Genomic DNA, 57671 nt, shown 5'->3' with positions numbered 1-57671 from the left:
CGCGCCTCCAAGCGCGGTCTCCACCGCCAGCTCGATTCGTTGCGGCACGCGAATAAGCTCCGCAACGGCGCCATGCACGCCAGCAATGCCTCCCGAACCTCTTCTGGCGGCTTTGAGTACTTCTTTGACGCCGTGCATGAAGCCGTCCAGCGCATCCTGCATCTCCTTCATCGTATCGCGGCGGGAAGTATGACTGTCGAGCTTCTGCTCCCACTTGCGGATGGCAGCCGTCACTTCCTCTGTCAAGCTTGCGGCATCACGAAGACCGCTCTGTTCTTGCAGCATGCGCTGCTTCATTCCTTCCAGATGAGCCGCAACGGTCTGCAACGATTGCTCCAGCTCGTCTCTTCGCTCCTGGAGCGCCTTGCTCTGCTCCAGCCACTTCGCTTCGTCGTCGCCGATCCGTTCCATACGCCGTTGCAGCGCTTCCTGCTGCTGCATGGCGTATCGGATCTCATTGCGAAGCTGGGCCATCGTGCTCAGCACTTCCAGCAGCTCGCCTTTAAGCCCTTCTTCTTCGTCGATGACGGCTTCGCCGGCTACGCCCAACAGCCGGGATTCCTCCTCGGCCAGCTTGCGCCGAAGCTCCTCCAGTTCCCCTTCCAGTGCCGCGGCCTTGCTGCGATAGTCCGCCTCTTCCTTGGTCAGCGACAGTATGCGCGCATCTTGGGCGGCGATAGATTCCTCCAGCTGACGCTTGTTCTGCTCCAGGTTCCGCTTCCGTTCCTTCAGCACCTCGCCGTAGCCTTCGCACTTCTCTGCATCCTCGGCGATCTGCAGCATCGCGGCATGAAGCTCGTCCAGCTGAATCTCCAGCTCTCTCAGCTTCTGTCTGTCCTGCTCCAGATGGGCATCGTGCTTGCTGACGACGGTGGACAGCTCCAGCTGCTTCTGCTGCAGCCCCTTGAGCTTGTCCGCAGCCTCCGAATAGGCACGATGGACATTCTCGATCTGCAGCACATACATCGATATTTCCTTCGTCTTCAGTCCTTCCCGCAATTCCTTGAAGTGTACCGCTTTCTCGGACTGCTTGCGGAGAGGCTCTACCTGATCCTCCAGTTCCGACACAAGATCATGAATACGAAGCAGATTCTGCTCCGTATCGTCGAGCTTCTTCATGGCTTCACGCTTCCGGGACTTGTACTTGACAATGCCGGAGGCTTCCTCGAATATGCCTCTGCGGTCTTCCGAGCGGGTGCTCAGAATTTCCTCTATTCGGCCTTGTCCGATAATAGAATAAGCTTCCTTGCCGATTCCGGTATCCATGAATAATTCCGTAATATCCTTCAATCGGCAAGACTGCTTGTTAATTAAGTATTCGCTGTCGCCGCTGCGGTGTACGCGCCGCGTTACCGTTACTTCATTATATTCAAGCGGCAGGGCGCCGTCGGCATTGTCAAGTGTCAACGACACTTCTCCGTAATTGACCGCCTTGCGCGCGTCGCTTCCCGCGAAAATGATGTCTTCCATCTTGCCGCCGCGCAGGCTCTTGGCGCTTTGCTCGCCAAGCACCCAGCGGATGCCGTCGGAAATATTGCTCTTGCCGGAGCCGTTCGGTCCCACAACCGCCGTTATACCGTTTACAAATTCCAGCTCCGTCTTATCCGCGAAGGACTTGAATCCCGCGAGTTCAATTCGTTTCAAAAACATAGTATGGCTTTCACCTCCCCAACATTGTACCACAAAACGTGAAATAACCCCACAAAGTGGGGCTTTGCTTTGAAGCTTGCTCAGGTACTTTGCGGAGGCCCCGGAACTTATAGATGCTATACGTACAAAAATGCATCCTGCAAGGCCGATACGACCAGCAAGGATGCAATTCCAATCCGCTTCAAAGTCCCGGACTAAAGTATTATCTGGAAAGCTTGCCCCATGCTTCTGCGGCTGCTCTCTGCTCCGCTTCTTTCTTCGTTCTCCCTTTGCCTACTCCGAACCCTTCGTTGCCGATAGATACTTCTACGACGAACTCCCGGTCATGGGCTGGACCGCGCTCCTCCACGATGCGGTAATCGACGGCACCGAGGCCCAGATGCTGAGAACGCTCCTGCAGCTTCGACTTCGCATCCTTCATCAAAAGTCCGAAGTCGTTGGATTCTATGTACGGGAACATGTGCTTCTCCAGAAAGGCCTTGGTCTCTTCAATTCCTGCATCCAGGAACAAGGCGCCAATGAACGACTCGAACAGATCGGCGAGCAGCGCCTGGCGATGCCGCCCTCCAAGCTGCTCCTCTCCCCTGCCCAGCAACACATATCTGCCCAGCTCGAGCCGTTCCGCGAAATAAGCCAACGACGGCTCGCATACGACCGAAGCGCGCATACGCGTCAGCTCGCCTTCCGGACGCTTGGGGTATGTCTTGAACAAATAATCCGACACGAGCAACTGCAGCACCGCATCTCCCAGAAACTCAAGTCGCTCATTGTCCTGAACGGACCCTCGCTTATGCTCGTTCACATAGGATGTATGTGTGAAGGCCTGCCGAAGCAGCTTCCCTTGCCTGAAGGCAAGCTGCAGCTTCTGCTGCAGCTCATCAAAGGAATCATGCCTCATATGCTTTCATCACAATCGTGGCGTTATGTCCTCCAAAACCGAAGGAGTTGGAAAGGGCTGTCGTTACGTTCGCCTGACGTGGCTTGTTCGGCACATAATCGAGGTCGAGCTCAGGATCTTGATTGTCCAGATTGATAGTAGGCGCAATGACGCCATTCCTCAGCGTCAGAGCCAGAATAACAGCCTCTACGCCGCCTGCGGCGCCAAGAAGATGCCCTGTCATCGACTTCGTAGAGCTGACGGCCAGCCGATAGGCATGATCGCCGAACGTCTTCTTGATTGCGATCGTCTCCGAACGGTCGCCGACAGGAGTAGAAGTGCCGTGCGCATTAATGTAATCGATATCCGTCGGTTCTATTCCCGCATCCTTGATCGCCTTGCTCATGCAGCGGGCTGCGCCGTCGGGATCGGGCTCCGTCATATGGAAAGCGTCGCCGCTCATGCCGTATCCGATTACTTCGCCGTATATTCTCGCGCCGCGCTTCAAGGCGTGCTCCAGAGACTCCAGAATGAGAATGCCGGCGCCTTCGCCCATCACGAATCCGTCGCGATCGATGTCGAACGGCCGGCTCGCCTTCTCCGGCTCGTCGTTGCGCACCGACATCGCTCGCATGGAACAGAAGCCCGCCATGCCCGTAGGCCGAATCGTCGCCTCGGCTCCCCCGGCGATCATCACGTCCGCATCGCCCCGTTGAATCATCTTGAAGGAATCGCCGATGGAATGCGTTCCTGTGGCACATGCGGTGACGGCCGTGCTGTTAGGGCCCTTCGCGCCAGTCAGCATGGATACCTGACCGGAAGCCATATTGGCGATCATCATCGGGATGAAGAACGGGCTAACGCGCTTGGGCCCCTTCTGCAGCAATATGTTGTGCTGATCCTCCCAGGTGCCCAGTCCGCCAATTCCGGAACCGACCATGACGCCTACGCGTTCCGCGTCGCAATTGGCGCCGATTTCAAGTCCGGCGTCTTCCACCGCTTTCTTGCTGGCCACGGCCGCGAATTGGACGAACCGGTCCATTCTCCGCGCTTCCTTCTTGTCCAGACCGTAAGCTTCAGGATCGAAGTTTTTAATTTCCGCTGCGATGCGTGTAGGGTACTCCGAGAAGTCATACGCTTCCACAACCGATACGCCTGACTTCCCTTCCATCAGATTGTTCCAGAACGACTCCAGCTCGGAGCCCAGAGACGTCATGACGCCCATGCCTGTTACGACCACTCTTTGTTTCATTGCAATCACCTCTGCAGACATAGCCTCGCGGCTACCGTTTTCCATTTATATCAATAGCATGAATGCTTCATCATCAATTTTCATAATAAGAATAAGGCCAGATCGCTTGATATGGAGAGAAGTCCCGTTGCGATAACGGGACTTGTCCAATCTTAGGTATGAGATTGTATGTAATTCACAACTTCTCCCACCGTAGTGATTTTCTCCGCATCTTCATCAGAGATTTCCATATCGAACTCGTCTTCCAGCTCCATGACCAATTCCACGACGTCAAGAGAGTCTGCTCCGAGGTCATCTTTAAAGGAAGCTTCAAGTGTCACTTCTGCTTCGTCTACGCCTAAGCGATCGATGACAATACGTTTTACGCGATCTACTACATCGGACATCCGATTCACCTCCTCCATCGTATTATACGAGAATTATTTATAAAATACCATCGCCTTTTCTTGTGAAAGAGAAGAGACGATAATCTCGTTACTCTACATATACATGCCGCCGTCTACATGAATCGTCTGCCCCGTCATATAAGACGCGGCGTCTGATGCCAGGAACCGTACGGCTGCAGCGATATCTCCGGCTGCGCCAAGTCTCGCGAGCGGAATGCGGGTCGACAGCGACTCTCGCATCTCCTGCGGCAGCTTGTCCGTCATGTCCGTCTCGATAAAGCCCGGCGCGACGCAATTGACAGTAATGCCCCGAGAGGCCAACTCCAGAGCGCTGGACTTCGTCAGGCCGATGACGCCCGCCTTGGCGGCGACATAGTTGGCTTGTCCCGCATTGCCCAGCACGCCCACTACGGATGAAATATTAACGATGCGGCCCGAGCGCTGCTTCATCATCGGACGGGTAACGGCCTTAATGCCGTTGAATACGCCCTTCAGATTCGTCTCGATCACCTGATCGAATTCCTCTTCCTTCATGCGCATAATCAAATTGTCGCGGGTAATGCCGGCATTATTGACCAGAATATCGATCGAGCCGAACTTGCCCAGCACTTCCTTGACCATGGCTTCGCATTCCTCCGCCTTGCCGACATTCGCCTTCACAAGGATCGCCTGGCGTCCCAGCGCTTCCACCGCGACAGCCGTCTCTCCTGCGGCAGCCTCGCTGCCGGAGTAGTTGACGGCGACATCCGCGCCGGCCTCAGCCAGCGCTACGGCGATCGCTCTTCCTATACCGCGAGACGCGCCTGTTACCAACGCCTTCTTCCCTTCCAATCCAGCAAACATGATATCCCCTCCGCTCTCCCGTTATTGTTTCACTTGCAGCGTATCCAGCGCAGCCATGCTATTGATGGACACGACCTTCACACCTTTGTCCACTTTCTTGATCAACCCGGCAAGCACAGAGCCGGAGCCGATCTCGATGAACGTATCGACGCCTTCCGCAATCAGATAACGGACGGTATCTTCCCATAGAACCGGGGAATACACCTGCTCTACCAGCAAGCGGCGAATATCTTCGCCGCCGGTTGCCGGCCGGGCCGTCACATTGGCTACGACGGGCACGGAAGCGTCTCCTATCGCTATGCCGGACAACGCCTCGGATAACCGCTCAGCTGCAGGCTTCATCAGGGAGGAATGGAACGGGCCGCTTACTTCCAGCGGAATGACGCGCTTTGCGCCGGCTTCCTTGCCGCGCTGCACGACCGCCTCTACCCCTTCCGCAGAGCCGGATACGACAATTTGTCCCGGACAGTTCACGTTCGCCAGCTCGACGGACGAGCATTCTCCGCTAATGGAGGCGCACAGAGCGGCCAACGCTTCGCGTTCCGCTCCCAGCACAGCCGCCATCGCGCCTTGACCGTCCGGCACAGCCTCCTCCATATATTGGCCGCGCGCCCGCACAATCTTCACTGCATCCCGGAAGGAGACGACGTTCGCAGCGAGCAGCGCGCTATACTCGCCCAAGCTGTGACCGGCCACGTAGTCCGGCTTCAGGCCGCTCTCCTCCAGCAGCGCCATATAAGCCGCGCTCACCGTCAGCAGGGCCGGCTGCGTGTTGGCAGTCTGCTTCAGCGCAGCTTCAGGTCCGTCGAAAATAATGGAAGAGAGCTTGAAGCCAAGCGCCTCGTCCGCTTCATGAAATATTGCCCTTGCCTGCTCCGAGGCGTCGAAGGCATCCCTGCCCATGCCTACGGCCTGGGCTCCCTGACCCGGAAATACAAATGCCGTTTTGCTCATAAGGCCTGCTCCTCCTTTAATCTAGTCAAAATATACGCTGTCTAATCCTAATATCCCATAATTTATCATTACCAAATGAGTACGGATGAGCCCCATGTCAGACCGCCGCCAAAGCCTACAAATACAAGACAATCGCCTTCTTTCACGCGGTCCTGCTCCACGGCCTCCGCCAGCGCGACCGGTATGGAAGCTGCGGACATGTTGCCGTATTTGTCGAGATTGATCATTGCCTTGTCCTCCGACAAGTTCAAGCGCTGCATGGCGGACTGGATAATCCGGATGTTGGCCTGATGCGGAACGAGCAGATCCACATCTTCCTTGGTCATCCCGGCCTTCTTCAGTGCGTCTTCCGCCGCGCTGCCCATTATGCGGACGGCGAATTTGAACACATCGTTGCCCGCCATATGGATATAATGCTTCTTGCCGCCCACAGATTCCTCCGAAGCAGGTATACGCGAGCCGCCTCCGCTTACTTTCAGCAGTTCGCCGCCGCTTCCGTCCGCGCCTAGCTCGAACGATCGGAAGCCCCTTCCTTGCTCTACTTCGCCAAGCACTACTGCACCGGCGCCGTCACCGAACAGAATGCAGGTATTGCGGTCGCTGTAATCCGTAATGCGCGACAACGTCTCAGCGCCGATGACCAGCACATGCTTATATACACCGGATGCGATCATGCTGGATGCCGTGGCCATTCCGTATATGAATCCGGAGCATGCTGCCGACAGATCGAACGCGGCGGCCTTCGTCGCCCCCAGCTTATCCTGCAGCAAGCATGCTGTGGACGGGAAGAACATGTCTGGCGTAATCGTGGCGACAATTATCAGATCGATATCCTCCGCCGTCAAGCCGGCAGCGGATATCGCTTTCTTCGAAGCCTGCAGCGCCAGATCGGAAGTCGCCTCCGCTTCCGCCGCTATGCGTCGTTCTCTTATTCCAGTGCGGGTGACGATCCACTCGTCATTCGTTTCCACCATCTGTTCAAGCTCTTGATTGCCCAGTACTCGCTGCGGCACATATTTGCCTGTGCCGATAATTCCGACAGGTCGCAAATTCATTTTAAACACTCACTTCCCGTTAATTTCTGCTGCAATAGAGTCAACCAGCTTGTTTTGTATCGCGATTCTGGCTTGCCGGACCGCATTTTTGACCGCGACGACATCCGACGAACCGTGACACTTCACAACCAGTCCGTCGAGCCCAAGAAGCGGCGCTCCGCCGTGCTCCTTGTAGTCCATCTTCTTCTTCAGCGCTTTCAATCTCGGAAGCATGATCGCGGCAGCCAGCTTCGTCATGACGGACTGCCCGAAAGCATCCTTGAGCGCTGTGAAAATCGTGCCTGCCGCGCCTTCCATCGCCTTCAGCATAATGTTGCCCGCGAAGCCGTCGCATATGAGCACATCGCAATTCCTGTTCAGGACATCCCGCGACTCCACGTTGCCGATGAAATGAATGGGCGCTTCCGCCAGCAGATCGTATGCCGCCTTCGTCGTCTCATTGCCCTTCTTCGCCTCCGTGCCTACATTGAGCAGGCCGATGCGCGGCTTATCGATTCCATGCACCTTGGCGCGATACAGACTGCCCATAATCGCGTATTGGAGCAAATGCTCCGGCTTGGCGTCCATATTGGCCCCCAGATCCAGCGCCAGCACGCCGACATCGTCCATCGTAGGCATCATCGGAGCGAGCGCCGGCCGCTCGATGCCTTCCAGCCTCCCGACGACAAGCAAGCCTGTTGCCATCAATGCGCCGGTATTGCCGGCCGACAGCATCGCATCCGCTTCCTTCTCTTTCACAAGCCGTCCCGCTACGACCATGGAAGCGCCCTTCTTGCGTCTGACCGCCCTGACGGGCTCATCCTCCGGGCCTATTACTTCCGAAGCCTCCACAATTTTTACATTCGCAGGCTTCCTATCGCCGAGCAACGGCTCGATCGCTGCGGGATCTCCGACCAGCAGCAGCTCCGTATCCTGCCATTCTCTGGCCGCCTCCAGCGCCCCGGCGACGATTAATCCGGGAGCGTGATCTCCTCCCATAGCATCAATTGCGATCCGCAATAACTTCTCCTCCCTCGTATGCCCCTTCTCCCGCGGACCTGTATATGACGAAATTGCCCTGAAAGACCATCTCTTCACCAACATATGTGAAACATTCGATTTTCGACTTGCTCCGCTCTCCCGAGATGGACTTGACGTAAGCCTTCGCTATGCATTTCTCGCCTAAGCGGACAGGCCGCAGAAATCGGATATCCGCCGTCACCGTCAACGCGATCGCATCGTCAATAACGGCCACTGCCAATGAATTGGCCTGCGCGAACAGATGATGGCCCCTGGCGATGGAGGTTCTGGAGAAAACATGCTCATCCTTGATTTCAAATATGGATATGCCGCTTCTGTCCAGCTCTAAATCTACAATATCGCCAATTACTTCATGAAGCGGCAAGGAACGAACGGAGTCGTAGGATCTCTCCGCCATCAGCTTCATTCTCTCCCTAACCTCGGGAATGCCGAGCTCCATTCGGTCAAGCCTGATCGTCTGAATGCTAACCTTCAGCAATCGGGTAAGCTCACGATCCGTAATGAACGGGTTTTCCTCAATATATTGGGCAAGCTGTTGATGCCGCTGTCTTTTGGGCATTCGTTCCAAGTCCGGCACCGCCTTTATCCATAGTTATAAGATCTATTCTATGTATTTTAACACCCTTATTATCACCTGGTACTAAAACAGTATATAAAAAATAGCACTCCACCGCAAGATGAAGTGCTATTGCTGAAATCATTTTTTATTGGGAAATGATCTCTTTCGTTTTGTAATATCCGCACACTTTACATACGTGGTGAGCCTTCTTCAGCTCTCCGCACTGCTCGCACTTCACCATACCAGGTATCGCAAGCTTGAAATGCGTACGACGCTTGTCGCGGCGAGTCTTGGACGTTCTACGTTGAGGTACTGCCATCTTTCCCACCTCCTTCACAAAATCAACAACCGCTAATCCTTGAACAAATCTTTCAGTGCAGCAAATCTGGGATCGATGACATCCTTGCTGCAGCCGCACGCACCCGTATTCAAGTCCGTGCCGCATGAAGGACATAACCCCCTGCAGTCCTTGCTGCACAACGGGGCGAAAGGCAGATAGAGAAGCAAGGCTTCCTCCAAATACGGCCTTAAGTCCAGCTTATCCCCTTCAACTTCAATGATCTCATTCTCATCGTCTTCATCACCATCGCCATCCTCTTCAAGCGTTAGCTTGGCAACGGGCTTGAACAGCTCCGATACCGGAATGACGGTATGTTTACTTACAGGCTCCAGACAACGCGAGCAAGCCATCTTCAGATCGATTGACAGTTCTCCTTCAACCTTCACAATGCCATGTTCGCCTGCAGCCTCCAGCGATACATGCAACGGTCCGGCAGAGAGTACATCGCGCTGATTGTTCAACAGCTCATCGACATTCAGTTCTTCCTTCAGAACTTTCCTGCCGCCTTTCGCTATCAAATCTTTCATATGAATCTGCATAAGATCACCTCAAACAAACAAAATTTATTATATCTATTCCAGAGCTGATTTGTCAACATTTTCACCTCGCCAATCTGACGAACTTTGGCATTGTTCGATGAAATCATGCTCATCGGCTACCGTTATGCTATGATGGGTACCAGCATCCCCTCTATATTAGGAGAGAAAGGAATGGACAACCTTGCGCACTGTAGGTCTAATCGTTGAATACAATCCGTTCCATAACGGTCATGCATATCACCTTCGGCAGTCGCGTGCCATTGCGGATGCGGACGCGGTCGTCGCCGTCATGAGCGGGCACTTCCTGCAGCGGGGCGAGCCGGCTCTCGTAGACAAGTGGGCCCGCACGGAGATGGCTCTAGCCGGAGGCTGTGACCTCGTCATCGAGCTTCCCGTCGCCTATGCGACGCAAGCCGCAGAGTGGTTCGCCTATGGCGCGGTATCGCTGCTTGAAGCGACCGGTGTCGTCGACGCCTTCTGCTTCGGCACGGAGAGCGGGAAGCTCGCTCCGCTTATGCTGGCCGCAGAGCTATTGGCGAATGAGCCCGCAGCGTTCAAGGACATGCTGAAGCTGCGGCTGGATGAGGGATCCAGCTACCCCGGCGCCTACAGCGATGCCGTCAGCGCTTATTTGCATCGGCAAGGTCACCTGGATGCCAGCGGATTCCCCTTCGACCAGCCGAATCATACGCTTGCCTTGCATTATCTGCTTGCCCTGAAGCGGATTCACGGCGTCATGGAGCCGCTGACGATCGCCCGGGAGAAGTCGCAGTATAATGACGAACACGCTACGGACGCCAGCATCGCGAGCGCTACAGCGATTCGCAAGCAGCTGCTGGACAGCCGCAGCCTTCAGGAAGCAGGCGCATATGTGCCCTTCTCCACACAAGCGGTACTCGCCGATCGTTGGGCCAAGCGACAATGTCCCGTCAGCTGGGACAACTTCCGCATCGCGCTGTTCAACGCCATCCTTACGCGAACGCCAAGTCAATTGGCGGACATTCATGAGATCACGGAAGGACTGGAGCATCGCATATGCAATAGCATGCCCCAACTTACGGAAGCTACCATCGATCAGCTGCTCACCGCCCTGAAGACGAAGCGATACACCCATACCAAGCTGCAGCGCGCGCTGCTCTCCATTATGCTGGGACACAGCAAAGCCGACTTTACAAGAGACAAGCTGGCGACGGGCGTGCAATACATACGGGTATTAGGCTTCACAGAGAAGGGGAAGCTGCTGCTGCGGCGCATGCGCAAAGCAGCCTCGCTCCCCGTATTGCTTAGCGCGGCCCGGCCGCCTGCTTCTTACCGTTATCTGGAGCTCGACACAACGGCTACGGCGATTTATATGCTGGGCGTGTCAGGAGCGAATTCGGCTTCCATGTACAGGGATTTCCGAGGACTGCCGATTATCGGACAGTCGCCCGGCGATAGTCCGCTATAGCTCCCAACGCTTCTTCCAGTGTAGAGACGCCGACGATCTTCATCTCGCTACCGATCGCCTCGCTCTTCCTTCTCGCATCCCGCTCGTTGCCCTTGGGCACCAGGAAGAGCTCGGCGCCTTGCCGGCTCGTGGATACCACCTTCTGCCTCACGCCGCCAATCGCACCTACCTTCCCATCCGGCGCAATGGTGCCGGTTGCAGCGATCCGCATGCCGTCCGCCAGCTCGCCGTCCGTCAGCAGATTGATCCCTTGCAGCGCAAATACAAGTCCTGCCGAAGGACCGCCAATCCCATTGGCCGTAATGTTCAATTGTCGGGACGGTTCCTTGGCCACGATGGCCCTGAGCTCAATAAAACCCGTTACGCCAAGCACTACCGGCAATTGATCTGCGGTAAGTGCCGAAATACCGGATTCAGGCAATCTGACTCGCACGACGCGATGCTTGCCATCGGTTCCCGTCACATTCAGCGACAACGAATCGTCCTTGCCGTTATGCTGCCGCAGCGCAGCTACGGCGCTATCCGCTCCGCTTATCCCCTCTCCCTCATTCACGCCGGTTATAACGTCTCCGGCGCGGAATCCGCTAGCGACCTGTCCGGCAATTCGCAGAACGTCGGACACGACGAGCGCTTGCGGCTCAAGGCCGTAGTCCACGCCAAGATGTCGGTATGCCGCTTCCAGCGCATCGTTCTGGGAGCCCTGCATAATAACGGTCAGCCGCTGGGCGAATTGTCGCTGCGAATCGCCTCGGAACACATCGCGCTTCCAAGCCACTTCCTTGTCGCGATGCACCCCTGCCTTGGCCACTTCCCACATATTCGGGGCTGTCAGCTTCACAGCAGTAAGCAGCAGACCTTCTTCTTCGCTTGCTTCCGCTTCAACACCGTCTCTCTCCATCATGCTCGCTACCGGAATCGCGATTCCGGGCTCGTATACGACATATGGAGTGGGAGCATACAATAACGCCCACATCAATGCCGCCGTACATGCGGCGGATACGAGCACGCGACGCAGAACAGACCGTCTCCCTCTCATCTCCTCACCCCTCCCGTTACAATCTGTACATGGTCTATCTCTCCTCTAAGCGGCGTACATATTAGCGTAGGATTGTCCATTCAAGCAAGAGGAGTTGACCCTGTTGCCCAAAACGATTATGATCGCGGTTCTGTCCATCGCGCTCGTCTGTTCAATCATCCTTCAGCCCGACGCATCGTTCCAAGCATCCCTGCAAGGCTTGGCCGTCTGGTGGAATTTAATATTCCCGGGTGTTCTGCCCTTTCTTGTGCTGTACGAAATCATGCTCGCCTTCGGGCTTGTCCATGCGCTTGGCGCTCTGCTCTCGCCGCTCACGTCCCGTTTGTTCAGGCTTCCCGGCGAGGCCGGGCTCGCCTTAATGCTCGGCTTTCTTGGAGGTTACACGGCCGGAACCGACGCCACCGCAGCCTTGCGCAAGAGACAGAGGATTACCCGCTCGCAAGCGGAACGGCTGCTGGCTTATGCCCATATGCCCAACCCCTTGTTCATGCTGGTCGTCGTCGGGGCGGGCTTCCTGCATCGCCCGATGACCGGCGTCGTCATTGCCGCTGCCGTCTGGCTATCCGCATTATGGCTGCTGCTCGCCACCTCCCTGCTGCCGGGGAAGTCCGACCCGCTTGCGAATGGGCGAGCAGGCAATGAAGCGGCGACAGGCCTGTTGCGGTCGGCCTCCTCAGCTATGGAGGCCGCCAGGAAGCAAGACGGACGCAGCTTCGGCACCGTGCTGGGAGAAGCTGTCTCTTCCGGCGTGCAGAAGCTGCTTGTCATCGGCGGATTTATTCTATTCGCAGCTGTGCTGGCCAAGCTATGCGAGCCGCTGCTCGCTCCCATGCTGACTGCGGTACCATTCCTCGGCTCAGCGCTGTTCGAGAGCCACCTGGGCGCCTATGCGGCTTCAGACTGGCAGCAGCATACGGATGCGGTTACGGGAGCGGCCGTCATCGCCGCCACGCTTGCATGGAGCGGCTTTGGGGGGATATTGCAGGCTGCCCACTCTGCATCAGGCACAGATTTGCGACTGCTTCCCTTCATGGCACACCGCATCGTGCATGCGGTGCATGCTGCGCTGTTCGTTTTCCTTCTATGGAAGCCGCTCTCCTTACTTTCACAGTACTTAGGCGGCAGCTATGCCCTGCCTACCTCAACGAGCCCGGCCGGAACGACTACGGGACCTGCCGCTCCGTTCCCGTACAACACAAGCGACCTACCCCTGCTTTGGGATAAGTCGCTTATTGCCGCAGGAACATGCCTAGCCGTTGGCTTGGCAGCCGCTATATGGCTTAGGCTGAGACGACAGACGGATTAACGTCTCGTTCGGCCTTGTTCCTGCACCTTATCGTTTGGCGTATTTCTCCCGCAGTCGCGTCTCAACTTCAGGAGGCACCAAGTCCTCTACCTTCCCGTTGAACTGGGCGATCTCCTTCACGATGCTGGAGCTGAGATAGGAGTACTTGGGATTGGTCATCATGAACATGGTGTCGATCTCTCCGTCCAGCAGATGGTTCGTCGACGCGAGCGTCAGCTCGTATTCGAAATCCGTTACGGAACGAATGCCGCGAATAATAACGTCAGCCTGCCGCGAGCGCATATAGCGCACAAGTAAATCCCGGAAGCTGTCGATTTCGACGTTCGGAATGTTTTTCGTCACCTGTGCGAGCAACTGCTTCCGTTCATCAACCGTGAATAACGGATTTTTGCTCGTATTGTTCAATACGGCAACGATGAGTCGGTCGAACTGCTTCGCAGAACGCTGGATAATGTCCAAATGACCGTAAGTGACGGGATCAAAGCTGCCGGGGTATACGGCTATTCTTTCTTTTCTGCTGTTATGCGTTGTCATCGTCTTCTCTCCTAACCTTGCTGTCCATGCTGTCATTCGCTATGTATCGATAAACGGTTACGCTCGTATCCCCGTACTTCGCCTTCTTCAAGCATTGGAATTCTGCTATTTCATCGGGGTATACAACCGCTGTGTCATGCTCGATTACGACAATCGCATCCAGCTCCAGCATGCCTGCTTCTGCCATGCCGCTTATCATCGCGTCCATATTCGTCATTCGATAAGGCGGATCGAGGAAGACAAGCCGGAAGGAAAGTCCTCGCTTTGCCAACGCTTTCAGCGCTCTCTCCGCATCGTTGCGATATATTTCAGCCGCCTGCTCCGCGCCTGCTGCCTTCACATTGTGGCGGATCGTGTCAATGCTTAGCTTCTCTCGATCGACGAAGATAATGCGAGCAATGCCCCTGCTCCATGCTTCGATGCCCAGCCCGCCGGTTCCCGCGAATAGATCAAGAGCAACTCCGCCATCGAAGTAAGGTCCGATCATGCTGAATATGGCTTCTTTCACTTTATCCATCGTCGGTCTCGTGTTCATGCCCGGCACAGCTTTCAGTACACGGCCCCTGGCCTGGCCCGCTACGACTCTCACGTCAATATTGCCCCTTTCACACAACTTCCCGCTTATCGTACCACACAATCTATTCAAGTGAAAAGACAACGTGCGCAACTCATCGCATCCATATTCTCTGCAATTGAGCGTACATATCCCCAGACCGCTATCCTAAAATTCTTCGGTACAAATAATCAGAGCCAGGTATATTCCTCGCAAATCGGGAGAAGATAAAATCATCGGCGTCGAGAGATGCCGTAGACAACCGCGGAGAAGACTTACGTTTCCCCATAAGCTCTTCGTCCGGTTTCTCCTCTCCCATGAAAGACCCCCGCCGAAAGGCGGGGGTCGATTTTTTGATTCTGCCTACATCTCTGAACGAGGCGAATAACGCAAATCAATCTGACATTTTCAGCCGATCGCCGCCTCGACAACTACCCGGCTCCCTCCCTTTATTGGCACTTGCCAGCAGCCGTTCTCGACGACGGAGGAGATGGCTGCCGTCATGCCGTTCATTGAAATACTTCTCACAGCATAAGCCGGCGCAGGAATGCGCAGCATGCCGTCAAGCTCTGCAGGCAAACGAACCGAGGCGCGGAACAGCCGCTCCGTACGCTCCCAAGATACGTGGAGTTCTCCCTTAGGCGACATGATGCTGCCTTCCGCCCAGTCAAGAGTAACGGGCTGCGGTGAGATGACGATGGGTGATGTCCATGCGTCGCTGGGGGGAATGCCTGCGATTGTATGAGGTAGGAAATAAGCCGGCGCCACGCTCCAGCCATGACAATAACTGCGTGTGGGATATCCCGGCGACCACCTTCCTGGCATATCCTCCCAACAAGTCGTGCTGTCCGCATCCGCCATTTGTCCCCATATGGAACGAATTTCACTTAACAGCTCGCTTGCCAATCCTGCCTTCTTCAATCCTTGCAGCTTGAAAAAACGCATAAACGGCGTTGCGCATGCGACAGTATCCTTCACTTCCCCGCGAACATATTGCAGAAGAGCAGCACGCCGATCTTGCCGGACGGCATCGTTAATGTAACAGATGATTTGCGTCTGCTCGCTGGCAACGTCGCTCAACCGGCCATCAGCACTGATGCAATCCGCGAATGCCCCGACCCTGTCGTCCCATAGAAATTCGTTCATCCCATCCATAATCGCTTCTGCAATCAATCGATATTGCTCGGCATCTCCCCGTTCTCCTATTCGCTCTGCAAGCTCCCCAGCTTCTCTGCAACATTGAAGATACCATGCGTTGACATGTGTTACGATAGCCCCGGAAGGAGCGTCAATAGAAGCCCAATCCAGCAGATTCCAATAAGGGGATGCGATCAGCCCCGTACGCTCGTCCATTAAATTCTCGGCGATGTATAGCGTTTGCCGCTTCAGCATAGGGTAAATTCGCTTGGCAAATGCCATGTCTCCCGTTCGCCTTACATGGGCTGTGCAAGCCAGTGCCCAAAGCAAGCTCCACGTCGACAACACGTTCTCCCAACCGCTCGGCACCTGGGATTCTACGATGGGAGAGCGCTTCACGGATTCTCCGGCAAGCAGCAGGCTGCGTGCAATCAGCGGCTCCATGCCTGACATGGCCGATTGAACGCCGGACATAATATAAGCGTCTCCCACCCAGTATGCTTGTTCATACGTGGGGCAATCGACAAATACATCATCGCTGCACAGCGCCGCCGTCCAGCGGCTCATCTGGAAAATGCGATTCAACTTTTCTTCGCTGCAGCGAAAATGGCCTATTCTCGGAGAAGGATACGTCCTGAGCAAGCATTGCACCGAGCGAAGACGGATTGCACCTGTGAATTCGGACAGCTGAATGACTAGATATCTGAAGCTCCGGTGCTGGAGGGACCGGTATCGCTGCCATCCTTGCTTGCAAATATAACGCATCGTATTATGCATGGAGTCCATATGAACAATCATGTCACCGCTATATGCCTCAAACCCGTAAATATCCATCACCGTCCCGGCAGGCGCATAGAGCTCAAACTCCAGAAGTCCCGCCGTCATGCGATCGAATTCAAGCACAAGGCGAACGGCTTGCCCTGCATTCGGCGCAGCTATAATCGTACTGTCCCTGTTGCCGCTGCAGCAGCTGTGGGCATAGCAATCGGCTTGCTCGAACGCTTCGATAGGCAAGGAATGCCGGATTCGCAAAAAAACATTTTCCGAATGCTCCATATCGCGGGTAATCGCCGTCCAGCTGTCCTTGGCTGCTGCCTGCCACTGCTGCCAGTCAGATGAATGCTTCAATTGCTCGAACAGGGCACGGCCATCCTCATCCCTTCCGGGAACAAAGAAACCAAAGCGGCTTTCCTCAATGCCGGGTAGGCAAGGTGACACGGGCACGTCATCCGTCAACTCGACCACGGTCTGAAATGTAAATTCGTGCGCAACGCCTTCAAACCAAAAAAGGAGAAAGTTCTCCCCCGCATTGAGCGGGACATCATAATGGAACAATCCGCTCCAGTGCTGCCCGGAATCATCAATGGGCTGCATCTTCACCCCATTCACCGCTAGCTTGGTATGCAAGCCGGAAGTCCGGTCTTGAAAGTAAAACCGCAGCATGGCGCTCCGTTCCAGCTCCACTGTGGTGACCACCATCCCCTGCACCGCATGCGGATTGGCGTCCTTGTTGCCAGGAAGAAGCAAATGGCGCAAATCCATGCTCCAAGGCGCTCTTGGAAGCTTCACCGTCACCTTCTCCCTTACCTTGGCGGGATACACGGTCTCTTCAGCCAGAAGCGGAATGTCTCGCGGTTGCAGCTTCGGTTCTCTTCCCGGATTAACCGCTTGCAGCCATGCAGATTCGGCGGCACGATGACATCCCTCCGGACAATCCATCAGCCAACCCGCAGGCTCCACCCTGGCGTCATAATGCTCCACGAAAGCTTGCTGGGTCGATATGCGAGGCGTATTGTCCCCGAACGAAGGGTGCAAGCGGCATAACCAGGACTCATCCGTCACAACGGCATTCTCTCCCTCGTCGCCCGCCGCGTGGAGCTTTGCCGCAAAACCGGATTGGCCGGTAAAGATGTATTGAAAGGTGGACACATCCAAAACATGCAGCAGCACGGCCAGTCGATTATCGCCCTCCAGCAGCGCATCGGATACATCGTAAGAATCGAACGCGTAGCTATCCGGCCAGCCGCGCACGGGGCCTTGACCTATCCACTGCCCGTTGAGCCATGCGGTGTAGCGGTAATCCGCTGTAATATGAAGGAAAGCCTGCTGGGTCCCTTTCTTCCACGAAAAAGACTTGATGAAACAATAATAGGCCTTTCCGCTTTCAGTGTGCTCCAAGGAGGAAGGATAACTAATCCAGATCGCTCCTGATAATGGGGAATTCTGCGGCAACTCTTCCATCAGACAGCAACTCCCTTCCAATATTTCTAATCGTTCTTAAACTCCTGAGGAGTCTGGCCGACAACCTTTTTGAATACTTTTGTGAAATAAGGCGTATTGTCGTAACCGACTTGAACGGCGACATCGCTAACTTTGGCGGATGGCAATCTTAACAGCTCCATAGCTTTCTCAATTCTTGCCCGGGTCACATAGTGATTAATGCCCTCGCCAGTTGTTTCTTTGAATATTCGGGATAAATAAGCTGTGCTCATATGGGCGATCTTGGACAATTCGGACAGGGACAGGTCCCCGCTAAGGTGCTGGGAAATATACCATTTCAATCGACTCATAACATCCTTGTTCATATCTCGTTGACGGCTTGTCAGCTTGAATACCTCGGCGGAAACCGTATGGAACACTTCGCTCATCTGTTCCACGGAATAGAAGCAGGACATGTCCGTCCATTCCTCGATACGCAGCCTATCCCGTTCCTCCGAAGTCAAGGTAAGCTTATTCACGGAGGTCAGCAACGCTAGCGACAGCATATGGACTATCTCTGCGTAGATCCGGTATGGAAGACCTGGAGTCGTCCGGGCATCCCGAAATACTTCGTTAAGCCGGTTATAGTATTGTTCCTCATCACCGGCCTCCAGCAACAGTCCGAGCGATTCCAGCAAGTCCATGCCCGGCAGCCGGCCCATTAACACGCCGGCTCCCTGCAGCACTTCCTCAATCGATCCCCGGCCCTGACTGATATGCTGCTTCAGAGCCTGCAAAGCCTCCTGATAGCAGATTACCCATTGCTCCAAGTTGTCCGCCTGCTTGGACAGCATGATGGATGTGTCCATGCCGTGTCGTTCGAACAGTTTTTCTTGCATATCGATTAAAGCTCTTCGAAGTTGCTTCTCCATAACGGCTGACCTCATTGCGCTTTTCGATTGCCATGCGCATGCAAAATAATCGGCATCGCGCCAGCACTCCATGAAAAGACCTGTTTCCCCCTTAACCGTTCCTGCAGCTTCAAATAGAAGGCTGTCCAATGTCCCGCTCTTTGGGGCATCGATCCATTTCTTCCGGTTGTTCACTCGCATGACGGCAAATCTGACAGGAGAATCCAACGCAATGTCCAGTTGCAAGAACATTCCTTCCGCGATTATCTCATTTACATTCCGATCAGTGCGTTCGCTTCCCGCACACTGTCTCAAAAAACTCTCTCTCACGACCGGCACCGTCTCTTCATACCGGCTTCGCAGCTTATGTATGGATTCGGCTTCCTTCTTCTCCTCCTTCAGGCTCAAGAGCGCACGTTCCAAGCATTGAAGCAATTGCTCGTCTCGAACCGGCTTGACCAGGAAATCGAAAGCGCCAAGCTTCACAGCTTGTTGGGCATATTCAAATTGACCGAAGCCAGTCAGGAATATGACCTTGCAAGAGGGGCGGCAAGCTCTTACTGCTCCCGCAAGCTCCAATCCGTCACGCCCAGGCATCCGGATATCGGACAGCAGAATATCGCATGGACTCGATTCCATCGCGCGCAGAGCCTCTTCGGCATTATGGAAGCCTTGAATGCTTGCGAACGGAAGGCCGCTCTCCAGAACGGCTTGCGTCAATCCGCGCAGAATTCTCCTCTCGTCATCAACAATCATTAACGTGTATATGACCGTTCCCTCCCTCATGCAGAGGCAGCTTAAGAGTAATAACAAAGCCGCCTTCCTTACGCTTGCCGATCGCAATGCCGAAGCCCGGCCCGAATTTATACCTCAATCGCCAATGAATGTTCCACAACGCAAAGCTATTGTCCGGATGGATGTGCTCCCTTTCCAGACCTGCGACTACTTCACGCATCCGCGCTTCTTCTATTCCCGGCCCGTTATCCGCCACCATCAATTCCAATACGCCCCCATCGGCCGCGGCAGAGATTTCGATTCTCACATGCTCTGCACTCTCCTCCAGTGCGTGAACAACCGCGTTCTCGATCAATGGCTGAAGAATGAGTCTCGGCACCAGAACGTGCGATAGTTGAGGAGCGATATGAAGCTCATAGGACAGTTGATCTTCGAACCGGATGGATTGGATGTCAAGATAGACGACGGAATGCGACACTTCCTCCTGAAGCGTCACCTCGTCGCTCCCGCTTTTGTACGTAATAAACTGATAATAGCGGCCCAGGTAATCCGTCATTCTGGCTATAGCTTCATAATCCCGTTCTTTCGACATCCGGTACACGCTGTAGAAGCAGTTGTATAAGAAATGAGGATTGATCTGTGCCTGAAGCTGAATCAATTCCGACTGCTTGATTCTGATCTGTTGCAAATAGTCCCTTTGAATAGCGTGCTCGATTCGTTGAATCATGTCGTTAAATCGTGTGTAGATATAGTCAAATTCGTCATTTCGGCTGCTCGCAATCCTTGTATCGTAACGCTCTCTCCCTACTTGCTGCATGGCATTGTACAGTACCCGTATCGGTTTGTGGATGTGCCTGTAAATAATATAGGAGAATCCGATAACGCTAAGCACGGATACTGCGATCAAAACATACAGCTTCTGCTTCGTTCTTCTTACTTCTCCCAGGAACTCCCGTTCCGGAACATAGACTGCAGCGGTCCAATTAAGCTCGGGAGAATGCCGGTAGAGCACGGTATACTTCAACTTGTCGACCTTCGTATGGAAAATGCCGTCGGATTCGCCTGCAAGCAGCTGTTCCGACAAACGTTCCCCGATGACGTCGGACACCATGCTGTCATTTCCTCGAATCACAAATCCGGCTGAACGATCAACTATTAAAGCGCTTCCAGACTTTCCGACTGTCAGTTGTCCCAGCAATGAACGAAATTGGTCCAGCGCAATGTTCATCCGAAGCACATAATGCAGCTTTTGTGTGCCGTTACGCATCGTTCGGGTGAAGAGCGTATAGCTTAATACGTCGCTCCTTGTCCGTTCCAGCTCAGCCCAGCCGTATGAAGCCTTCAGCCAACCGTCGCTGTAATCCTCTTCGGCATACGAACTCCGATCGTCAGAAGGAATATCGGTGCGCCCAGAGACGTAGGATAATCGCAAGTTCGACTCGGGAAAGTCGATTATCAAGTCGTCGATGAAGCTGCTATTCGAAACAATCAGTTCGAATTTGGATTTCAGCTCTTTGAATAAAGCGATTTTCTCATAGTCACTCATAATATTTTGGGCCGCATAAAAATATTGAACGTTTTCATCATTTTTCAGCATGAGCTGAAATTGCTTTACACGTTCCAGATCGATTGTCAACCTGCTCAGGAACTGGTCCAAGTCCGTATGTACGGAATCCGTAATCCGATGCTTGACCGACGTAATCGCAGATCCAAGCAGAGAAAGCGAGACGAGATACACAGGAATTGTCAGCAGGAAAAATGCAAGCAGCAGCTTCATTAATACACCGCGCAAATTCCCCTTTATCGCTAATTTCCGTATCATCGCCTCTCCTCCCTATCAGCACGCTTTGCCGTTCTAATGTACAAATATTTTTATCTTGTCCAGTAAGCGATCATCATGTCTTTATGATTCATGTTGAACGGCTTTTCCCCTTCTGTCAAGATTCCAGCGGCAGAACGCCTCGTAATAAGACTGGCAGCCCGGCATACCGGATTCAGGACTGACAAACTGCGAGAACCCCCAGCTGACGAGATGCCTGCAATACTTCGATGCTAGTTCAGACTTCTCGTTCAGCTTCGGCAGCGGCACTCTCTTCCAACGTCGATCGTGAAAACCCTCGCCATTCGCGCCATGCTCACCTCGGAATTGCTTCAGCTCGATGTAGTCCTTCACGTCGATCTCGGCAAGTTCGATATTGCCCCAAAGCTCGACACCATGGCGATTGCATGCGTTGGCCACTGCCGCAAAGTAAGGCTCTCGCTCCTCTACGGAGTAGAATGCGCCATGCTCTGCCCCGGAATCTTGAAGCATGACGATGTCCAGATCGCCGCCTGTCAGCATCTCATCCCAGAACTGCTCATACGCTTCCGGACTTTCGTAAGCATAGCCCAGTACCTCATGCGAATCCGATACGAAGAATGGAGAGGCGACGATCTTACAGCCCGGCGTCGATGATCGGCACTGCGCTGCAATGGATGCCCACAAGGTTCGGATATATTCCTTATCCTTGCCGTGCACAATGTACAATTCATTGCCCAAATAATAACCTTCGAATGCGGGATGAATCCCGTACCTCTGTGCAAGGATTGATACGATGCGATCGCTTCGTTCCAAATCCGCCTCGAGGTCCCAGCGCATATACCAGTTGCTATCCGCCATAACCTCGATTATGACCTTCATCCCCATTGCATGCGCTTCATCCAGCATGTAAGCGATGGGATCGAATTGTCCCTGCTCCCCCAGCATCTGCAGACTTTCAAGAGAGAATGCCGGCCCGTTCACCCATAACAGATCGAAGCCTGCCTTCGCCTGCGCCGTGATCTCCCGATCGATGCTTGTTTTGCTGCCGTTCAGGTTCATGTAATATAGCGAGCCTCTAATTGCCTTCATCTGCTTTTCCTCCTTTTAACATTCGGTTGCCTCTCTATTCCTTTACCGCTCCAAGCACAATGCCTTTCACGAAGAAGCGCTGCAGGAACGGATAGATGACGAGCACCGGCAAAGCACCGACGATGATCTGAGCATCCTTGAGACTGCGGTCAGATACCAGATGCAGATCCTCGAGACTGTTGATTGCAGTGACGTCAATCGGTATGATAACAGTCTGTAAATAACTGGATAAGGGATAGTGGATCGGATTGTTCATGAAGATAATGCCGTCGAACCAAGAGTTCCAATGCCCGACAATGGAGAACAACGTCAATGTAGCCATCGCGGGGAGGCTTAACGGAACATAAATGCGAAACAGCGTTCCCCAGTGACCGGCCCCGTCTATATAGGAAGATTCAGCAAGCTCCTTCGGTAATGACCGAAAAAAATTCAGCATCAGCACAACGTTGTATATGGGGACAGCCCCCGGTAAAATAAGCGACCATATACTATCCATAAGCCCCAGCTCATTCACTGTCAAATAGAGCGGAATCAATCCGCCGCTGAATATCATGGCGAACACAAGCATCCAAGCATACACGGTTCTTCCCTTGAAAATGCGATCCTCCTTGGACAGCGGGTATGCAATGAGGACAGTAAGCAGCATGTTGACGGCAACGCCCAATACAACACGCTGTACGGAAATCCCCATCGCTGTAAGCAGCTTGGACTCCTTGAAGATCAACTCGTAAGAAGCAGCCGTATAGTCGACAGGCCAAAAGGTGACCTCGTTAGCTGCTATGCTGACGGCGGAGCTGAGCGATTGAGCCAGAACATGCACGAACGGGAGCAAGCACAGCAAGCCCGACAGCAACAAAAAAGAATGGTTGAACAAATGAAACAGCTTACCGTAAGGCGCGTTATCGTTCACGGAGTAAGCCTCCTAAAAAATTCTATAGTTCGCGTATTTGTAAGCTAACCGGTAAGCCGTTGCCATTAGAACCAGACTTACGACGGATTTGCTCAAGCCCACAGCGGTCGCGAAGCTGTACTGTGTCTGTTGAAGTCCTACGCGGTATACGTAGGTATCGATAATATCACCGGTCTCATAGACAATCGGGTTGTATAAATTAAACACTTGATCAAATCCCGCATTCACAATTCCGCCAAGGCTTAACGTTGCGACCAGAGCCATCATGGGATAGAGCCCGGGAATTGTAATATGCAACGTCTGCCGCCAACGGTTAGCTCCATCAATGACGGCCGCTTCGTAGAGCGCGGGATTAATGCCGGCAAGCGCCGCCAAGTAAACGATCATGGAGAAGCCGAATTCCTTCCATATGTCGCTAATAATCAATACGGGGCGAAACCAGTCGTTGCTGCCCAGGAACATAATGGGCTCAACGCCGATTGCCTCCAGCAACACATTGACGATGCCGCCTTCAATGGACAATATATTCGTCAGAATGCCGCCGAGGATTACCCAGGACATAAAATGGGGGAGATACACCATCGTTTGAATCGTTTTTTTGAACCAGAGAAGCCGAACCTCGTTCAGCAGCAAAGCAAATACGATCGGGACAAAAAAGCCGATTGACAGCTTAAGTCCCGCTATAATAAGCGTGTTCATGACGACCTGATAAAAGTCCGGAATCTGAAACATAAGAGTGAAGTTGCTCCATCCGACCCATTCGGACTTCATAAATCCCATAACCGGCCGAAACTGTTGAAAAGCAATCGCGACACCAAACATGGGAACGTAGCAAAATATAAGGACAAAAACCATGCCTAGCCATACCATCAAGTGAAGCGATTTATTCATTCTGAGATTACGCAGCATATTCCAGTTCACCTTTCTCCGAATAATCCGGACGCTATCTGGAAGAAGCCCACTCATTCACTTCCAGCGTCATCTTGTCTCCGCCGATCTTGTGCCACTGCGCAACGAAGTCATCGAATTCTTCAACGGACTTGTCCCCCATGATCATCTTAGTGAACGTATCGTTCGTCAGTTTATCCAGCGCTGTCTTCGTCAGTCCCATCGTCTCCGTCGGCGCACCGTAGAACTCATCTGTTACAATTTCTTTATACTCGCGAATAAGCGGGGCCGATTCCGTCCAAATTTTTTGCTCCACCCAACCATCAACTCCGCCGGCTTTGATTTTGTCATAGGTTTTCAGACCGCTTATGGACAGACCCGACGTATCGCCATCCTTAAGCGCCTTTAATATTTCGTCAACAAACAAGTCGTTCTTATTCGGCTTCTCGGAATAGACAGGCGTATAGCTATTGATATCGACATCCTTGTATTCGTTCTGACGAAGCTCGGAATACTTTTCGTTGCGGGAGCCTCCTGTCATGCTAAGGTCGTACCAGTAATTGATCGCCTTGACGAGCGCCTCCGGATGCTCAAAGCCTTTGCGAACGACCATCCAATTGGTGGTGAAATGTCCGGCAGGCACTTTCATCTCTCCAGATGGGCCAGGAGGAGCAAGCAGCGGCGTCCACTTCGCATCGGGTTCCTTCTCTATCATTTGATTAAGCGGCCATGCCGGAGACCAGAAAGGCGCATAATACATCCCAATCTTGCCGGCAACGACATCTGCTGTCGTCTCACCGCCTCCTTTAATGGCGAACTCCTTATCTAGCGCTCCCATCGCATACAGTTCCCGTCCAATCTCCAGCACCTTCTTCATTTCGGGCTGCACGCTTCCATACACGAGTCCTTCCTCACCCTTAATCCATTTGCCCGGGTAAGCGCCGTATGCCGCTGCAAGCGCATCCAATGAGCCTAATCCATAACCATCGAACATCATAAATGACGCCATGATGCCATACGTATTTTTCTTCTGATCGCCGTCGGGATCATTATTGGCGAACGCTTCGGCTACCGCAATCACTTCATCCGCCGTCTTCGGAAGCTCGAGATCGAGATTGTCCAGCCAGTCCTGTCTCACCCAAAGCAAGTTCAGATTACCCGCTGCGTCGCGAGTGTTAGGCAAACCGTACAGGTTGCCGTCGAACGTTCCCATTCTAAGACCAAGGCCGTCTGCGTAACCGAATGCTTCCTTCACCTGCTGGGACGCATATTGCTCGAAGTAAGGCGTCATATCTTCCACTAAGCCGCCGTCAACCAGCTCTTTCAATTGACCGATATCGACTTGAAAAATATCCGGCAAATTTTTGGAAGCGATAGACAAGTTCAGCTTTTCGGTATATTTGTTGTTATCACCGCCGACCGACCATATATTTTTCCATTTTATGCCAATATCCTCTTCATACAGTTCATATACAATGTTGTCTTCCAGCGATTCTCCTTCAATAAATTTGAACGTATCATTGGTTGCTCTCACTGTTGTCACTTCAATTGGCGGATCATACTTGCCTAACGGATCGATGACTTGCGGCGCTCCTTCTTCTATATTGGCTTCCGCACTATTCGGTTGCCCGGGCTTGATCGCCCCTTCGTCCGCAGTCTTGCCTGCTGATTGATTGCCGCTGCACGCTGCAACGAGCATCATAAGCAGCAATAGTATGAATATTCTCCTCTTCGCCATAACTCACTTTCCTTTCCCCTTGTTGTTTTCATTTCAACGAAATTATAACTCGACACCAATCTTTCAAATAACAGTAATAAATTTTGAAACCTTGTACTTTTTTTACGATTTTGAAAGCGTTGTTCATAATCAAAAGAAAGTATAAGCATTCGCAAAAAAAGACGGATAACATGGCATAAAAATTTTATTATACTCTTTTTGTAAGCGTTTTTACTATCCGTATTTGAGGAGGAAGCTTAATGGAAAACAATCTCGAACAAAAAAAACGGACAGGCAATCCGTTAGTAAGCAGGAGGAAGCTGCTTGCCGCAATCGGCGGAGGCGGCGCAGCGCTTGCTATGGAGGGGATGCTGGGTTCATCGCTTCTGGCAGAGGCAATGAGCGGCGAAGAAGGGAAGAAAGCAGGGAAAGGCAAGCTAAAAGGCAATGATGCTTCGCACTCATCGCTTTGCGAATGCAATGTCATGGATTACGGAGCGATTGGTGATGGAACGACAGACGACACGGATGCAATCCAGGCCGCTATCGCAGCTTGTTCGGCGGCGGGAGGAGGCGTCGTATGCTTTCCCGCCGGAACATACTTAAGCGGAACCATACAGGTCGGAGGAAATATGAAGCTGAGAGGAGTCGGTCAGGATGTGACCTTATTGAAGCTGAAGCCTGGAACGAACGATGCACTAATGGTGGGAACGTTAACGGAAAATGTGACGATCTCAGATATGACGCTTGACGGCAACGCTTCCCAGCAGACGACGGGCAGCACCGTCATATTCTGGAAGTGCAAACGGATTACGATTGATCACATCAAGGTTGTCAACTCGCATGTTATTGCTCTGAATATGTCGAATGTCATGGCTTCCAGAATCACCCGAAGTCATCTGAAAGGCACGATCGGCAACACCGTCATTTCCTTCAGCTTGGATGATCCGCAATATGCAGAGGGAAACAACTGGGTAATGGACAATCTGATCGAAGACGGTTATCTGGACGGCATCATCTACAATACGAACCGTGGGGTCATCTCCGGCAATATTATCCGCAACAACGGACTTGTCCCGAACAACACAGCAGGTGGCGTGTATATCAACAACAAATTCGGAATCGTTATCAGCAACAATTTAATCGAGGGCAACGATGGCAATGGCATCGACATAATCGATGCAACGGAAATTATTTCCGAAGGCAACTGGTGCGTCAACAACAATTCGGCGGGCATTATGTACGCCAGCGTAACCAATTCTCAAATTATTGGAAATGTTTGCAAGAATAATGGGAAAGCGCCTGCCACCGGCCAAGACGACGGTATCAGCATACTCGGCAATAGTCATCTGGTCACTATTACCGGCAACCGCTGCTTCGATGACCAGTCCGTCAAAACACAGCGTTACGGCATTCATGCGATCGATACCAGCCATGACCTATTGATAACCTCCAACATTTTGAAGGACAATTGGATCGGTCCTCTCTCAACCGTAGGCTCTAGCAATGTGATCTCAAGCAATTTGAATTAGCCTTGCGGCACGGCACCTAATCGCATAGACGCAAATAAATGGACTGGAGCATGGAAAAACTATCGGGTAATCGCAGCGCAGTTGTTGCGCAAAAATTGCCGAGGAGGAATTCACAAATGCATACAGTCTGGAAAGGAGCAATCAGCTTCGGTCTCGTTCATGTACCGGTGAAAATGTTCACCGCTACCGAAGACAAGGACATACGCTTTCGCAGCATTCATAAAGCTTGCGGCACGCCAATCTCCCACAAGCGCACTTGTCCCCATTGCGATCAGGAGGTGGCGCTTGATGAGATCGCCAAAGGCTTCGAGTACGAGAAGGGCAAGTTCGTCTTGTTCAGCGAGGAGGAGATCGAAGCGCTGAAGCCGGAATCCGCCAGAGTCATTCAAATTCTCGACTTCGTCAATCTGGAGGAGATCGATCCCATCTACTATGAGAAGACGTACTTCCTAGCCCCCGATCTGGCGGGGGGAGGCGCTTACGGCTTGCTGATGGAAGCGATCCGCCAAACCGGCAAAATTGGCATCGCCAAAATCTCGATTCGCAGCAAAAGCAGTCTGGCGGCTATTAGAGTGATTGACAACTGCATTTGTCTGGAGACGATGCATTACCCCGACGAAGTCCGCTCATTGGCAGAGGTCCCCAACCTGCCGCAAGCCGCGAACGTGAACGACAAAGAGCTGCAAGTGGCCAAGCTGCTAATCGATCAGTTGACGGAGTCATTCAATCCGGAGAAGTATACCGACGATTACCGGATAGCTATGCTCCAAGCGATCGAGCAGAAAATCGCCGGGGAAGGCATCGATGTCGTTGCCGCACCGCAAGAGAATCGAGCCAATGTGATTGACTTGATGTCCGCGCTTCAAGCGAGCCTGGAAGCGGCGAAAATCCCTACCGATACCGGAAAACCGGCAAAGAGAGGCGCCAAGCGCAAAACGGCCAAAAAAGCGAGCGACAACGTCTCTTGACCGTTGTCGCTGTTGTTGTTCGCATATAGTCGCCCGTAATGAGGCAAATATTATCGCTTATGTGCTTTGAGCGCCGGGAAGAGAAGGCAAGACTAGCTTGTCTTGCCTGTCTGCCGAGGGGATGACTGCAAGGGTTGCGCAGGCTTATGTTCAATCAATTCGGATATCGTAACCATGCGATACCCCCGCTTCTTCAATTCCGGCAAAATGATTTGCAGCGCCTTGACGGTCTGCATCGAGCCTCGAATATTGTCGTGCAGCAACACGATATCGCCGTTTCTTGCATTTTTCAGCACTTTATTCGCAATGGCCTGAACCCCCGGACTCGTCCAATCCTTCGTATCCTGATGCCAGGACCATAACACAATCGTATAACCGGCCTGCCTTGCAATTTGTACGACCCGCTCGCTGTAATTGCCGCCTGGCGGCCTGAACCATTTGCAATCCACGCCCGTCACTGATTTGATCTTCGCTTCCGTATCGGCAATCTCTTTCACGATTGTATTCGAGCTGACGCTTCGATTGAAGAAGCGGTGATTGAATGTGTGGTTCGCCACTTCATGCCCTTCACCCACTTCGCGCTTGACAATCTCCGCATACCGGTCAAGCCGATTGCCAACGACGAAAAATGTGGATTTCGCATCGTACTGCTTGAGCAAATCCAGGATCATCGGCGTCTCCGTCTCATGGGGACCGTCATCAAAGGTCAATGCGATCAGCTTCTCCTCCATCGGCACTTCCCAGATAATCTCGCCGCGCGCCTCATAATAGGAACGATTATGTACGGTCGGACGATCCGTAAAGCCAGTGATGACAGCACAACCGGCACCGATCATACAGAGCATGCAAGTCCATTTTTTCCAATTTTCCATTAGCGCTCCTCTTTCCCTGTTGGTTGTTATAAGGATAGTATGGTTCGATTGGAAATCGAATATGTTCCATCTGCCAACTGTATGTATTGGAAAGTGTCCATCACTGCGCTATTATGAACCGTCATGCTGCTCTCCCCGCTGTTGGGGATGTCGTTCCGGACCTGCGTGACACCACATGACGACGACAGGGTCTTCTTCGCTGGAACAGAGATGATGATCTTCTCCGGGCTCGATAATGATTACATCTCCACTCCGGACATCATGCCGCCGACCGTTCACCTCCATTGCGCCTCGCCCCTGCATGACGATAAAGGCTTCACGATCCGAATGGACATGCCAGTCCCCGCCCCCTGGACCGTCGTTCGTGTGGCTCCTCTCCCCGCGCGAAGCGAAGGCCAGGCCTCCGGCATAGAGATAATCCCCTGGCAACACTTCATGCAAAACATGTCCTTCACCATTCAAATGCAAATCATTCAACGTTAGTCTGATCAATTCGATCTTCCCCCTGCTACTCGCCCAGAATCCGCTCAATAAGGTCAAGCTCTGCGGACGTGAACGAGGGGTTATCCAATAGCTTAGCAATGTCGTCGATCTGCTCTTCCTTGCTTACGCCGATCAGCGCAGAGGTGACGCGGCCATGTCTGAGCACCCAGGCGATCGCCATCTGAGCCAGACTCTGCCCTCGCTGTTCGGCCAGTTCCTGAAGCTTGCGGGACTTCGCCAGCTTCTCAGGCGTAATATCTTCACGCTTCAGGAATATGCTCGCGCCCGCAGCGCGGGAATCCTCAGGTACGCCGTTCAGATAACGATCCGTCAGCAAGCCTCTCGCAAGCGGACTGTATGCGATCGTTCCGACTCCCGACTCAAGCAGCGTGTCTTGCAATTCCTCCTCCAGCTTTCGTTCGTACATGGAATAATGGCATTGATGAATCAGACAAGGCGTTCCAAGCTGTCGCAGGATAGAGATCGCTTCCCGCGTCTCCTCCGGTCCGTAATTGGATATGCCGACATAGAGCGCTTTGCCCTGTCTCACCGCCTGATCGAGCGCAGACATCGTTTCCTCGAGCGGCGTTTCCTTATCGAATCTGTGAGAATAATAAATATCGACATACTCCATGTTCAATCGTTTCAGACTTTGATCAAGGCTTGCGAGCATGCTTTTGCGCGAGCCCCATTCACCGTAAGGTCCCGGCCACATTCGGTAACCGGCTTTCGTGGAAATAATCATCTCATCCCGATAAGCGCCGAAGTCCTTCCGCCACAGTTGACCGAACGTCTCCTCCGCCGAACCGGGCGGCGGTCCGTAATTGTTCGCGAGGTCGAAATGCGTAATGCCGAGATCGAATGCCCGGCGCAGTAGCCTTCTTCCATTCTCCTGCACGTCGATTCCGCCGAAATTATGCCATAATCCAAGCGAGATAGCCGGCAATTTCAACCCGCTTCTTCCGCATCGATGATAAGTCATCGTCTCGTAACGTTGATGTGATGCCACGTATTCATTCATGCAATCAGCCTCCGTATCATTCTGTAATCTTGCCCCATGACGCAGTGTCATATCGTAACTGAAACAGATAACCATGCTGTCGATTGGATCGACAGCATGGTTCGCATTCGCATTGGAATCCCCGCTATTATCCGCGCTTCACAACAATCGTATAGTTTACCGCTTCTCCGCCGCGCTGTACTCCAATTTGAACAATATTCAACTTATTGTTGCCCCGGATCAAGGACAGCGGTTCGCTGGCATCCCCGCTGGCAACGACTGCACCTTCTTCTCCGTTCAGGCTGATCGTAATGACGGCATCGGAACCGTAAGCTGTCGGTACAAGCTCCAATTCATGGGTAGGATTCGGCAGCGTTATCGTATAGAAGAGCTTCTCTGACGAGAACGTCTCATTCAGCGTTCCTTCCGACAACGACAGACCGGACAGGCCGCCTCTCTTCTCCGCCTCCCCATAAGGACCTACTTGGTCGCGGGTAAGCGGACCGTTCGCCTTCTTGTCCTCGCTGAATTCGTCTGCGCCGACATCCGGCGCGTAACGAAGCTCTGTATCCATATCATACTCCGGCGAGTAGCTCTCAATTGCCCGGTCTCTTGCCGGACTTACCGCTGACAGGCGGATTAGCCCGTCCGAACCGCGCACCAGCAGAGGATCTGCAATGTCGATCTGCTCCTCGGACTTTGGCACCTGACTGTGATAGGCTTCGGCGCTGCCGTAAGCCATATTGCCCGCATATACTGTGCATTGTCCCGCCGTGTACATCCAGGAAGCTCCGCTCCCCCGCTCGCAGTTCCTGCTGCCCGACAGCTGTTCATACATGCGACCGAAATTGTTGAAGATGAGGTTGTTGGCGACGAGTGTATTTACAGAAGCAAATGTGCGTCCTCCGTCAATAATGCCGGAAGTGCTTCCAACGATGGTATTATTGTATACTTGTGCGTCGTATACTCGCCAGTGCCCCCGCATGATGGCAAGCCACGCTTCGGGGTCGTCCGCTTTCAACTCGTTCAGGTTGACCTCTACCAGCTCAGGATTGTTCTGATCCCCGGCGTTGTACACGATCGGCGTACCGGTGCCGTCCGGTCCGGCATCGTAGACGCCCCCGTCGATGTGGATCGCATTGAAGGTGAGCCCTTCCATGTAATTGTTGAATATGCGATGCCCGTTGCCATAGATGCGAATGCCGCCGACGCCGCTCTTTCCTTCTTCATTGATGAAGAAGTTGCCGTAGAAGCTGTTCCGATGTCCGTGACGGGAAGTGACCTGTCCTTGCGAATTCAGGAACGTATTGTATCGTACCACATTGTCGCTGCTCTTCACCGATACGATCTCAGGATCGCCATCCGCGCTCTCGAACAGGTTGTATTGAATCTTGATGAACCCGGAAGATAAAGACAGCCCGGAGTATCCCAAACGTATCGCTTCCAGGCCGTTGCTGATGCGAGGGCCCGTATGATGGAACCAGTTGTATTCGATCACGTCGTATTGCGAGATGGCCTCGCCATCCCCGTTATAAGCCAGCACGGCTCCAATCTTCGACTTCGGACCAAATTCATTGTAAGCGATTCGATTATGGCTGCCTATCCCTTCGACGATCATGAAGTGACTTTGGGCAGATTCATTCTGGCCGCTCTCGTCCAGCGCGAAGCGATTGCGGAGTACCGAGATATGGCTGGCATTCTCCAGCGCAAGGCCGGGGTTCGGCACTTCTTCCGAAGGTCCTATCGCATTGACGAATTGCAGGCCCTCCACATGAATGTAGGAAGAATTCCTGATTATCATATAAGCCGAGCCGGCGATGCTTGCGCCGCCAGTCTCCGCAGCGCGTATAATAATCGGCTGTCCCGGCGTGCCGTGCTTGTCCTCTACGACGAATGGCCCTACCTGTGAATACGCACCGTCCTCAAGCTCGATAATCGTCCCCGGCTCTGCCCCGGCAAGCGCTTCGTTCAGTTGTGCCGCATCGGCAACAGTCACAATCTCGAACTCGGGCTGCAGCTCATCTTCGTCGTAGTCGCCAGGCTCTCCCGGCCCTTCCGGCTCCTCGATCTCCGGCGGCATCCCGTCGTACAATTCCACCTCGGTATAGCTGTTCCACAGATTGGAGGTGTTGCCGTACCCGACGATGCGTATGTACCTTGCGTTCGCAGGCTCCGCTATGACAAAGGGCTGGAGACCTTCGATGTTCGTACTGTTCGTGCGTTCCAGTACGGTACTGAAATGAGTTCCGTCGTCGGACACCTGCACCTCGAAGATCGAAGCTCTGGATTCCGCCGAGACGAACGCGATCTGAAGCCATGTGATCTCCCTCTGCTCCAGCAGATCGAACTGGAGCCACTCGCCTTCACCCTTGGCGGACCAGCGGCTCTCGATGTCCATGCTGCCGTCCACGACATTGGCAGGTACATAATTGGAATCAGGTTGATAACTGCTGGCGGAGACCTGGCTGGCCACAATGTCCAGCTTCTCTTCCGCCGCCGTAACGACAGCCGATTCGGAAACCGCTGTCAATAATGGGGCAGCAATCATTGCAACCATGCACAGTAACATCCATGCCTTAAATCCAAGTCTGGCTCGTCCGTTCATTACACTATTCTCCCTTCAATTGTCCAATCAGGCAAGTCCATCTGGATAATCAGCAGTTAGACCTGCCTGATGTTCACTGTATTCTGCACTTCATCTCACTATTGCTCAAGGCGTATTCAATCCAACGTCTGAAGCAACCAACGGCCGATTCAGAATGGATGCGCTTCCATACTCATCCGCTCCGATGTCCGAATTCGTACGCACTTGGCCGTCCATGTCGGTTATGACGAACGCATATGTCCCCGCAGCGGCATCAATCGCCGGACTTGCGGAAGACAGCTTCTGAAGACCATCCTCCGTTATAAGCAAAGGATTGACGTTGGCGATCTCGCCTGAGCTTCGGATTACATTCCCGATTGTGCTCCCATAGCCGATATTTCCCTCGAACACGGTATTCGTCGCTGCCGCTTCGTAATAGAGCGTTCCAACGTCGTTGCGTACAATGTTATTGGCAACCTTTACATCCTCCGGCGCATAGGCTTTACCCGAGCCGATGACAATTCCGGCATCGCTGTTCACAATCGTATTGTTCACGATGAGCGCCCGGTAGATTTTCCATTGCTTCCGAAGCTGTTCACTGGTCGGGTTCGCGGGGTAACCGGCCGTACCGCCATCGAAATCGCCGTTGGGCAGGTAGATCGCTTCATCGGTCAGATTCTCGAAATAGTTGTTATAGATCTTATGATCATTGCCGAACATGCGAATCCCTTGCTGCTCCGATTCAACTCCGTCACCCAGGAAGAAATTGCCGTATACGCTATTGTTGTGGCCGTGCCTGAGTGTAAGACTGCCTCTCGACGTACGGAACGTGTTGAAGCGGACCGTATTGCTGCTGCTCTTGACAGATACAATCTCCGGTTCCCCGTCGCAATCTTCGAACACATTGTATTGAATCGTATTGTAACCGTGAGACAGCGAGATGCCTGACAAGCCAAGCCTGATCGTCTCCTTGCCGTTGGATACCCATGGACCTACATCGTGGAAGTAGTTGTATTCGATCACATCGTATTGCGAGATTTGGCCCGACCCGTTCTCTCCCTCATAAGCGATCAACGGAGCGGTATCGCTCTTCGGACCGAAGTCGTTGCGATCGATGCGATTGTGATGACTGTTCGTCCCCCGTACCTGCAGCCACATCATATTCCCGCCTGAAGCCGGCAGTGCGAACTTGTTGCGGGTAATGCGAACGTGATCGGAGCCTTCCAGGACGAGTGCGGCATTGACCGAATTCGTAAATTTCAATCCGTCGACAACGATGTGGGAACTGTCTTCGATACGCATTCCCGAGCCTCCGGAGATGATAGCCTGACCGCGATTCAGCGCTTTGACAACAATCGGAGCGTCGGCTGTGCCGTTCTTGCTCTGCAAGACGAACTCTCCCGTCTGCGAATAAGTCCCGTCCGCCAGTACGATCGTTGTGCCAGCTGTTGCCGATCCCAGTGCCGAAGCCAGTTCCGTTGCAGTATCCACAGCAACAATCGTACCTTCGTCGCCGTTGCCTCCGCTGGACGGGCCGCCATAGATCTCGACTTCGCTCAAGCTGTTCCATGTACTGGTGGTGTTGCCATGCCCGACGATACGAATATACCTGACGGGATCGATATCGGCGAATTCGAACAGCTGTAGATTATCGTTCAAGCCGCTGACCGCTCCAGCGAGTACAGTGTCATAGTTATAGCCGTCGTAGGATGCTTGAAGATCGAAGGTGAACGTTCGTTGCGAACCGTTGCTGAAGGCGAGCTTCACATATTCTACGCGTCTGCTTACACCGAGATCGTAGCTGATCCATTCCCCGTCGCCATTGGCCGACCAGCGCGTGCTCAGATCTCCGTCAATCGTGAACGCAGGAATATTCCCGTCATCTCCGCTCGCCATAAGCTGAGGAATGGACAAGGCGAGCTTGCCCGATGACGCTGAGAGCGTTCCGTAAATTTCCACCTCGGTGTAGCTGTTCCATAGATTGGCCGAATTGCCGTGACCGACGATCCGCACATAGCGGACGGGGTCCGTATCCGGGAAGTCGAACGTCTGAAGTCCATCCGCAAGAGCGCTCGTCACCCCGCTGCTTACCGATGCGAAGCTGGAGCCGTCTGCCGATGTCTGGATATCGAAGGTCGATGTGCGGCTTGATCCGTTCAGGAATGCGATCTTGACATAGGATACAGTGTGGCTGGCGCCGAGATCATATTGAATCCACTGGCCGTCGCCGTTAGCGGACCAACGCGTGCCGGAATCGCCATCCACCGTATTAGCCGGCACATTGCCATCGTCCGCGCTTGCCGTCACATTGGCGCCCGTTACGGTCACCTTCGGTATCGAAGAGAGAGAGACGTCTCCGTAGATCTCCACCTCGGTATAACTGTTCCATAGATTAACCGAATTGCCATGACCGACAATTCGCACATAGCGGGCCGGGTCCTGATCCGGGAAGTCGAACGTCTGAAGGCCATCCGCCAAGGCGCTTGTCACCCCGATACTAACCGCCGTGAAGCTGGAACCGTCTGTCGATGTCAGGATGTCGAAGGTTGATGTGCGGCTTGATCCGCTCAGGAAAGCGATCTTGACGTAGGACACCTTGGCGTTCGCTCCCAGATCGTACTGAATCCACTGTCCGTCGCCGCTTGCAGACCAGCGCGTGCCGGGATCGCCGTCTACGGTATTGGCCGGCACATTGCCGTCGTTCCCGCTCGCCGTTACATCGGAACTCCCAATGACGAATTTCACATCTGCCGCACTCGCCACTCTCGGTACTAGCATAGCCAACATGCAGATCAATACGGTAAGCACAATGCTCTTGTTTCCCATGATCCTCATCCCCTCGTATGAAGTTGACGTTGATTCGCTGCCAGTCCTGCTGCCGACAATCCCCCCTGAAGCATGGTCAAAAAATATTCCGATTCCATCCCAAGCACTTGGCCAGTGCTTCCACATAATAATAATCGCCGTATATTAATGATACATTCACATTCACGTCCACCGGTTTATGGCCGGTAGCTCCGAGCAAGATTCCCTCGTATTCCGGTTGATCCAGCGTACTGTACCGCAAGGATAGAGAGCGAATGATGCGCGCAGCCGCCCCTTCATACAATGCCGATTCCTCCGGCGCAACCTGCCTGGCGATATCGATCAGCCCCGAAGCCGCACAGCTCGCCGCCGACGTATCTCTCGGCTCGTCTGTCAGATCGGCTGCGGCGCGGAAGTCCCAGTGCGCCACATGGTCCTCCGGCAGTGCGCTGATGAAGTAGTGGGCGACTCGCTTGGCAGCGCGTAAATATCGCTCTTCTCCGGTATAACGATATGCGCAGCTCATCCCGTATAGCGCCCAGGCCTGGCCTCTGGACCAGGAAGAAGACGGCGAATGGCCTTGTCCTCCTTCATAGCGCTCCACCTCGCCGCTCTCCGGATCGAACACAACGATGTGATGGACCGAACCGTCTTCGCGGATGAACGTCCGCAGCACCATGTCCGCATGCGCCATCGCGATATGCTTGAATCGGGGATCACCGCTCTCTTCGCTGGCCCAGAACAACAGTGGCAGGTTCATCATTGAATCGATGATCGACCAGCCGGTCTGGTCGCGCGGCCATGCCCGAATGAACGGTCCTGCCGGATTGAACCGACCGGCCAAGTAATTGGCAGCGAACAATCCGCGCCGCCGCGCATCAAGATCGCCGGTCAGCTTGTACCGAATCACCGAGGTAGGGAGGAATTGAAATCCCACATCGTGATGAAAGTGATTGTCCCGAAGGAAGCATTGCTCCATCCGTTCATCCCACGGCTCCGCAGCCTCCCGGTAGCGCTGCTCGCCGGTCATCTCATACAGAAGCCACAGCATGCCCGGCCAGAAGCCGGATATCCATTGATCCACTTTAATCTGATCGTACTTGCCGACTGCCGACACATGAGGCGCTTCCGTCCACCCCGCTTGCATCATACGATCTACCTTGATCTGTACTTTGGCCCACCACTCCGCCAATTCGGATTGCTGCAGCCTCGTTTGTTCATTGATCATCAGTCAAGACTCCCTTCTTCTCAATTGTCGACTATCCCTTGATTGCACCGATAAGGGCTCCCTTGACGAAGTACTTCTGCAAGAACGGATAGACAAGCAAGATCGGTATCGTCGCTACCATAATAGTGGCGTACTTCAATGTCTCCCCGAGTATAACGATCTCGTCCTGCGAGGCCCCTTCCGCCATCGAATTCGCATCTCCTATGATCAGAATTTCGCGCAGAATCAGCTGCAGAGGATATAACGACCGGTCTTGTATGAATATCATTGCATTGAACCAGGAGTTCCAGTGGCTCACCCCGTAGTATAGCGCCACTACTGCCAGCACCGGCTTGCACAGAGGCAAGAAGATGCGGAACAGGATAACAAAGTCGTTGGCTCCGTCCATCTTGGCCGATTCCTCCAACGCATCCGGCACCGCTTCGAACGAAGTACGCATAATGATCAGGTTGAAAGCGCTGACAGCTGTCGGCAAGATGAGCGCCCATAGTGTATCAGTAATGCCCAAGCTTCTGACTAGCAGATAGAACGGGATCAAGCCGCCTCCGAAAAACATCGTAAAGACGATAAACAGCATAATCTGTCTGCGGTACCGCAGCGACTTCCGCGACAAGGCATACGCCGCGAAGGAGGTGAGCAGCAAGTTAAGACTTACACCAACGATGACGATTGTCAGCGTATTCCGATAGCCCAGCAAAATCATGGGATTGCTGAACACTGCCGCATACGTCTCCAGCGAGAAGCCGAGCGGCTTCCACAGAATGCCCTTGTGCGCCATCATCAGCGCCGGCTCGCTAATGGATGCGAATGCGACATACAGAATGGGATATAATGTGGCAATCATGAGTCCGGTTAGAAATACGGTATTGCCAATACGAAACAATCTTTCACTTAAGCTTATTCGCATGCTGCTCCTCCTCTACCACAAGCTGGTATCGTTCAATTTCCGGCTTAGCCAGTTGGAAGCGATAACAAGAGTGAAGTTAATGACCGAATTGAACAGCCCAACGGCGGAGCTGAAGCTGAATTGAAAATCTTGAAGACCGATCCGGTATACATAGGAAGAAATAACATCCGCCGTTACATAAGTGGTCGGATTATACAGTAGAATGATCTTCTCAAAGCCGACGCTCATAATACGGCCGATATCCATAATAAGCAGGATGACAAATACGGGCAGCAATCCGGGCAAGGTGACATGGAGCATCTGCTTCCAACGTCCTCCACCGTCGATCTTGCATGCTTCGTATTGCTCGGGATCGATCGCAGACAGCGCAGCCAGATAGATGATCGTTCCCCAACCGACATGCTGCCATATATTCGACGATACGTAGATTGTTCGGAACCATTCCGGCTCCAGCAGCAGCGAGATTCTTTCACCGCCGAAGAAAGCGATAATATCATTGATTACTCCGTCGCTGTTCGTGAAGTCCTTGATCATTCCGCAAATGATGACGATAGAGATGAAGTGAGGCAAATACGTAATCGTCTGCACTGAACGCTTGAAGAACGCGTTTTTCACTTCGTTCAGCAGCAAGGCAAGAATGAGCGGAGCCGGAAAGCCGAATACGAGATCGTATAGGCTGATTAACAGTGTATTTTTCAGCACTCTCCAAAAATAGATTCCGCCGAAGAAATCTTTAAAATGCTCCAGCCCGACCCACGGACTTCCCGAAATGCCAATCCTGGGATTGAAATCCTTAAATGCGATAGTAGCGCCGTACATCGGTAAATATTGAAAAATAACAAAAAATGCGATAACGGGAAACAGCATAATATATAAATACTTGTTCTTCACGATATCTCTGACTATACTCATAGGCAAACGTTCGGTACGTGTATCCGTGCCGGATTGCAGTCTTGGTTGCGCCATCTCATACCCCTCCTCATCCATATGCGGCATCGGAGGGGGACGGTTCCCGCCATCCCCCGCCTTTTCCACAGCGGCAGTCACAAGCTACTGCGCTGCGTGCCCATTGAATGGACTTATCTGTTGTTGTATCTGTCAAGAGCGTCTTGCTTGATCCGGATGACGTCCTGAATGCCCATGCTCTCAATTTGCTTTACGAAGCTATCGTAATTGTCCAGCGACTCATCGCCCATGACAAACTTGATGAACATCTCTTCATAATAGGTTCCGATTTCGGTCATGATCTGGGCGACTTGCTTGCTCTCATCCACGGTTGGCGTAATGAACGCCGGAAGAATATGCTTCGCCGCATCGGTGTTGGCCCATACTTTGACTGCTTCATCCTGCTGCGGATACGTATTGGTCGACTTATTTTCATGCATCTGGTAAGGCCCGTTCGGAATCGTATACTGAGACAGCATCTGCTGCGAAGTATACTTGTCATTCTTCAAGATCATATCGGTAAAGGTTGGAATACCGTCCTTCATCTCATAGCTTTCGCCTTCGATTCCGAAGTTGTACAGCAAGCTGCCTTCTTCGCTGTAAGCGTAGTCCAGCCATTGTACGACCAGCTCCGGATTTTTCGATGACGTCGTCACCGCTACGCTCGCCTTCGGATTATACTTGAAGTCGCGTTGTCCAGTGAATGGCTTCTCTCCTTCCTTCAATACCGGGTAAGGCGCACCGATGAGGTCGAAGCCCTCTTCCGTCGCAGATTCCAGCCAACCGCCCATGCCTCCGCCAAGCAGGAATACCGTTGCACCCGCCTCGTTGTTGAGAATTCTCTTATCCAGCGTCTTGCGGTCGACGATCGGGAAGTCCTTGTCGATCAAGCCTTCCGAATACCACTTGCGGAACAGGGACAGCACATCCTTGAACTGCGGATCGAGCGGGCCGTAACGCACCTCGCCTGCGTCATCGATGTAGAAGTCGTATGAAGTGTGGTATGCGCCATAGAAAGCATCCTGTATATTCATCCGGTTGGCATATTGCGCCGTGAACGGTGCGGCTGCACCCTTCTTCTCCTTAAACGCTTTCAATACGTTGTACCAGTCGTCGACGGTCTCTGGCACTTCAAGTCCCAGTTCGTCCAGCCAATCCTTACGCAGCATGGGCCCTCTGAAGACGACGCCTGCGTTATTGCGTACCATCGGAAAGGCATAATACTGCCCGCTGTCGGTTTTCACCATTTTGTCCAGCTCCGGATCCGATGCCAGCAATTTCTTCAAATTCGGCGCATACTGATCGATCAGATCGTTCAGCGGAATGATGACGCCGTCAGCAATCGCTTTCTCGGGGCCGCCAGGATAATCAGTCCAGGTGTATTCGATCGCATCCGGCAGCTTGCTGGAAGCAATCATCAGATTGAATTGCTCTACTCCTTGACCTTCTGATGGATGAATGTACTTCACATTCACGCCCGTCGCTTCGGCGATAGCCTTGCCGATCGGCGAATCCGCCAGATTGGTTGCGAAGGTAATGAGATTGCCGTTGATCGCTCCCCAATATTCGAACGTCTTATCCGTCATCAGCGGATAGACCGATTGAGATGCGTCACCGCCATCCTTTCCTGTCCCTTCACCGTTACCTGAATTGCTCTTGCCTTCCGTTGTATCCGTCTTTCCGCCCGTATTTCCGGTACTGCCCGTTCCCGCATTGTTGGAGCATGCGGACAATGCCAGTGACAATACCAATACGATCCCCATTGCGACACTCAGCCAGCTGCGTGTTTTCTTGCTGTTGCGATTCATTGTCATGTTGACCCTCCGTTCCATTCGCCTTGAATGTAGTGTGTGAATCCATCCTCATCGTAACGCCAGTTGGGCTGAGTTAACCATCGTCAAAACCTCAACTCATCCGCAATTTCCTAAAAAAACAGGTGTCAAAACGCGAAAACTGCCGCTATTTCGAGAAAAAGAAAGCCCGAGAGGCTACTTGATTTCTCTGTAGCGCCCGGGCGTAATCCCTTCGAACTTTTTAAAGATGCGATGGAAGGTGTTGACATCGTTATAACCGACCATAAGCGCAACTTCACTGATTGTATACTTCTCTTCGGTGAGAAGCAACTTGGCCTCCACCAGTCTTGTCTTGTTAATGAAATCCAGAAGCGACTCTCCGGTATGCTCCTTGAACAGCTTCGATACGTAGGAAGGCGTCATGGAGAAGGCCTCCCCAATCATGGATATGTTCAAATTCTCATCCCGATAATGATCATGGACATACTTCATCACTTTATCGATCAGCGGATTGCTGTTATAGTCCCTGTTGGCATTGACGTAGTCGCATATTCGCTCCAGCAGCTCGTAGAGCTGCTCCCTCATCTCTCCCACCGTCTGGCATTGCGTCAATCGTTCGATTGCGCGCACGCCATCCGGCACTTCCGGCTTATTCGTCGTGTGGATCTCGGCTATTACCTTCTGCAGCGTCGCCATCAGATCGAACATCAGACACTTGGCATTGTGGAACGAGAACGGCTCTGTCATGACGTTCTTATGGATCAGCTCCCCGATGAATGTCTCCGCCTTGTCCTTCTGTCCTTCACGCACGAATGCGATCAGCTGCTGCTCCGCTTTAAGCGGGTAGAAATAGCCAGGAACGGCGCCTTGTCCATCCTCACCAACGAGATCGTTATAATGAATAATACCGCCGCTTCCCGCAACGATGCGATATTCCATCGCTTCAAGCGCTTCCTGGAAAGCCTGGCTTATCCCGTATTCCGCTTCCTGCTGTGCGCTGACAGCGACCGTCAACTGAACATGCGTATGCTGAGAGATGAATCGCTTCGTAGCTTCGGCTATTCGCTCCAGCTCCGCCCGCTGATCCGCCGGGTCGGCAAGCTGATGGTTGACGATGCAGGCCAGCAGCTCCTGGTCGAGCTCTATCGCGTATGCGTTGGCCGACTCCCGGGCTACTTCCTCCACCACGTTGGCAATCAAAAACTGCAGCAAGCTCCGATTCCTAACGCGATCTTCTTCTTCTTGATCGAATTTGCCGAAATGCTCAATACGCAGCAGCATGACGGAGAAACCGTTCTGAGTGAATCGTACATCGTGTGCCGAGAACGACTCGTGCAACGGAATTTGACTTTCCAGCTGCCCTTTGAGCAGCCGCTGCAAAAAGTGCGACCGCAGCGTATTGTTATGCTGATTCAGCTTATGGAGAAGCTCCTCCTTCTCAAGAAATGTGCTGTTAAGCGCCTGCTCCAGGAAGGAGAACTCGTTGGAGCCTCTGTCGAAGCTAACGCTGGCCTTGAACGACAAGCTCTCAATTAACGTATGAATCGGCGTATAGTTGCGCTTGAGCAGCAAGTAGGTGACGAACCCGCCGACAATAAGAGATAACAGAATACTGGCAAATGTCAGCTGCTTGACGACATTCATCTTCTGATGATACACTTTCGCCGGCGTTGTCATCACGTACTTCCAGCCCGTAATCGCAGAGGTCGTATAGGAAGCGACCATAGGCCGGTGCAAGACGTCGCTCTCCACTTGCCCGGATTCCGCCGGCATTTCCTCATAGCGCACGACCGGCGTGTCCTGTGTGCTTCCTGTCGTTGCGATTACCCGATTATTCTCATCCAGAATGAGGACTGTGCTGTCCTCCGGAACGGGCGCATGCTCCAGCAGCTTGTTATGATCGATCATGATCAAGATGATCGCGCCGGGTTGTTCCAATATCGTAAGCGCTACGGACTGCGCATACATGACCGAAGGCGACCACTCACGCCCTTCTGCAATGACGACTGGACGATATTCGCTGACATACCGCTGATCGAAATATTCGCTGAACGTCTCGTACATCATATTTTCATCGAATCGGATGACATCGTACAGTCCTTCTCCGTTCATTCGTTCGTTGCGAGCGATGACCGTGTCGCTATTTTTATAGTAGATATAGATGCTTTCGATAAAATCGTTGGCGATCTCGTATACGCGAAGATCATTCGCGATCTGATAGATCTGATAATGATCCGCATCGGTTAATTCGGCATCCGCCAGGAGAAAATCAGATATGCGCTTGTTCAGGCCCACCTCAAGGCTAAGACTCTCAATTCCTTTGAACTGACTATCTATCGCTTGCTCCATCTGAAGAAGAATAGATTTATTCGCCCTGTTCATTTCGGTCTTCACGACGTGCAAGGCTGCACCGTAGATGATCCCGCTGATCAGGATCGGAACGAGCAGGACAGAGATGTATGAGAGCATCCAGGTTAGAAATACACTGCGATTTTTATGCCGGAGCTGCTTAAGATAAGTAGTCCATCGGTGTTGAGTGTGGGCCATAGGCTCAGCCTCCTGTAGTCGCGTTAGTTGGAATCAGGGCCGACATCCGCTCGCGTCAGAATCTCCGGCCGCTGGACGACCGTGACGTCGGATTCCTCCACATTATGGATGTTGGCCGCCGAAGTAGGATGATATTCGTGTATCATCGGCATGGCAGTATGACTATACATACGGTTGTGGGCCACGATGCACTGTTCCGGTGCATATGGAACCCTCTTGCCCATCGTAATGCCATGTCTGCAATTGACAATCGTATTATTGATAACGCTTGCACGATACACCCGCCAGTGCTTCCTCAGTTCCTCCACTGTAGGGTCGGCAGGATAGCCATCGGCCCCGCCGTCGTAATTGCCGCCGTCTATCAACAATGGCTCTGCAGTCAGATTCTCCATATAATTATCGAATAACTGATGGTCGTTGCCGTATATACGGAAGCCGCCCATCTCCTCTTTCACGCCGTCGCCGATAAAGCGGTTCCCATAGAACCGGTTCCCATGTCCGTGTCTCGAAGTCACTTGTCCTGCCGAATGCAGGAATGTATTGTAGCGAATCGTATTATGCCCGCTCTTCACGGAGATGATCTCCGGCTCACCGTCGCAATTCTCGAATAAATTGTGCTGAATCGTAATATATCCGTTCGATAGCGATATCCCCGACAAGCCGAGGCGGATCACTTCCAGTCCGTTCTCAATGCGCGGCCCGACATTGTGAAAGTAATTGAACTCGATAACATCGTGCTGAGAGATCGAACGTCCGTCGCCATCGAAAATAACGAGAGGTCCGGGATCGGACTTCGGCCCGAACGAATTATGCGCAATGCGGTTCCAGCCGCTCCCGCTTCCCACCACGGACAACAAGCTGTAGTTCGAGCCGCTTGGCTTCGGTTCGAACGTATTGCGTTCCACATGGACGTGCCTGGAGCCATCGAGGATGACGGCTATGCCCCGCTCATTCTGAAATCGAAGCCCCCAAAGCCGGACATGGGAGGAGCGAACGATACGTATACTTGATTCGCCGGACAGAACGGCTTTTCCTTTATTGACAGCCTGAATGCTGAATACTGACGTGTCCGATCCCTGCATGTCTTCTATTATATAGGAATCGTTCCGATGATAGATACCATCCTCCAACAAAATAGTAGATCCGGGTCCTGCCTGACGGATTGCTGCCGCCAGCTCGTCGCTATTGCTTACACGAAACATCGAAGTCATGACTACACCTGCTTTCTGTAAAGTACCTATTATTATGGAATATATGCCCTTGGCACCATAGTGTAAAAAAGTGAAGCAAGCATAAAAATATAAAAAAACCGGGGAAATTGGGCCTATGACACCTCCTTGGCTTAATCGGCGCATAGCAAAAGCCCGGATGCTGGCTCCGGGCTTGTTCATTCCTATCTTTGAGTCATTCTCAGGCAGCTTAAAGATTAGATGTACGGCTTCGTTACCGCGTAAGTGCCCGAGCCCGGACTATACGGTCCGGCCGAGACGTAATGGATGTCAACTCCCAGCAATTTCCATTCGACGGAGGCTGTGTCCCCGCTATGCGCACCTTCCCGTTCCAGACTGATGAACACCCCATCATTCATCTGATAGCTCAGAGCCAGCGGAATATCATAAGAATGATACGAGTAACTCGATACTGGAGCAGCTATCAGCGCGGACACGTCTTTTTCGGGAGTGGCGATTCCGCTGCCTGCGCCGTAGGAGGATGCTCTAACCCGCAGTCTGAATGATTTTCCCGCAGTGCTGGCACTGTCGGTTGAGAATCTCACAGTCAATGTCGTTATGGTGCCGTTGTCCCAAGTATTGACCGACGGGATCACGACGCCAGCCTTGCTGAATACGCCATCCGGCATAGCGATGCATGGCCACTGCAATGCCGATATCCCATGAGCTGCGCCACCGCCCATCAGAGTGAGCGATCCAGCGGACAGCGACAACGTATCCGACATAGCAAATTTATGCGTAGTATAAAGAGCCGCACGGACGTAATCTTCCACCTCGTAGTGAAGCTGCGCTCCAGGGTCGGCGCTCAAATTGCTGCCCTCCGATATGAGATGGGCGATTCGATTGCCCGACGTATTCGACTCCGCGTGTACTTTCCCGACCATGTACTGGATATAGTTGTACGTGGCATGTCCGCCAACCCCGTTGGCCAGATACAGGGTCGTTCCAGAGCCTGAAGCAACGCCGAACAGTTTCTCCACAACATTATTGTCGGACCATTCAATTCTGAGCATGCTGCCGTTATGGACTAGCCCCTTCACGCTTATGATATGATTCTGGGTTACGCCGGCAGACGTATTGCCTCTGAGCACAATTCCGTTCGCGTTCTCTACAGGCGGAGTCGCGCCATATACGTAGGAGTAGTCCTCGATCGTATTGAATTGCGTCAGGACACCGTTGTCGGCATCCAGCAATATCCCCTGCTGCAGCACATCACGAACTTCGATCGTCGCGAACCGCATCAATCCGACGCTTGAGCCCCGAATCGCCGTCCCGAGCGCATTGTCGCCGCGAATGGCGAGTCTCTCAATGCCGCCCCCGAACAAGTAATGACTCGTTGTCGCCGACTTGAAGTAGAACATTGTTGCGCCGGATGAACCGCTCCATCTTAACGTTGTGACTCCGAAGCCGGAACCGTTCGTATTGGAGGTGTCATTCCCGTTGCCTGCACCAACGATATAGATCGGTGATGAAATGTGCATGGTCGAGCTGATCCAGTAAGTGCCTGGCGGGATATAGACTGTGCCTCCGCCGGCTGCATTGGCAGCCGCTACCGCAGCTTCTACCGACGGGTAATCGGATACGTGAAACACATCGATGCTGCTCGCTTCCGCTGCTTTCGGAAAGAGTGTGCCGCTGGCCGCAATCGCTACACCGGCGGCTCCCAGCGAAGCGATAAACCTTCTTCTGCTCAATAAGTGGTCCCTTCTCTCATCCTGTTGCTCCCCGTGAAGATCGTCATTGGTTGGCTTGTTCATTCGAAATCCCTCCTGAATCGCTGATTTAGACCGTGACCGGTCCGTTATGCTTCCATAAGCTCCAATCCGTCGCAGGGTCCCAATCCCATTTCAATTCGTCTCTGTGCCAGCTATATACCTTTCCGTCCTCCGCTCCGCATATCAGCTCCAGCCGACCGTCACCGTCCAGGTCGACGCACCACGGCGCACATTGATGCCACACTAGATTAATAGGAGTCCCATCCTTCATCGTAATCAGTCTCGCGCTGTCAAAGACCGGAACTGCGTTCGTCCCGACATTCTTCAGCCAGAAGACGGTAGCGAACAGCGGAAAACAGACGTTGAAATAATGACTTGCACCGGCCGGAACGCCGATGACAAGATCTTCCACGCCATCCTCGTCCCAATCGCATGCGAAGAGCGCGGCCCGGCCGGAAGAGCCGCCCGTGCCGCAGGCGCGGATAGCGCACTTGTTGCGATACGTTAACAACTCCGCTTCATGGACGATCTGCGGATCGTCCCCGTCTCTGCGAAGCAGCTGCAGCATGCCGTCCCGATTGATGACAAGCAAGCGATTCTCCCCCCATATTGCAGGCCTTGATCGCCAGGCAGCTATATATGGCGCACCGCCGGCCAAGAGCGGCTTACCCGCTTCCAGCGCAAGTGCTCCGGCCTCTCCCGCGTTCCTGTACCACCAATACTCTCCCTTAATGTCATTGACGATGAGGTCCGGTCTGCCGTCGCCGTCCCAATCGGCGACGAGCGGGTTCGTGTAACCCCACCTCGCCTCCGAGGGACCTTGCAACGAGCCGACAGGTCCAGCTTGATGGTGAACGATAGCTTCCCCGGCCGACAGCCGGATTCCCGATTTAAAGTGGTAACGGCCGTTCATATCGGCCTGATTTTCGTAATACCATAAATATCCCGAAGCATCGCCAATAATCATATCGAGATCCCCGTCTTGATCCATATCCGCGAGGCAAGGGACGGCTAACGTCTCTCCCCGTACGTCCCCGCCCTGCTGAAGCAAAGGAGAGCACTCCGTCCATTGTCCGTCTCGCTCATCGAGCCAGAAGACGATTCCCGGGTTTCCTGTCACAAGGAGCTCCTGTTCTCCGTCGCCGTCAATATCGCAAGCACAGAGCGAGGTTTGGAAGTAGCCTTTCGCGAGCGGACTGCAGGGAAGCTCCTTGCGGGTTTCCGGCAGTACGCGGCGATTGCTGGTTTTGTAATAATACATGCGATCGGTATGCTGTCTGACCAGCAGCTCCGCGAAGCCGTCCTTGTCGACATCGAACAATAGGGCATCTGTCGTCAGACCGAATGATTCTACCTGATGAAGAAGGTGAGGGGCGGCAAATGCCGGATAATCGTTCGAACCGATATTTTCAAGCCAATAAATATGGCTCGCTGTCTTCTCCCCCGTCCACTCCCCATGCTCGTCATAGCCTCTTCCAAAGCCCATATGCGGATGTTCGTTCAATCCCCCGCCATATTTGCCCATCGGCCAGTAACGCATCCAATTGCTCGTGCCGCACACAATTAAATCCGTCTTGCCTGAAGCGGTCAGAAAGGGAGTGATCGTCAATTGCGTCAGTCCCGGAAGCGCTTCGGCAAGAGACTGGCCATTCACCTTCACTCGTTCCGGCATTTGGGAGAAGGAGGGGATTGCCCCATTCGCTTCATTGCGGTACAGCTTCAGCCAGCCGGGGTCCGGCTCCATTTGTTCAAGCTCCCGGTCGGGGAATGTACCGGCATACGTCAAAATATGAAAGCGTCTGTCGTCATTGATTTGCAGCGGCATCGCATATGATCCCGTCACTTGCTCCAGCTTGAATGCTCTTTCATAGCGCGGCACCCGGCCTCTGCTTTTCTTATTTTCGGCATATACATGTACCCCTCTGCCCATCAAATACGGATCGGTCGCATACAGAATATCCCGGCCCCCGTCACCGAAGTAATCAAGCATAAAAGCCGTCGCGTGCAAACCTTCCCCCAACTCCTTCCACTGCCGGCTGTCCAATGCGAACGGTTTAAGGCCAGGTTTCCCGTCCTTTTGCATCATGCCATCCACCTCACTCTTTCACCGCGCCCAGAATGATGCCTTTCACGAAATACCGCTGAACGAACGGGTAGACGAGAAGAATAGGCAGCGCGCCGATCATAATTTGCGCATTTTTCACCGTGCGCTCGGATATCAGGCTTAAATCGTCCAGATTGTTCAGATTCTTCACGTCCAGAGGGATAATCATCGTCTGCAAATAGCTGGATAAAGGGTAGTTCGCGGGATCGTTCATAAAGATCAGCCCGTCGAACCAGGAGTTCCAGTGCCCTACCGTCGCAAAAAGTGTAAGCGTTGCCATGGAAGGCATGCTGAGCGGCACATAGATGCGGAACAGAATAATCAATTGCGATGCGCCGTCGATATATGCCGATTCGTCCAATTCCTTCGGAATGGAACGGAAAAAATTAAGCATGAGCACCACGTTGTAGACCGGAACGGCGGTGGGCAGCACAAGCGCCCAGATCGTATCCATCATTCCCAGTCCGCTTACGATCAGATAGAACGGGATTAAACCTCCTCCAAACAGCAATGTGAAGACAAGTGTCCACGCGTAAACCGTTCTTCCCCGAAAAAAATGATTTTCCTTGGAGAGCGGATAGGCCATCAGCAGCGTAAACAACATATTCACCGATACGCCCAGTGCTACCCGCTGCAGAGTGACCCCCATGGAGCGCAACAAGCTGCCTTCCCCGAACACCTTCTCATATGCCGCCGTCGTGAAATCGACAGGCCAGAACATTACCTCGTTCGCCGCTACGCTTATCGAAGTGCTGAACGATTGTGCCAGGATGTGCAGAAAGGGCAGCATACACAGCAGAGCGGCAAGCGACAGGAACAGATAGTTAAACAGCTGGAATACCGATCTGGATACGGATGAATATTCTCTCAACTCTGTTCCTCCTAGAAAATTCTATAGTTCGCATACTTATAGGCCAGATGGTAGCTGACGGCCATGAGGATCAGACTGATCAAAGATTTGCTAAGTCCCACCGTCGTAGCAAAGCTGTATTGCGCCTGTACAAGCCCCATCCGGTAAACGTACGTATCGATAATATCCCCTGTCTCGTAGACGAGAGGATTGTATAAATTGAACACTTGATCAAATCCGGCATTCAGAATTCCGCCAAGGCTCAGCGTAGCAACCAGCGCCATAATGGGCGCCATGCCCGGAATCGTAATATAGATCGTCTGCTTCCAGCGATTCGCACCGTCCACAATAGCCGCTTCATACAGGTTCGGATTAATTCCGGCCAACGCGGCCAAATAGACGATCGTCGAGAAGCCGAACTCCTTCCAAATGTCGCTGGCTACGAGAATGGGCCGGAACCAGGAGTTGTTCCCGAGAAACATGACCGGTTCCAAGCCGAACCAGCCCAGCATAACATTGACGATTCCGCCATTGATCGACAACACATTCGCCAGCACGCCGCCCAATATGATCCATGACATGAAATGCGGCAAGTAAACCATCGTCTGAACGGTTTTCTTGAACAGGAGAGAGCGGACCTCGTTCAGCAACAGCGCAAAAATGATCGGGACGAAAAAACCGAAGCCCATTTTCATAATGGAGATGACGAATGTGTTCCATACAACCTGATAAATATCATCCAGTTGGAAAATGAATTGGAAATTTTCGAAACCTACCCATTCCGATTTCAAAAAACCTAGAGCTGGCCTGTAATTCTGAAATACGATCATAGCTCCGAACATCGGAACGTACGAGAACACGATGACGAACGCCAGACCGGACCAGACCATTGCATGCAACAAGCTGTTTCTCCGAATGTTGCTCCATAGCGAATTTGACGGAACCCTGCTCATTTTATTTCGCATTTGCCCATTCATTGACCTCACGGGTTACCTGCTCTCCGCCGATCTCCTTCCACTTGGCCACCATGGCATCGAACTCGCTGATCGGTTCGTCGCCCATAATGATCTTCGTGTATGTCTCCACGATTAGCTTGCCAAGTGCGGCATCCTTCTGTGCCATCGTCTTGGTCGGCGAACCATAGAACTCATCCAATACTCTGCGCATATCTTTTACGATAGACGCTCCCTCCAGAAATACCATTCGATTCAGTTCCCCATCGATGCCCTCGACCTGCATAACATCCCAGGTTTTCTTGGCGGCCGGCGACAGCTTGGAAGCATCGTTGCTCTTCTCCGCCTCAAGCAGCTGGAGAGCAATTCTCATGTTGATATCCGGAAGTGAAGTATATAAAGTAAAGTAATTGCCAAGTCCCATATCCTTGTATTTTTCCCGCTCCAATTCCGCGAATTTCTCATATCGAGAGCCGGTATCCATTGTAAGATCATACCAATAATTGATCGCCTTAACGATCGCTTCGGGATGCTCATACCCTTTGCGAACGACGAACCAATGGAAGGCGAACTGCGTCTCCGGCACTCCGATATCCCCCGATGGACCCGGCGGCGGCGGCACTGCAATCCAATCGGCTTTCGGATCATTCAGCATGGAGTCTTTGATCGGCCAGTACGGCGCCCAGAATGGCGCATAGAACATGCCGATCTTGCCGGCAATGACATCTTCGATCGCTTTGCCGCCGTCCTTCAGCGCGAATTCTCTGTCGAGTGCTCCGCTTGCATACAGCTCGTGCGCCTTCTCCAGCACGGTCTTCATCTGAGGCTGCACACTTCCGAATGCCAACTCGCCAGAATCCGTCTTTACCCATTTTCCGGGATAGGCACCATATGCAGCCGCGAATGCGTCCAATGCGCCAACGCCTGTGCTGTCGAACAAGCCGATCGTGGCCATGATCCCCAGCTTGTCTTTCGCTGTGCCGTTCTGATCGGGATCAAGCTCGGCGAAAGCTTTCGCGACCGATATGACATCATCGATCGACTCCGGCACTTCCAGCCCCAGATTATCAAGCCAATCCTTGCGGATCCACAGCATGTTGGGTTTTCCCGTCGTATCTCTCGTTTCCGGGAGGCCGTACAATCTATCCTTATACGAACCCATCTTCAATCCGACGCCGTCCATGTAGCCGAATGCTTCCTTCACGATGTCTGTCGCGTACTCTTCGTAGATGTCGGACAGATCTTCCAGCAGCCCCGCTTCGGACAACTCCTTGAATTGGGCCGCATCAACCATGAAGATATCCGGCAAATCTTTCGATGCGATTGCCAAGTTCAGCTTTTCGGCATAATTTTTCGCTGACCACTGGTTTTTCCAGATGATTCCCATATCTTCTCTGAACAGATCCAATACAATGTTGTCATCAAGCGATTCGCCCTCCACGAACTTGAATGAATCGTCAAAGGCCCGCACCGTCGTCACCTCGATCGGCGGATCATACTGGCTTAACGGATCAATCGGCTGTGCCGATTCCTCCGGCTTCGTCTCGCTGCCCTCTTCTTGACCGGAAGGCGAGCTGTCAGGCATATTGGCCGACTTGTCAGAAGCTGTCCTCCCATCGCTGCATGCCGCGGCCACTACCACCAGTATCATCGCCAGCAGTATGGCCGTGCCGGCTTTCAGCTTATTCCTCATCGCACCGTTTCCCCCTCGATTGGCTTTATTTGCGTGATGTGCACTCACAATTCCATCGTACAATCCGCATTCCGCCTACGTAACGGTAAACTTTTATAAACGCTTTCATTTTTTTAAACACTTCTTGCAGAGCTAGCTTTTAAACTCCTGAGGCGTAACTCCCACAACTTTTTTGAAAACCTTCGTGAAATAAGGGATGTTGTCGTACCCCACTTTAGCGGCCACCTCGTAAATTTTCATATGCGGATCACGCATCAGCTCCTTGGATCGATTGATTCTGACGTTCGTCACATATTTATTTATTCCTTCTCCAGTATGCTGCTTGAACAATTTGGAGAGATAAGGAGGGCTTACATGTACAAGCTCGGCAAGCGCAGTAAGCGACAATTCTTCCTCCAGATGATGCTCGATATGCAGCTTCACAGTGGCAATCAGCGCGTCAACATGATCTTTGCCCGATTGATTCATAAGCGCGAAGAGGCACTGTCCCACAGAAATGAAATGCCGCTCCATCTCATCAAGCGACGGATAAGCTTCCATGTTCGCGAGCTTATTCATGTCCAGCTCCTTCAACTGCTCTGAATGAAGCTTGAACTTGTTGATCATGCGTATTGCCGCTCCCGCAAGGTAACTGAACAGCTCGATTACGGACCCTGGCGACACGTCAGTCTTCGCCCTGACTTCATCGAACAGGATGCGTACCCTGCGGCAATACTCTTCCTCTCTGCCCGATTCCATTAGTGTCTCCAACGTCGGGAAGAGGTGCAATGACTGTAAGGACTGATCCGTATATGCATCGAAGCTGCGAAAGTTCAAGATTAGACCCGTTCCAACGTAGAAGCTGTGTCTTAACAGGGATACGGCCGTCCGGTATGCCTCGGCCCACTGGATCGCCGATGGCACGGGGTCCGAGATCAATAGCGTTGCCTTGACCTTCAGGTAATAAAGCAGCGATTCCTGAATACTCTCGGCAATCGATTCCAGTGACTTGCCCAGCGCCGCCTCGCTGGATATGAATCCCCGCGGCTGCACCAGAAACACAATATAATCGTTGTCATCCTCGAGGCTGAAATGAAGAAAAGACTTGCCAAGGCTCTCTCCGACGATATTGGATATGGCATATTGCTGTAACTCTTCGTCAAATCCGCTTTTTCCGTTTGCCTCGTCTATCCGAACGATGAGCATAATAACCGTTTCATCCAGCTTGAACGCCAGCTGGAGCTTGTCCATTTTTCGCTTCTCCTGCTCAAGACCCTCCATTGCACGGCGGCCAGTCAGCAGTTTTCTCAAATACTTTTGCCGCAAGAGCGAAATCCCTTCTTCATATTGCTTTTTCAATGTTTCCAGCATCAGCAGCTGCTCGGTTTCCCTCTCTTTTTGCTTAATCGCCCGCTCAATGCAAGCAAGCAGCTCTCCATCCGATACAGGCTTGAGCAGATAGTCGAAAGCACCGTATTGCACAGCCTTCTGGGCATACTCGAATTGACTGAATCCCGTCAGAAATATCGCTTTGCATTCCGGCCACCGTTGCTGTATATGCCTGATCAGCTCTATGCCGTCCATCTCCGGCATGCGAATATCCGACAGTACGATATCGATCTTATACGATTGCAGCATGTCCAGCGCTTCCTCGCCGGAATATGCGCAGATGACGTCGGAGATCGCCAAGCCGCTCATTTCAATAACGTTCTTCAAGCTGTTCACAAGCAATGATTCATCATCCACGATCATTATCCGGTGCATCAGATCCATCTCCTTTACGACTATTCGGCAAGCGTAAAACGACCTTGAAGCCCAACGATACGGCCGGAATGTCAACGCCATAGCCGGGGCCGTATTTATAACGGAGACGCCAGTGAATATTCCACAATGCGCAGCTGCTCTTCGGATGGGTGCGCTCGTCAGCGAGTACACTCTCCAGAGTCATTCGTTGCTCTTCCGTTACGCCGGGACCGTTATCATTCACCATGATTTCCGTGAAGCTGTCATTGACCGAAACATCAACTGAAACGATGATTTTTTTATTCGTTTTTTCCATTCCGTGCACAATCGCATTTTCCACTAAAGGCTGGACAATCAGCCGTGGAATGTACACGTCCATCAAGCCGGGGTCTGCCGAAAATTGAAAATCCAGCCGTTCCGGGAATCTTATTTTTTGAATTTTCATATAAAATCCCGAATGCTGTAATTCTTCTTGCAGCCTTACTTCCTCAGCGGCGCTGTGCGTGATGAAACGGAAGTATTTCCCCAGATATTCCGCCATCTCCGAAACGATCTCATTGTTCCCCTCCTGCGACATCCGGTAAATGATATAAAAACAGTTGTATAGAAAATGAGGATTAATCTGCGATTGCAGCTGCTTCAACTCCGCTTGATTGAGACGCAGCTCCTGAACGTATACTTCTTGAATCAATTGCTCGATACGAATCACCATCTGATTGAATTGATGATACACATATTGGAATTCGTCCTTCCGCTTGCTCACAATGCGCGTATCATGATTCCCCCTCTCCACATTCCGCATCGCATTGAACAGCAGCCGGATAGGCTTGTATATTTCACGATAAGTCACCATCGAGATTCCTATTATGCTAAAGATGGATACGATAATCAGGATGCGAATCAGATGCCTGACTCTATCAATGGAGCCTGTAATATCGCTTTCAACCACATATACGGCCAGCGTCCAGTTCAACGCTTTCGACTTCTGATAGACAACCATATAGCTCTCACCGGATTCATCCAGCGTCAATGAGCCTTGTGAGGAATCCGCATATTGCTGTTCCAGAACCGTGACGATGCGATCCTCCAGCTCTCCTCTGCTTCTGCTCCCTACATAACCGTTCTTGTCCGGATCCAGGATGAACGCTTCTCCCGAATCGCCGACCTTGAACGACCTGAGCAGCTTCCCGAATTTATCCAGTGAAATATCCATACCCAGCACATAGCTGACTTCTTCACGCGGCACCTCGAATATACCGGGGGCATATAATGCGAATGTCAGCACATCAGTCAATTGATTGGCGATGCGCACTTTTCGATAGAAGCGCTGAAGTACAGAATTATCTTTTGCCGAATCGAACAGCAGCTCCGTCTCCGACACTGGAATCTTCGAATAACCTGAAGCGTGGGACAAGCGCTCCCCCAGTCCATAGAAGTTCACGAACAAATCATCGATGTATTCGCTATTCGCGACGATCATGCCGAATTTGGACAACAAATCCTTGTAAAGCCTAACCTTCTCATACCCTTCCATCTGTTCTGCGCTTGATAGAAACTGGATATTCTGATCATTGCGCAGCACGATCTCGAACTGCTTCACCTTCTCCATATCCGCTTCCAATCGGTCGAGGAAAAACTGCAGTTTGGAATAGGTTGATTGCGTCGCTTCTTCATGCATGCTCTTCACCGCGGAATTCAATATACTGAGGCTGATCAGATTGACCGGTATCGTCAAGATCAAAAAAAACAATGTCAGCTTCAGCAGCAGTCCGAACCTAACCTCCCGAGCCTTCCTGCGCAACACACCCCACCTCCGGTTACTGGCAAAATATGAGACAAATTTACTCTACATGATGCCACAGCGCATTCAGAGCGTCAATGAGCAAACGGATCGGGGACCCGCATAACGGCCAAGCCACGGCACATATACTGATGGGAGGAAATGACCAGCTTCATTCTGCAGCTGTCGCTTGCTTCAGTACAATCAAGAAAGGAGTGTGCGCGGATGAATAGCGGATTCCGCTATTACGAGCCATTCGTCGGACCATTCGACCCGTGCCCCCCTATCCGGGTAAAGAGCTACAACGTTCCGCCGCAATTGTTCATTACCTTCCAGCCTCCTGATTTGCCGCAATATACACCGCATGAAGCGCTGAGGAGAGGGACACTGTGGCCTTCCCTGTACGATCCCTATCCACAGCAGCCAGGCAGTGCCGGGGGAACGGGCGGTGATGGAGGATGACGCAATTGAACGAAGCGTATTATAAGCTGCTTCATGACCTGCAGGCAGTAGACTTCGTTCTTCTGGAGCTCAATCTGTACCTGGATACCCACCCGCATGACGGTAATGCGCTACAGCAGTTCAACCAATATGCGGAGCTGCGTCAGCGGATCGCGTATCAGTACGAAGCGCAATACGGCCCGCTCATGAACTATGGCCACAGCATGTCGAAGTTGCCGTGGCAGTGGAACGAGGTTCCATGGCCGTGGCAGGTGTAATGGTGTGAATAACATCCCCCGCATCGCGACCGTGCAGCGCCCTCCATGAAGAAGGGCCTGCACAGCGGGAATAAAGGAGGCTGGGAGGCAGCACATTTGGGTTTATGAGAAATCAGAGGTACACGATTCCGGATAAGATCATCGGCTTGTTTACCGATATCGTGACGAAGGAATTTTCCCATTCAGAAGTGATCGTAAACGATGATATACAAGCTCACCAGAGTCACCACGCCAGAACAGATGAGAGCCGATGGCCTAGGAGATAAATACGCCAACCGTGATAGTGCGCTTTTCTATTAAAATGCTTAAGGTGTATCATGGACAGAGTCATATATTAAAGTGAAAGGCGATCCAATTGCAGATCTTTATGAGGACATAGCTACCGGGGAGAAAGCTAGGGCTACCTATCAGTGGTTGATTGACATGACAGACGATATAGATATCCATGATAGTATCAAATTTTTGCGGGAACTTGAAATTGTTCAATCGCTACGCTTTGTGGAAGCTGTGGAAATTTTCAAATGAGGAGCAGGATAGTAATATTTTCTTCCAAAACAAATCTCCCACAAAATTGTTATTAACTCCCTACGGATCCAACTCCGATAAAGATGCGCAGGGAGTTCCTTGACTTTCTTTTGAGTTTTAAGCGAAATCGATTTACCACGGCAAGGGGATTTTGCTTCTGAACGATCTCTACAAACGTTTCACGGTTGCTTAATTCTGAATTAGTCCTTAGATTAGTATTTGGCGATGGTGCGGAATATGAATTCAAAATCTTATTTGAGTATTCTATCATTTTTTGAGTCTTACAAAAATATTGCGTATGACTAACGTAAGATAAGATCAGAATTATCAACACCAGTTGATGGCCTATCGAGAATTAGGATTGTGATAATGTTATATCCATATCAATTAAATCATCAATTGCACTTATTATTTCTTTGGCTGAAGATTCATTTGTAAAAATATCTGAAGGAGAATAGTCGAATACATCTAATTTGCTGAGGACAATATCATATTTATTTATGTCAGAACTGTTTAGTTTATGAACACCGATTTTTTTAATATCTGTTAATGAATTAGTCATTAAACCAACGAATTGAGATAAAGGTTTTTGCAACCCTTTTCGCACAATAGCATTTAGAGTTGTCTCATCGATGTTCTCTTGGTTAAAGATGCTATAGATAGTTTGGTTATTGCGACTGAGAAATCCATCAATTCGGCCTTCCAAATAATCGTTGCTACTCTTCTCTTGAACGGCAACTATTAACTTTAAGATGCTCTTATATTCATTTATAACTTCCAATAATTCTAATCGGAAATTATTCTCATTTGAAAGTATTAATTGATGATTCGTATTGTTATTAGTTTCGTCATTTGTGTCACAACCAGAAATAATTGTAATCAGAATTGTAAAACATAAAATGAGATAAACTTTTTTCATCGAATTACTCCTTTGAAAAACAACATAAAACCCGATTAAGGGTTTTATGTTGTTTTATTA

46 protein-coding genes and 1 pseudogene (1 of these 47 running past the window's edge) are annotated in these 57671 nt (G+C 52.2%); 7 read left to right on the top strand and 40 right to left on the bottom strand.

Features of this window, described 5'->3' with window-relative positions; translation table 11 throughout:
* The 11 genes from smc to M6D81_RS26585 form a co-directional block, all read right to left on the bottom strand.
* Nucleotides 1-1650, bottom strand: partial view of a chromosome segregation protein SMC gene (smc, locus tag M6D81_RS26635; protein WP_262680217.1) — the beginning only. It extends 1926 nt beyond the left edge of the window; the window shows 1650 of its 3576 coding nt (coding positions 1-1650); the start codon lies at nucleotides 1648-1650; its stop codon lies off the left edge, out of view.
* A 202-nt stretch (nucleotides 1651-1852) separates the two neighbouring features.
* Nucleotides 1853-2548: a ribonuclease III gene (gene rnc / locus M6D81_RS26630; protein WP_262680216.1), complete on the bottom strand. Its 696-nt coding sequence runs from the start codon at nucleotides 2546-2548 to the stop codon at nucleotides 1853-1855.
* Nucleotides 2538-3779: a beta-ketoacyl-ACP synthase II gene (gene fabF, locus M6D81_RS26625; RefSeq protein ID WP_262680215.1), complete on the bottom strand. Its 1242-nt coding sequence runs from the start codon at nucleotides 3777-3779 to the stop codon at nucleotides 2538-2540. Before fabF ends, rnc begins: the two co-directional genes overlap by 11 nt.
* Nucleotides 3780-3931: 152 nt before the next feature.
* Entirely contained in the window at nucleotides 3932-4165 is a 234-nt protein-coding gene (gene acpP, locus M6D81_RS26620) for an acyl carrier protein (protein ID WP_262680214.1), read from the bottom strand.
* 93 nt (nucleotides 4166-4258) lie between these two features.
* Nucleotides 4259-5008, bottom strand: a complete 750-nt coding sequence (gene fabG, locus M6D81_RS26615) for a 3-oxoacyl-[acyl-carrier-protein] reductase (protein ID WP_262680213.1) — start codon at nucleotides 5006-5008, stop codon at nucleotides 4259-4261.
* A gap of 21 nt (nucleotides 5009-5029) precedes the next feature.
* Nucleotides 5030-5962, bottom strand: a complete 933-nt coding sequence (gene fabD / locus M6D81_RS26610) for an ACP S-malonyltransferase (RefSeq protein WP_262680212.1) — start codon at nucleotides 5960-5962, stop codon at nucleotides 5030-5032.
* 68 nt (nucleotides 5963-6030) lie between these two features.
* Nucleotides 6031-7017, bottom strand: coding sequence for a beta-ketoacyl-ACP synthase III (locus M6D81_RS26605; protein WP_262680211.1), 987 nt, complete (start codon nucleotides 7015-7017; stop codon nucleotides 6031-6033).
* 9 nt (nucleotides 7018-7026) lie between these two features.
* The gene (gene plsX, locus M6D81_RS26600; protein WP_262680210.1) at nucleotides 7027-8016 is read right to left on the bottom strand and encodes a phosphate acyltransferase PlsX; all 990 of its coding nucleotides are present in this window, start codon (nucleotides 8014-8016) and stop codon (nucleotides 7027-7029) included.
* The gene (gene fapR / locus M6D81_RS26595; protein WP_262680221.1) at nucleotides 8000-8596 is read right to left on the bottom strand and encodes a transcription factor FapR; all 597 of its coding nucleotides are present in this window, start codon (nucleotides 8594-8596) and stop codon (nucleotides 8000-8002) included. The genes plsX and fapR overlap by 17 nt, the downstream gene beginning before the upstream one ends.
* A gap of 145 nt (nucleotides 8597-8741) precedes the next feature.
* The gene (gene rpmF / locus M6D81_RS26590; RefSeq protein ID WP_262680209.1) at nucleotides 8742-8915 is read right to left on the bottom strand and encodes a 50S ribosomal protein L32; all 174 of its coding nucleotides are present in this window, start codon (nucleotides 8913-8915) and stop codon (nucleotides 8742-8744) included.
* 32 nt (nucleotides 8916-8947) lie between these two features.
* The gene (locus M6D81_RS26585) at nucleotides 8948-9475 is read right to left on the bottom strand and encodes a YceD family protein (RefSeq protein WP_262680208.1); all 528 of its coding nucleotides are present in this window, start codon (nucleotides 9473-9475) and stop codon (nucleotides 8948-8950) included.
* 181 nt (nucleotides 9476-9656) lie between these two features.
* Between M6D81_RS26585 and M6D81_RS26580 the strand changes: the two genes are divergently transcribed.
* Nucleotides 9657-10922: a nucleotidyltransferase gene (locus M6D81_RS26580; protein WP_262680207.1), complete on the top strand. Its 1266-nt coding sequence runs from the start codon at nucleotides 9657-9659 to the stop codon at nucleotides 10920-10922.
* Here M6D81_RS26580 and M6D81_RS26575 read toward each other — a convergent pair.
* Entirely contained in the window at nucleotides 10888-11958 is a 1071-nt protein-coding gene (locus M6D81_RS26575; RefSeq protein WP_262680206.1) for a S16 family serine protease, read from the bottom strand. The two genes, M6D81_RS26580 and M6D81_RS26575, sit on opposite strands and share 35 nt — an antisense overlap.
* Before the next feature lie 103 nt (nucleotides 11959-12061).
* Between M6D81_RS26575 and M6D81_RS26570 the strand changes: the two genes are divergently transcribed.
* Entirely contained in the window at nucleotides 12062-13264 is a 1203-nt protein-coding gene (locus M6D81_RS26570) for a nucleoside recognition domain-containing protein (protein WP_262680205.1), read from the top strand.
* A 27-nt stretch (nucleotides 13265-13291) separates the two neighbouring features.
* On the opposite strand, the gene coaD is transcribed toward M6D81_RS26570, so the two are convergent.
* The 9 genes from coaD to M6D81_RS26525 all read right to left on the bottom strand — a co-directional run bounded on the left by coaD (nucleotide 13292) and on the right by M6D81_RS26525 (nucleotide 25759).
* Nucleotides 13292-13798, bottom strand: coding sequence for a pantetheine-phosphate adenylyltransferase (gene coaD, locus M6D81_RS26565; protein WP_262680204.1), 507 nt, complete (start codon nucleotides 13796-13798; stop codon nucleotides 13292-13294).
* On the bottom strand, nucleotides 13785-14387 hold the full coding sequence (rsmD, locus tag M6D81_RS26560; protein ID WP_262680203.1) for a 16S rRNA (guanine(966)-N(2))-methyltransferase RsmD: 603 nt from the start codon (nucleotides 14385-14387) through the stop codon (nucleotides 13785-13787). Before rsmD ends, coaD begins: the two co-directional genes overlap by 14 nt.
* A 372-nt stretch (nucleotides 14388-14759) precedes the next feature.
* Nucleotides 14760-17729, bottom strand: coding sequence for an alpha-L-rhamnosidase-related protein (locus M6D81_RS26555; RefSeq protein WP_262680202.1), 2970 nt, complete (start codon nucleotides 17727-17729; stop codon nucleotides 14760-14762).
* 26 nt (nucleotides 17730-17755) lie between these two features.
* Nucleotides 17756-19384 (bottom strand): response regulator, encoded by a 1629-nt coding sequence (locus M6D81_RS26550; RefSeq protein WP_262680201.1) that lies wholly within the window; start codon nucleotides 19382-19384, stop codon nucleotides 17756-17758.
* A complete protein-coding gene (locus M6D81_RS26545; RefSeq protein ID WP_262680200.1) occupies nucleotides 19344-21155 on the bottom strand; it encodes a cache domain-containing sensor histidine kinase in 1812 nt (603 codons plus the stop codon). Before M6D81_RS26545 ends, M6D81_RS26550 begins: the two co-directional genes overlap by 41 nt.
* 81 nt (nucleotides 21156-21236) lie before the next feature.
* The gene (locus M6D81_RS26540) at nucleotides 21237-22223 is read right to left on the bottom strand and encodes a DUF4434 domain-containing protein (protein WP_262680199.1); all 987 of its coding nucleotides are present in this window, start codon (nucleotides 22221-22223) and stop codon (nucleotides 21237-21239) included.
* Nucleotides 22224-22257: 34 nt separating this feature from the next.
* Nucleotides 22258-23133, bottom strand: coding sequence for a carbohydrate ABC transporter permease (locus tag M6D81_RS26535; protein ID WP_262680198.1), 876 nt, complete (start codon nucleotides 23131-23133; stop codon nucleotides 22258-22260).
* Between the two features lie 12 nt (nucleotides 23134-23145).
* On the bottom strand, nucleotides 23146-24042 hold the full coding sequence (locus M6D81_RS26530; protein WP_262680197.1) for an ABC transporter permease: 897 nt from the start codon (nucleotides 24040-24042) through the stop codon (nucleotides 23146-23148).
* 34 nt (nucleotides 24043-24076) lie between these two features.
* The gene (locus tag M6D81_RS26525; protein WP_262680196.1) at nucleotides 24077-25759 is read right to left on the bottom strand and encodes an extracellular solute-binding protein; all 1683 of its coding nucleotides are present in this window, start codon (nucleotides 25757-25759) and stop codon (nucleotides 24077-24079) included.
* 239 nt (nucleotides 25760-25998) lie between these two features.
* On the opposite strand from M6D81_RS26525, the gene M6D81_RS26520 reads away from it, so the two are divergent.
* Both M6D81_RS26520 and ku read left to right on the top strand, forming a co-directional pair.
* On the top strand, nucleotides 25999-27270 hold the full coding sequence (locus M6D81_RS26520) for a glycosyl hydrolase family 28-related protein (protein ID WP_317259170.1): 1272 nt from the start codon (nucleotides 25999-26001) through the stop codon (nucleotides 27268-27270).
* 116 nt (nucleotides 27271-27386) lie between these two features.
* Entirely contained in the window at nucleotides 27387-28238 is an 852-nt protein-coding gene (gene ku / locus M6D81_RS26515; RefSeq protein ID WP_262680195.1) for a non-homologous end joining protein Ku, read from the top strand.
* A gap of 92 nt (nucleotides 28239-28330) precedes the next feature.
* On the opposite strand, the gene M6D81_RS26510 is transcribed toward ku, so the two are convergent.
* The 18 genes from M6D81_RS26510 to M6D81_RS26425 form a co-directional block, all read right to left on the bottom strand.
* Nucleotides 28331-29110, bottom strand: coding sequence for a polysaccharide deacetylase family protein (locus M6D81_RS26510; protein ID WP_262680194.1), 780 nt, complete (start codon nucleotides 29108-29110; stop codon nucleotides 28331-28333).
* 111 nt (nucleotides 29111-29221) lie between these two features.
* Nucleotides 29222-29602 (bottom strand): cupin domain-containing protein, encoded by a 381-nt coding sequence (locus M6D81_RS26505; protein WP_262680193.1) that lies wholly within the window; start codon nucleotides 29600-29602, stop codon nucleotides 29222-29224.
* 16 nt (nucleotides 29603-29618) lie between these two features.
* Complete coding sequence (locus M6D81_RS26500) at nucleotides 29619-30614, bottom strand: aldo/keto reductase (protein WP_262680192.1); 996 nt, start codon at nucleotides 30612-30614, stop codon at nucleotides 29619-29621.
* Nucleotides 30615-30741: 127 nt separating this feature from the next.
* Nucleotides 30742-33150, bottom strand: a complete 2409-nt coding sequence (locus M6D81_RS26495; protein ID WP_262680191.1) for a chondroitinase-B domain-containing protein — start codon at nucleotides 33148-33150, stop codon at nucleotides 30742-30744.
* 153 nt (nucleotides 33151-33303) lie between these two features.
* Complete coding sequence (locus M6D81_RS26490; RefSeq protein WP_262680190.1) at nucleotides 33304-36003, bottom strand: discoidin domain-containing protein; 2700 nt, start codon at nucleotides 36001-36003, stop codon at nucleotides 33304-33306.
* Nucleotides 36004-36079: 76 nt separating this feature from the next.
* Nucleotides 36080-37210: a glycoside hydrolase family 88 protein gene (locus tag M6D81_RS26485; protein WP_262680189.1), complete on the bottom strand. Its 1131-nt coding sequence runs from the start codon at nucleotides 37208-37210 to the stop codon at nucleotides 36080-36082.
* Between the two features lie 31 nt (nucleotides 37211-37241).
* Nucleotides 37242-38117, bottom strand: a complete 876-nt coding sequence (locus M6D81_RS26480) for a carbohydrate ABC transporter permease (RefSeq protein WP_262680188.1) — start codon at nucleotides 38115-38117, stop codon at nucleotides 37242-37244.
* Between the two features lie 12 nt (nucleotides 38118-38129).
* Nucleotides 38130-39083 (bottom strand): ABC transporter permease, encoded by a 954-nt coding sequence (locus M6D81_RS26475; protein WP_262680187.1) that lies wholly within the window; start codon nucleotides 39081-39083, stop codon nucleotides 38130-38132.
* A 113-nt stretch (nucleotides 39084-39196) separates the two neighbouring features.
* Entirely contained in the window at nucleotides 39197-40876 is a 1680-nt protein-coding gene (locus M6D81_RS26470) for an extracellular solute-binding protein (protein ID WP_262680186.1), read from the bottom strand.
* A gap of 174 nt (nucleotides 40877-41050) precedes the next feature.
* Nucleotides 41051-43402, bottom strand: a complete 2352-nt coding sequence (locus M6D81_RS26465) for an AraC family transcriptional regulator (protein ID WP_262680185.1) — start codon at nucleotides 43400-43402, stop codon at nucleotides 41051-41053.
* A gap of 23 nt (nucleotides 43403-43425) precedes the next feature.
* Nucleotides 43426-44613 (bottom strand): polysaccharide lyase 6 family protein, encoded by a 1188-nt coding sequence (locus M6D81_RS26460; RefSeq protein ID WP_262680184.1) that lies wholly within the window; start codon nucleotides 44611-44613, stop codon nucleotides 43426-43428.
* 215 nt (nucleotides 44614-44828) lie between these two features.
* Entirely contained in the window at nucleotides 44829-46388 is a 1560-nt protein-coding gene (locus tag M6D81_RS26455) for a glycosyl hydrolase family 28-related protein (RefSeq protein WP_262680183.1), read from the bottom strand.
* Between the two features lie 25 nt (nucleotides 46389-46413).
* Complete coding sequence (locus M6D81_RS26450; RefSeq protein ID WP_262680182.1) at nucleotides 46414-48432, bottom strand: FG-GAP repeat domain-containing protein; 2019 nt, start codon at nucleotides 48430-48432, stop codon at nucleotides 46414-46416.
* A gap of 10 nt (nucleotides 48433-48442) precedes the next feature.
* Nucleotides 48443-49321, bottom strand: coding sequence for a carbohydrate ABC transporter permease (locus tag M6D81_RS26445; RefSeq protein WP_262680181.1), 879 nt, complete (start codon nucleotides 49319-49321; stop codon nucleotides 48443-48445).
* An 11-nt stretch (nucleotides 49322-49332) separates the two neighbouring features.
* Nucleotides 49333-50253, bottom strand: coding sequence for an ABC transporter permease (locus tag M6D81_RS26440; RefSeq protein WP_410795799.1), 921 nt, complete (start codon nucleotides 50251-50253; stop codon nucleotides 49333-49335).
* Between the two features lies 1 nt (nucleotide 50254).
* A complete protein-coding gene (locus M6D81_RS26435; protein WP_262680180.1) occupies nucleotides 50255-51946 on the bottom strand; it encodes an extracellular solute-binding protein in 1692 nt (563 codons plus the stop codon).
* 132 nt (nucleotides 51947-52078) lie between these two features.
* Nucleotides 52079-53689, bottom strand: a complete 1611-nt coding sequence (locus M6D81_RS26430) for a response regulator (RefSeq protein WP_262680179.1) — start codon at nucleotides 53687-53689, stop codon at nucleotides 52079-52081.
* Entirely contained in the window at nucleotides 53664-55469 is a 1806-nt protein-coding gene (locus tag M6D81_RS26425) for a sensor histidine kinase (protein ID WP_262680178.1), read from the bottom strand. Before M6D81_RS26425 ends, M6D81_RS26430 begins: the two co-directional genes overlap by 26 nt.
* A gap of 204 nt (nucleotides 55470-55673) precedes the next feature.
* Here M6D81_RS26425 and M6D81_RS26420 point away from each other — a divergent pair, with 204 nt between their 5' ends.
* The 3 genes and pseudogenes from M6D81_RS26420 to M6D81_RS26410 form a co-directional block, all read left to right on the top strand.
* The gene (locus tag M6D81_RS26420; protein WP_262680219.1) at nucleotides 55674-55910 is read left to right on the top strand and encodes a spore coat associated protein CotJA; all 237 of its coding nucleotides are present in this window, start codon (nucleotides 55674-55676) and stop codon (nucleotides 55908-55910) included.
* The gene (locus M6D81_RS26415) at nucleotides 55907-56167 is read left to right on the top strand and encodes a spore coat protein CotJB (protein ID WP_262680177.1); all 261 of its coding nucleotides are present in this window, start codon (nucleotides 55907-55909) and stop codon (nucleotides 56165-56167) included. Before M6D81_RS26420 ends, M6D81_RS26415 begins: the two co-directional genes overlap by 4 nt.
* A gap of 110 nt (nucleotides 56168-56277) precedes the next feature.
* Nucleotides 56278-56717, top strand: a pseudogene (locus M6D81_RS26410) (manganese catalase family protein); the annotation flags it as partial.
* Nucleotides 56718-57047: 330 nt separating this feature from the next.
* On the opposite strand, the gene M6D81_RS26405 reads toward M6D81_RS26410, so the two are convergent.
* Nucleotides 57048-57611: a hypothetical protein gene (locus tag M6D81_RS26405; RefSeq protein ID WP_262680176.1), complete on the bottom strand. Its 564-nt coding sequence runs from the start codon at nucleotides 57609-57611 to the stop codon at nucleotides 57048-57050.
* Nucleotides 57612-57671 lie beyond the last annotated feature (60 nt).

Source organism: Paenibacillus sp. J5C2022, assembly GCF_025567625.1.
Lineage (GTDB): Bacteria > Bacillota > Bacilli > Paenibacillales > Paenibacillaceae > Pristimantibacillus.
Note: the sequence above shows the minus strand (reverse complement) of the source record. Positions and strands in the feature narration are given on the sequence as shown.

Coding starts and splice junctions, on each gene's coding strand:
- rnc (WP_262680216.1), bottom strand. CDS start 2,548: ATGAGGCATGATTCCTTTGATGAGCTGCAGCAGAAGCTGCAGCTTGCC.
- fabF (WP_262680215.1), bottom strand. CDS start 3,779: ATGAAACAAAGAGTGGTCGTAACAGGCATGGGCGTCATGACGTCTCTG.
- acpP (WP_262680214.1), bottom strand. CDS start 4,165: ATGTCCGATGTAGTAGATCGCGTAAAACGTATTGTCATCGATCGCTTA.
- fabG (WP_262680213.1), bottom strand. CDS start 5,008: ATGTTTGCTGGATTGGAAGGGAAGAAGGCGTTGGTAACAGGCGCGTCT.
- fabD (WP_262680212.1), bottom strand. CDS start 5,962: ATGAGCAAAACGGCATTTGTATTTCCGGGTCAGGGAGCCCAGGCCGTA.
- M6D81_RS26605 (WP_262680211.1), bottom strand. CDS start 7,017: ATGAATTTGCGACCTGTCGGAATTATCGGCACAGGCAAATATGTGCCG.
- fapR (WP_262680221.1), bottom strand. CDS start 8,596: ATGCCCAAAAGACAGCGGCATCAACAGCTTGCCCAATATATTGAGGAA.
- rpmF (WP_262680209.1), bottom strand. CDS start 8,915: ATGGCAGTACCTCAACGTAGAACGTCCAAGACTCGCCGCGACAAGCGT.
- M6D81_RS26585 (WP_262680208.1), bottom strand. CDS start 9,475: ATGCAGATTCATATGAAAGATTTGATAGCGAAAGGCGGCAGGAAAGTT.
- M6D81_RS26575 (WP_262680206.1), bottom strand. CDS start 11,958: ATGAGAGGGAGACGGTCTGTTCTGCGTCGCGTGCTCGTATCCGCCGCA.
- coaD (WP_262680204.1), bottom strand. CDS start 13,798: ATGACAACGCATAACAGCAGAAAAGAAAGAATAGCCGTATACCCCGGC.
- M6D81_RS26555 (WP_262680202.1), bottom strand. CDS start 17,729: ATGGAAGAGTTGCCGCAGAATTCCCCATTATCAGGAGCGATCTGGATT.
- M6D81_RS26550 (WP_262680201.1), bottom strand. CDS start 19,384: ATGAGGGAGGGAACGGTCATATACACGTTAATGATTGTTGATGACGAG.
- M6D81_RS26545 (WP_262680200.1), bottom strand. CDS start 21,155: ATGATACGGAAATTAGCGATAAAGGGGAATTTGCGCGGTGTATTAATG.
- M6D81_RS26540 (WP_262680199.1), bottom strand. CDS start 22,223: ATGAAGGCAATTAGAGGCTCGCTATATTACATGAACCTGAACGGCAGC.
- M6D81_RS26530 (WP_262680197.1), bottom strand. CDS start 24,042: ATGCTGCGTAATCTCAGAATGAATAAATCGCTTCACTTGATGGTATGG.
- M6D81_RS26525 (WP_262680196.1), bottom strand. CDS start 25,759: ATGGCGAAGAGGAGAATATTCATACTATTGCTGCTTATGATGCTCGTT.
- M6D81_RS26520 (WP_317259170.1), top strand. CDS start 25,999: ATGGAAAACAATCTCGAACAAAAAAAACGGACAGGCAATCCGTTAGTA.
- ku (WP_262680195.1), top strand. CDS start 27,387: ATGCATACAGTCTGGAAAGGAGCAATCAGCTTCGGTCTCGTTCATGTA.
- M6D81_RS26510 (WP_262680194.1), bottom strand. CDS start 29,110: ATGGAAAATTGGAAAAAATGGACTTGCATGCTCTGTATGATCGGTGCC.
- M6D81_RS26500 (WP_262680192.1), bottom strand. CDS start 30,614: ATGAATGAATACGTGGCATCACATCAACGTTACGAGACGATGACTTAT.
- M6D81_RS26495 (WP_262680191.1), bottom strand. CDS start 33,150: ATGGTTGCAATGATTGCTGCCCCATTATTGACAGCGGTTTCCGAATCG.
- M6D81_RS26490 (WP_262680190.1), bottom strand. CDS start 36,003: ATGGGAAACAAGAGCATTGTGCTTACCGTATTGATCTGCATGTTGGCT.
- M6D81_RS26485 (WP_262680189.1), bottom strand. CDS start 37,210: ATGATCAATGAACAAACGAGGCTGCAGCAATCCGAATTGGCGGAGTGG.
- M6D81_RS26480 (WP_262680188.1), bottom strand. CDS start 38,117: ATGCGAATAAGCTTAAGTGAAAGATTGTTTCGTATTGGCAATACCGTA.
- M6D81_RS26475 (WP_262680187.1), bottom strand. CDS start 39,083: ATGGCGCAACCAAGACTGCAATCCGGCACGGATACACGTACCGAACGT.
- M6D81_RS26470 (WP_262680186.1), bottom strand. CDS start 40,876: ATGACAATGAATCGCAACAGCAAGAAAACACGCAGCTGGCTGAGTGTC.
- M6D81_RS26465 (WP_262680185.1), bottom strand. CDS start 43,402: ATGGCCCACACTCAACACCGATGGACTACTTATCTTAAGCAGCTCCGG.
- M6D81_RS26460 (WP_262680184.1), bottom strand. CDS start 44,613: ATGACTTCGATGTTTCGTGTAAGCAATAGCGACGAGCTGGCGGCAGCA.
- M6D81_RS26455 (WP_262680183.1), bottom strand. CDS start 46,388: ATGAACAAGCCAACCAATGACGATCTTCACGGGGAGCAACAGGATGAG.
- M6D81_RS26450 (WP_262680182.1), bottom strand. CDS start 48,432: ATGATGCAAAAGGACGGGAAACCTGGCCTTAAACCGTTCGCATTGGAC.
- M6D81_RS26440 (WP_410795799.1), bottom strand. CDS start 50,253: ATGAGCAGGGTTCCGTCAAATTCGCTATGGAGCAACATTCGGAGAAAC.
- M6D81_RS26435 (WP_262680180.1), bottom strand. CDS start 51,946: ATGAGGAATAAGCTGAAAGCCGGCACGGCCATACTGCTGGCGATGATA.
- M6D81_RS26430 (WP_262680179.1), bottom strand. CDS start 53,689: ATGCACCGGATAATGATCGTGGATGATGAATCATTGCTTGTGAACAGC.
- M6D81_RS26420 (WP_262680219.1), top strand. CDS start 55,674: ATGAATAGCGGATTCCGCTATTACGAGCCATTCGTCGGACCATTCGAC.
- M6D81_RS26415 (WP_262680177.1), top strand. CDS start 55,907: ATGACGCAATTGAACGAAGCGTATTATAAGCTGCTTCATGACCTGCAG.
- M6D81_RS26405 (WP_262680176.1), bottom strand. CDS start 57,611: ATGAAAAAAGTTTATCTCATTTTATGTTTTACAATTCTGATTACAATT.